Origin of the sequence: Allobosea sp. (genome assembly GCF_030695125.1) — a bacterium.
GTDB lineage: Bacteria > Pseudomonadota > Alphaproteobacteria > Rhizobiales > Beijerinckiaceae > Allobosea.
The window spans coordinates 56,649-110,886 of sequence record NZ_JAUYTP010000031.1; the positions used below are offsets into that span (position 1 = coordinate 56,649).

The 54,238-nt window shown below is 66.8% G+C and carries 59 protein-coding genes (2 of these 59 only partly in view); 28 read left to right on the forward strand and 31 right to left on the reverse strand.

Annotated features, from left to right (window positions below; genetic code table 11):
* A protein-coding gene (locus Q8S38_RS12185; RefSeq protein WP_305680693.1) for a 1-aminocyclopropane-1-carboxylate deaminase crosses the window boundary here: on the reverse strand, positions 1-780 show its 5' portion. 231 nt of this gene lie to the left of the window's left edge; 780 of the gene's 1,011 nt are visible here — the first part of the coding sequence; it begins with the start codon at positions 778-780; its stop codon lies off the left edge, out of view.
* A 158-nt stretch (positions 781-938) separates the two neighbouring features.
* On the opposite strand from Q8S38_RS12185, the gene Q8S38_RS12190 reads away from it, so the two are divergent.
* On the forward strand, positions 939-1,403 hold the full coding sequence (locus Q8S38_RS12190; RefSeq protein ID WP_066716475.1) for an Lrp/AsnC family transcriptional regulator: 465 nt from the start codon (positions 939-941) through the stop codon (positions 1,401-1,403).
* Positions 1,404-1,471: 68 nt separating this feature from the next.
* On the opposite strand, the gene Q8S38_RS12195 is transcribed toward Q8S38_RS12190, so the two are convergent.
* The 8 genes from Q8S38_RS12195 to urtA all read right to left on the reverse strand — a co-directional run bounded on the left by Q8S38_RS12195 (position 1,472) and on the right by urtA (position 9,785).
* Positions 1,472-2,350, reverse strand: coding sequence for a hypothetical protein (locus Q8S38_RS12195; RefSeq protein ID WP_305680694.1), 879 nt, complete (start codon positions 2,348-2,350; stop codon positions 1,472-1,474).
* Positions 2,351-2,421: 71 nt separating this feature from the next.
* A complete protein-coding gene (locus Q8S38_RS12200; protein ID WP_305680695.1) occupies positions 2,422-2,676 on the reverse strand; it encodes a hypothetical protein in 255 nt (84 codons plus the stop codon).
* Between the two features lie 313 nt (positions 2,677-2,989).
* A complete protein-coding gene (gene ppk2 / locus Q8S38_RS12205; RefSeq protein WP_305680696.1) occupies positions 2,990-4,024 on the reverse strand; it encodes a polyphosphate kinase 2 in 1,035 nt (344 codons plus the stop codon).
* A gap of 179 nt (positions 4,025-4,203) precedes the next feature.
* On the reverse strand, positions 4,204-4,899 hold the full coding sequence (gene urtE, locus Q8S38_RS12210) for an urea ABC transporter ATP-binding subunit UrtE (protein WP_305680697.1): 696 nt from the start codon (positions 4,897-4,899) through the stop codon (positions 4,204-4,206).
* Positions 4,900-4,901: 2 nt separating this feature from the next.
* On the reverse strand, positions 4,902-5,666 hold the full coding sequence (gene urtD / locus Q8S38_RS12215; protein ID WP_305680698.1) for an urea ABC transporter ATP-binding protein UrtD: 765 nt from the start codon (positions 5,664-5,666) through the stop codon (positions 4,902-4,904).
* Between the two features lie 5 nt (positions 5,667-5,671).
* The gene (gene urtC / locus Q8S38_RS12220) at positions 5,672-6,811 is read right to left on the reverse strand and encodes an urea ABC transporter permease subunit UrtC (RefSeq protein ID WP_305680699.1); all 1,140 of its coding nucleotides are present in this window, start codon (positions 6,809-6,811) and stop codon (positions 5,672-5,674) included.
* Positions 6,808-8,409, reverse strand: coding sequence for an urea ABC transporter permease subunit UrtB (gene urtB, locus Q8S38_RS12225; protein ID WP_305680700.1), 1,602 nt, complete (start codon positions 8,407-8,409; stop codon positions 6,808-6,810). The genes urtC and urtB overlap by 4 nt, the downstream gene beginning before the upstream one ends.
* A gap of 146 nt (positions 8,410-8,555) precedes the next feature.
* Positions 8,556-9,785 carry an urea ABC transporter substrate-binding protein gene (gene urtA, locus Q8S38_RS12230; RefSeq protein WP_305680953.1) on the reverse strand — a complete coding sequence of 410 codons (1,230 nt, stop codon included), beginning with the start codon at positions 9,783-9,785 and terminating at the stop codon, positions 8,556-8,558.
* Positions 9,786-10,482: 697 nt separating this feature from the next.
* Here urtA and rnr point away from each other — a divergent pair.
* The 6 genes from rnr (at position 10,483) to Q8S38_RS12260 (ending at position 15,110) form a co-directional block, all read left to right on the forward strand.
* Complete coding sequence (gene rnr, locus Q8S38_RS12235; protein WP_371125874.1) at positions 10,483-12,861, forward strand: ribonuclease R; 2,379 nt, start codon at positions 10,483-10,485, stop codon at positions 12,859-12,861.
* Entirely contained in the window at positions 12,861-13,307 is a 447-nt protein-coding gene (locus tag Q8S38_RS12240; protein WP_305680701.1) for a DUF983 domain-containing protein, read from the forward strand. Before rnr ends, Q8S38_RS12240 begins: the two co-directional genes overlap by 1 nt.
* On the forward strand, positions 13,304-14,038 hold the full coding sequence (locus Q8S38_RS12245) for an NUDIX hydrolase (RefSeq protein WP_305680702.1): 735 nt from the start codon (positions 13,304-13,306) through the stop codon (positions 14,036-14,038). Before Q8S38_RS12240 ends, Q8S38_RS12245 begins: the two co-directional genes overlap by 4 nt.
* Before the next feature lie 158 nt (positions 14,039-14,196).
* Positions 14,197-14,364, forward strand: a complete 168-nt coding sequence (gene rpmG / locus Q8S38_RS12250; RefSeq protein ID WP_054141277.1) for a 50S ribosomal protein L33 — start codon at positions 14,197-14,199, stop codon at positions 14,362-14,364.
* A gap of 121 nt (positions 14,365-14,485) precedes the next feature.
* Positions 14,486-14,719, forward strand: a complete 234-nt coding sequence (locus Q8S38_RS12255) for a BrnA antitoxin family protein (protein WP_305680703.1) — start codon at positions 14,486-14,488, stop codon at positions 14,717-14,719.
* Between the two features lie 250 nt (positions 14,720-14,969).
* Positions 14,970-15,110: a hypothetical protein gene (locus Q8S38_RS12260; protein ID WP_305680704.1), complete on the forward strand. Its 141-nt coding sequence runs from the start codon at positions 14,970-14,972 to the stop codon at positions 15,108-15,110.
* A gap of 287 nt (positions 15,111-15,397) precedes the next feature.
* On the opposite strand, the gene Q8S38_RS12265 is transcribed toward Q8S38_RS12260, so the two are convergent.
* Both Q8S38_RS12265 and Q8S38_RS12270 read right to left on the reverse strand, forming a co-directional pair.
* Positions 15,398-16,774, reverse strand: coding sequence for a PleD family two-component system response regulator (locus Q8S38_RS12265; protein ID WP_305680705.1), 1,377 nt, complete (start codon positions 16,772-16,774; stop codon positions 15,398-15,400).
* 18 nt (positions 16,775-16,792) lie between these two features.
* On the reverse strand, positions 16,793-17,164 hold the full coding sequence (locus tag Q8S38_RS12270) for a response regulator (RefSeq protein ID WP_305680955.1): 372 nt from the start codon (positions 17,162-17,164) through the stop codon (positions 16,793-16,795).
* A 146-nt stretch (positions 17,165-17,310) separates the two neighbouring features.
* Here Q8S38_RS12270 and Q8S38_RS12275 point away from each other — a divergent pair, with 146 nt between their 5' ends.
* Entirely contained in the window at positions 17,311-17,601 is a 291-nt protein-coding gene (locus Q8S38_RS12275; protein ID WP_305680706.1) for a DUF3572 domain-containing protein, read from the forward strand.
* Entirely contained in the window at positions 17,598-18,956 is a 1,359-nt protein-coding gene (locus Q8S38_RS12280) for a DNA polymerase IV (protein WP_371125875.1), read from the forward strand. Before Q8S38_RS12275 ends, Q8S38_RS12280 begins: the two co-directional genes overlap by 4 nt.
* Here the strand turns inward: Q8S38_RS12280 and Q8S38_RS12285 are convergent.
* Positions 18,913-19,749, reverse strand: coding sequence for a cell envelope integrity EipB family protein (locus Q8S38_RS12285; protein ID WP_305680707.1), 837 nt, complete (start codon positions 19,747-19,749; stop codon positions 18,913-18,915). The genes Q8S38_RS12280 and Q8S38_RS12285 overlap by 44 nt on opposite strands.
* A 230-nt stretch (positions 19,750-19,979) precedes the next feature.
* On the opposite strand from Q8S38_RS12285, the gene Q8S38_RS12290 reads away from it, so the two are divergent.
* Genes Q8S38_RS12290 through Q8S38_RS12310 form a run of 5 tightly spaced genes read left to right on the forward strand, consistent with a single transcriptional unit; the run spans position 19,980 to position 23,735 of the window.
* Complete coding sequence (locus Q8S38_RS12290) at positions 19,980-20,453, forward strand: RidA family protein (RefSeq protein ID WP_305680708.1); 474 nt, start codon at positions 19,980-19,982, stop codon at positions 20,451-20,453.
* Positions 20,453-21,232 (forward strand): glycerophosphodiester phosphodiesterase family protein, encoded by a 780-nt coding sequence (locus Q8S38_RS12295; protein WP_305680709.1) that lies wholly within the window; start codon positions 20,453-20,455, stop codon positions 21,230-21,232. Before Q8S38_RS12290 ends, Q8S38_RS12295 begins: the two co-directional genes overlap by 1 nt.
* The gene (locus Q8S38_RS12300) at positions 21,229-22,440 is read left to right on the forward strand and encodes a GNAT family N-acetyltransferase (RefSeq protein WP_371125876.1); all 1,212 of its coding nucleotides are present in this window, start codon (positions 21,229-21,231) and stop codon (positions 22,438-22,440) included. The genes Q8S38_RS12295 and Q8S38_RS12300 overlap by 4 nt, the downstream gene beginning before the upstream one ends.
* Positions 22,433-23,272 carry a 2'-5' RNA ligase family protein gene (locus Q8S38_RS12305; protein WP_305680710.1) on the forward strand — a complete coding sequence of 280 codons (840 nt, stop codon included), beginning with the start codon at positions 22,433-22,435 and terminating at the stop codon, positions 23,270-23,272. Before Q8S38_RS12300 ends, Q8S38_RS12305 begins: the two co-directional genes overlap by 8 nt.
* 34 nt (positions 23,273-23,306) lie before the next feature.
* A complete protein-coding gene (locus tag Q8S38_RS12310; RefSeq protein ID WP_305680711.1) occupies positions 23,307-23,735 on the forward strand; it encodes an HIT family protein in 429 nt (142 codons plus the stop codon).
* 9 nt (positions 23,736-23,744) lie between these two features.
* Here Q8S38_RS12310 and Q8S38_RS12315 read toward each other — a convergent pair whose 3' ends face one another.
* The 5 genes from Q8S38_RS12315 to clpS all read right to left on the reverse strand — a co-directional run bounded on the left by Q8S38_RS12315 (position 23,745) and on the right by clpS (position 28,238).
* Complete coding sequence (locus Q8S38_RS12315) at positions 23,745-24,116, reverse strand: AzlD domain-containing protein (RefSeq protein WP_305680712.1); 372 nt, start codon at positions 24,114-24,116, stop codon at positions 23,745-23,747.
* Entirely contained in the window at positions 24,113-24,835 is a 723-nt protein-coding gene (locus Q8S38_RS12320; RefSeq protein WP_305680713.1) for an AzlC family ABC transporter permease, read from the reverse strand. Before Q8S38_RS12320 ends, Q8S38_RS12315 begins: the two co-directional genes overlap by 4 nt.
* Positions 24,836-25,000: 165 nt before the next feature.
* On the reverse strand, positions 25,001-25,276 hold the full coding sequence (locus Q8S38_RS12325; RefSeq protein ID WP_305680714.1) for a hypothetical protein: 276 nt from the start codon (positions 25,274-25,276) through the stop codon (positions 25,001-25,003).
* Positions 25,277-25,283: 7 nt separating this feature from the next.
* Positions 25,284-27,848, reverse strand: a complete 2,565-nt coding sequence (gene clpA, locus Q8S38_RS12330) for an ATP-dependent Clp protease ATP-binding subunit ClpA (protein WP_305680715.1) — start codon at positions 27,846-27,848, stop codon at positions 25,284-25,286.
* Between the two features lie 48 nt (positions 27,849-27,896).
* Complete coding sequence (clpS, locus tag Q8S38_RS12335; RefSeq protein ID WP_305680958.1) at positions 27,897-28,238, reverse strand: ATP-dependent Clp protease adapter ClpS; 342 nt, start codon at positions 28,236-28,238, stop codon at positions 27,897-27,899.
* 357 nt (positions 28,239-28,595) lie between these two features.
* On the opposite strand from clpS, the gene kdsA reads away from it, so the two are divergent.
* The 3 genes from kdsA to Q8S38_RS12350 all read left to right on the forward strand — a co-directional run bounded on the left by kdsA (position 28,596) and on the right by Q8S38_RS12350 (position 32,335).
* Positions 28,596-29,468 carry a 3-deoxy-8-phosphooctulonate synthase gene (gene kdsA / locus Q8S38_RS12340; RefSeq protein WP_305680716.1) on the forward strand — a complete coding sequence of 291 codons (873 nt, stop codon included), beginning with the start codon at positions 28,596-28,598 and terminating at the stop codon, positions 29,466-29,468.
* Positions 29,461-30,675, forward strand: a complete 1,215-nt coding sequence (locus Q8S38_RS12345) for an MFS transporter (protein WP_305680717.1) — start codon at positions 29,461-29,463, stop codon at positions 30,673-30,675. Before kdsA ends, Q8S38_RS12345 begins: the two co-directional genes overlap by 8 nt.
* Positions 30,676-30,850: 175 nt before the next feature.
* Positions 30,851-32,335, forward strand: a complete 1,485-nt coding sequence (locus Q8S38_RS12350) for a pilus assembly protein TadG-related protein (protein WP_305680718.1) — start codon at positions 30,851-30,853, stop codon at positions 32,333-32,335.
* Between the two features lie 31 nt (positions 32,336-32,366).
* Here Q8S38_RS12350 and queF read toward each other — a convergent pair whose 3' ends face one another.
* Entirely contained in the window at positions 32,367-32,822 is a 456-nt protein-coding gene (gene queF, locus Q8S38_RS12355) for a preQ(1) synthase (RefSeq protein WP_305680719.1), read from the reverse strand.
* A gap of 273 nt (positions 32,823-33,095) precedes the next feature.
* Between queF and Q8S38_RS12360 the strand changes: the two genes are divergently transcribed.
* Positions 33,096-33,323 carry a hypothetical protein gene (locus Q8S38_RS12360; RefSeq protein ID WP_305680720.1) on the forward strand — a complete coding sequence of 76 codons (228 nt, stop codon included), beginning with the start codon at positions 33,096-33,098 and terminating at the stop codon, positions 33,321-33,323.
* Here Q8S38_RS12360 and Q8S38_RS12365 read toward each other — a convergent pair whose 3' ends face one another.
* On the reverse strand, positions 33,324-33,449 hold the full coding sequence (locus Q8S38_RS12365) for a hypothetical protein (RefSeq protein ID WP_305680721.1): 126 nt from the start codon (positions 33,447-33,449) through the stop codon (positions 33,324-33,326).
* Positions 33,450-33,691: 242 nt separating this feature from the next.
* Between Q8S38_RS12365 and eno the strand changes: the two genes are divergently transcribed.
* Positions 33,692-34,975, forward strand: a complete 1,284-nt coding sequence (gene eno, locus Q8S38_RS12370; protein WP_305680722.1) for a phosphopyruvate hydratase — start codon at positions 33,692-33,694, stop codon at positions 34,973-34,975.
* 4 nt (positions 34,976-34,979) lie between these two features.
* Here the strand turns inward: eno and Q8S38_RS12375 are convergent, their stop codons facing one another.
* A complete protein-coding gene (locus tag Q8S38_RS12375) occupies positions 34,980-35,651 on the reverse strand; it encodes a hypothetical protein (RefSeq protein ID WP_305680723.1) in 672 nt (223 codons plus the stop codon).
* Between the two features lie 206 nt (positions 35,652-35,857).
* On the opposite strand from Q8S38_RS12375, the gene Q8S38_RS12380 reads away from it, so the two are divergent.
* Entirely contained in the window at positions 35,858-36,790 is a 933-nt protein-coding gene (locus Q8S38_RS12380) for a DMT family transporter (RefSeq protein ID WP_305680724.1), read from the forward strand.
* On the opposite strand, the gene Q8S38_RS12385 is transcribed toward Q8S38_RS12380, so the two are convergent.
* From Q8S38_RS12385 to Q8S38_RS12395, 3 genes are all read right to left on the reverse strand, one after another.
* Positions 36,770-37,555, reverse strand: a complete 786-nt coding sequence (locus tag Q8S38_RS12385) for a hypothetical protein (RefSeq protein ID WP_305680725.1) — start codon at positions 37,553-37,555, stop codon at positions 36,770-36,772. The genes Q8S38_RS12380 and Q8S38_RS12385 overlap by 21 nt on opposite strands.
* 13 nt (positions 37,556-37,568) lie before the next feature.
* Positions 37,569-38,723, reverse strand: coding sequence for a tRNA guanosine(34) transglycosylase Tgt (tgt, locus tag Q8S38_RS12390; RefSeq protein ID WP_305680726.1), 1,155 nt, complete (start codon positions 38,721-38,723; stop codon positions 37,569-37,571).
* A gap of 77 nt (positions 38,724-38,800) precedes the next feature.
* Positions 38,801-39,151: an ArsC family reductase gene (locus Q8S38_RS12395; RefSeq protein WP_305680727.1), complete on the reverse strand. Its 351-nt coding sequence runs from the start codon at positions 39,149-39,151 to the stop codon at positions 38,801-38,803.
* Between the two features lie 85 nt (positions 39,152-39,236).
* Between Q8S38_RS12395 and Q8S38_RS12400 the strand changes: the two genes are divergently transcribed.
* On the forward strand, positions 39,237-39,818 hold the full coding sequence (locus Q8S38_RS12400; protein WP_305680728.1) for a type I phosphoribosyltransferase: 582 nt from the start codon (positions 39,237-39,239) through the stop codon (positions 39,816-39,818).
* Between the two features lie 6 nt (positions 39,819-39,824).
* Here Q8S38_RS12400 and Q8S38_RS12405 read toward each other — a convergent pair whose 3' ends face one another.
* Positions 39,825-40,529 carry a glutathione S-transferase N-terminal domain-containing protein gene (locus tag Q8S38_RS12405; protein ID WP_305680729.1) on the reverse strand — a complete coding sequence of 235 codons (705 nt, stop codon included), beginning with the start codon at positions 40,527-40,529 and terminating at the stop codon, positions 39,825-39,827.
* Positions 40,530-40,647: 118 nt separating this feature from the next.
* A complete protein-coding gene (locus tag Q8S38_RS12410) occupies positions 40,648-41,388 on the reverse strand; it encodes a GntR family transcriptional regulator (RefSeq protein ID WP_305680730.1) in 741 nt (246 codons plus the stop codon).
* Between the two features lie 308 nt (positions 41,389-41,696).
* Between Q8S38_RS12410 and Q8S38_RS12415 the strand changes: the two genes are divergently transcribed.
* The 7 genes from Q8S38_RS12415 to Q8S38_RS12445 all read left to right on the forward strand — a co-directional run bounded on the left by Q8S38_RS12415 (position 41,697) and on the right by Q8S38_RS12445 (position 48,111).
* Positions 41,697-42,746, forward strand: a complete 1,050-nt coding sequence (locus Q8S38_RS12415) for an ABC transporter substrate-binding protein (protein ID WP_305680731.1) — start codon at positions 41,697-41,699, stop codon at positions 42,744-42,746.
* A 2-nt stretch (positions 42,747-42,748) separates the two neighbouring features.
* Positions 42,749-43,819: an ABC transporter ATP-binding protein gene (locus Q8S38_RS12420; protein WP_305680732.1), complete on the forward strand. Its 1,071-nt coding sequence runs from the start codon at positions 42,749-42,751 to the stop codon at positions 43,817-43,819.
* Positions 43,816-44,652, forward strand: a complete 837-nt coding sequence (locus Q8S38_RS12425; RefSeq protein ID WP_305680733.1) for an ABC transporter permease — start codon at positions 43,816-43,818, stop codon at positions 44,650-44,652. The genes Q8S38_RS12420 and Q8S38_RS12425 overlap by 4 nt, the downstream gene beginning before the upstream one ends.
* On the forward strand, positions 44,649-45,449 hold the full coding sequence (locus Q8S38_RS12430) for an ABC transporter permease (protein WP_305680734.1): 801 nt from the start codon (positions 44,649-44,651) through the stop codon (positions 45,447-45,449). Before Q8S38_RS12425 ends, Q8S38_RS12430 begins: the two co-directional genes overlap by 4 nt.
* Complete coding sequence (locus tag Q8S38_RS12435) at positions 45,449-46,354, forward strand: allantoinase PuuE (protein WP_305680735.1); 906 nt, start codon at positions 45,449-45,451, stop codon at positions 46,352-46,354. The genes Q8S38_RS12430 and Q8S38_RS12435 overlap by 1 nt, the downstream gene beginning before the upstream one ends.
* A 192-nt stretch (positions 46,355-46,546) precedes the next feature.
* Positions 46,547-47,455 (forward strand): polysaccharide deacetylase family protein, encoded by a 909-nt coding sequence (locus tag Q8S38_RS12440; protein ID WP_305680736.1) that lies wholly within the window; start codon positions 46,547-46,549, stop codon positions 47,453-47,455.
* Complete coding sequence (locus tag Q8S38_RS12445; protein WP_305680737.1) at positions 47,455-48,111, forward strand: aspartate/glutamate racemase family protein; 657 nt, start codon at positions 47,455-47,457, stop codon at positions 48,109-48,111. Before Q8S38_RS12440 ends, Q8S38_RS12445 begins: the two co-directional genes overlap by 1 nt.
* 178 nt (positions 48,112-48,289) lie before the next feature.
* Here Q8S38_RS12445 and Q8S38_RS12450 read toward each other — a convergent pair whose 3' ends face one another.
* The 6 genes from Q8S38_RS12450 to Q8S38_RS12475 form a co-directional block, all read right to left on the reverse strand.
* Positions 48,290-49,828: an amidohydrolase family protein gene (locus Q8S38_RS12450; RefSeq protein ID WP_305680738.1), complete on the reverse strand. Its 1,539-nt coding sequence runs from the start codon at positions 49,826-49,828 to the stop codon at positions 48,290-48,292.
* A 2-nt stretch (positions 49,829-49,830) separates the two neighbouring features.
* On the reverse strand, positions 49,831-50,685 hold the full coding sequence (locus Q8S38_RS12455; protein WP_305680739.1) for an NHL repeat-containing protein: 855 nt from the start codon (positions 50,683-50,685) through the stop codon (positions 49,831-49,833).
* A gap of 114 nt (positions 50,686-50,799) precedes the next feature.
* On the reverse strand, positions 50,800-51,708 hold the full coding sequence (locus tag Q8S38_RS12460; RefSeq protein WP_305680740.1) for an allantoinase PuuE: 909 nt from the start codon (positions 51,706-51,708) through the stop codon (positions 50,800-50,802).
* 133 nt (positions 51,709-51,841) lie between these two features.
* Positions 51,842-52,660 (reverse strand): ABC transporter permease, encoded by an 819-nt coding sequence (locus Q8S38_RS12465; protein ID WP_305680741.1) that lies wholly within the window; start codon positions 52,658-52,660, stop codon positions 51,842-51,844.
* Between the two features lie 164 nt (positions 52,661-52,824).
* Complete coding sequence (locus Q8S38_RS12470; protein WP_291824322.1) at positions 52,825-53,688, reverse strand: ABC transporter permease; 864 nt, start codon at positions 53,686-53,688, stop codon at positions 52,825-52,827.
* An 18-nt stretch (positions 53,689-53,706) separates the two neighbouring features.
* Positions 53,707-54,238: the 3' portion of an extracellular solute-binding protein gene (locus Q8S38_RS12475; protein ID WP_305680742.1), read on the reverse strand. It continues 488 nt past the right edge of the window; only the last 532 of its 1,020 coding nucleotides appear in the window; the start codon falls outside the window, past its right edge; it ends in the stop codon at positions 53,707-53,709.

Sequence of the window (54,238 nt, forward strand, 5' to 3'; positions counted from 1 at the left end):
GTCCTCGTTCAGGACGATGTCGTCTGCGACGATGTCCTTGCCGCCGATCAGGGCCGAGGTCTTCTGCGCGATGTCGAGCACCTGCGCCCTGGTCTGGGCCGGGGTGAAGGAGGCGTCGATGCCGATGACGTTGCGCTGGCGGCCATCCTTCGCGAAACCGACGACCATGCCGGCATGGGTCGAGCCCGTCACGGTGCAGACAACGATGTAGTCGAACCGGAGGCCGAGCTGCGCCTCCTGCGCCCTCACCTCCTCGGCGAAGCCGACATAGCCGAGGCCGCCGAACTTGTGGACGGAGGCACCGGCGGGGATCGGATAGGGCATGCCGCCCTTGGCCTTCACATCGGCCAGCGCATTCTCCCAGCTCTGGCGGATGCCGATGTCGAAGCCCTCGTCGACGAGCTGGACGTCGGCGCCCATCACCCGCGACATCAGGATGTTGCCGACGCGGTCGTAGACGGCATCCTCATGGGGAACCCAGCTTTCCTGTACGAGACGGCACTTCATGCCGATCTTGGCGGCGGTCGCGGCGACCATGCGGGTGTGGTTCGACTGGACGCCGCCGATCGAGACCAGCGTGTCGGCGCCGGACGCGATCGCATCCGGCACGATGTATTCGAGCTTGCGCAGCTTGTTGCCGCCGAAGGCGAGACCGGAATTGCAGTCCTCGCGCTTGGCGAAGAGCTCGACCTCGCCGCCGAGATGGGCAGACAAACGCGGCAGCGGCTCGATCGGCGTCGGGCCGAAGGTCAGCGGGTAACGCTCGAATTTCGACAGCATGATTCTTGCCTGCTCCAGATTGAACTCCGGAAAAACTAGCGAAAATCGCCTGAAAGGTGCTTCCGAAGTTGGGGCCTGGAATGGCGCCTTGACGCCGCGTTTGATCCCATTGTCTGTTATAGCTCTCTGACTGATCCCCTTTTTCGGAAGATCCTTTCATGGAGCCCAAACTCGACCGGACCGACCTCAAGATTCTGCGGCTGCTGCAGAGCGATGGCCGGATGGGCAATGCCGAGATCGCCAAGCGCGTGAACACCAGCGCTGCCACCTGCCACAGGCGCATCCAGCGCCTGTTCGCGGAGGGTTACGTCACGGGTGTGCGGGCGCAGGTCTCGCCGCAAAAGGTCGAGATGGGCACGCTCGCCTTCGTCGGCGTGGTGCTGGACCGCTCGACGCCGGAGAGCTTCGGGGATTTCGAGGCGGCGATCCGCGCGATGCCGGTCGTGCTCGACTGCCACATCGTCGCGGGTGATTTCGACTACATCCTGAAGATCCGCGTGCGCGACATGGCGGATTTCAACAAGCTCCACGGGGACAAGCTGATCGCGCTGCCCGGCGTGCGCCAGACGCGGACCTTCTTTGTGATGAAGGAGGTCGTCGACAACGCGCCGCTGGCGTTCTGAATTATAAATCTTATAATCCGACCATCACCCAATTGACGATTTCACCAAAAAATATATAAAATCGAACTTTAATTCGTCACACCCTCAACATCCAAAACATAATCGGCCTTATCTTCATCAATCCAACTTATAGACAATTTAAGAACTGAAGATTTATTCTTATTTTTTGGAAGCAAACAAACTCCAATACTACCGCCATCCGGGATCGCGAATTTACCTCGGATCGCAACTATGCGTCTAGCATTCTCAAGAGAATCACGCCTTCTGGAATTCTCTATATACTTCTCCAACTTGAAAAAACAATTCTCCCACTCTTTTATTAGGTTAAGCAGTGGAATTGTCTTTTTATTCCCAATATAACCTGAAAGCTTCCTTCTGATAAAATCATCTTCAAACAAATTCTCTAATTTGAATATTATACTTAATATCAAACCTTCTTTTGACTTAGATTGAGATATATTTATTGAAATTGGAGGCATATCATAATGCTGAATGTAATTTCTCATATAATACATCAATTTATAGCTTAAATTTTTATCATACTCATCCTTTAATATAATCTTCCATGCCTCAAATTCAATTGATTCCCTTCCAAATCGGTACAACATGTATCTATCGGAATGGTCTATAAACGATCTAAACATGCTGCACATATTCGAGAACTGCCTCGATATCTCAAAATGCGCATCGCTAAGTATTTCTTTTTGATCGCGTCCGCCATCAAAATATCTACTTGCTATATCGACAACTGACTTTAGCAATTCGTTCCGGTTTGCAATAACGGAACGCGAGACAGCCATTGAGGCAAAAGCTCTATGAACCGATTGAGAATCTTCAATTATCTGCTGCGAATCCTCAGCGCCAAGCACGCATATAAAATTAATAGACAGAGAAGATTTTTTGGATGCAACATGCACCAAATGCCAGTCCCCACGCCGACGCTTCATTCAACACATATCCTTTTAGAAATACTACAAGGATAAAAAACCACAATTAAAAATCATATTCTTATGTTACACTACTGCTTGGCAACGAACCTGCCCTTTAGGGCCTCCGCTTCCAACAACGCATTTGCAAGTAGCCCCTCTGCAGCCTCAAGGACATGATCGCTGATGCCGTCGGGAGCAACACGTTTAAGCATATTTCTTAGAGAAACCTCGCCATTCGGATGTGTTCCAGAAAGCGTGAAAACCTGCATTGCAAGCGCTGCTACTGAGGTTGCTAAGGCCACAGCCGACACCGCTCTCACTTCGCTTTCCCAATCTACCTGCATCGAATCGCCCTCCACGAAGTGAGACTGAGCACGGAAGGATGTTGGATCAACCCATGTAGTGGTCAACGCTACCCAGTGCCACCTTTGGAGCAGACAGTCATCCAGCAGTACCCTACGGCCCCGACATAAGCTTTCGGCAAATGTGGCGGTCGATTCTGACGGAACTACCTCAGGCACCACCTACGCCCGGATCAGCCGCTGAACCTGATGGGCACCGCGCTCCTTCAGCGGCCCCGACAGTACGACCTCGGCGCGGTCCTTCACCAACATCGAGTCGGCGAGGTGGCGGCGGGGCCGACGGACGAGCGTGACCTCAGCCTGGCTGGCCCGGCACCTGCTCGTCGCGCTCGTAGACGAAATTGGCGCGGCCGACGAGCAGCGTATCGACGGCGCCGATGCGGTCGACGTCCTTGCCGGCATAGGGCAGCGAGCGCAGCACATAGCGGAACGCATTGAGGCGCGCCCGCTTCTTGTCGTCGGACTTCACCACCGTCCAGGGCGAATCCGCCGTGTCGGTGGCGAAGAACATCGCCTCCTTGGCCGCCGTGTAGTCGTCCCATTTGTCGAGGCTGGCGAGATCGACGGGCGAGAGCTTCCACTGCTTCAGCGGATGGGCCTCGCGCTCCTTGAAGCGCCGATGCTGCTCGTCGCGGCTGACCGAGAACCAGAACTTGATCAGATGGATGCCGCTGCGCACCAGGTTTCGCTCGAACTCCGGCGCCTGGCGCAGGAACTCGCGGTATTCGGTGTCGGAGCAGAAGCCCATGACGCGCTCGACGCCGGCCCGGTTGTACCAGCTGCGGTCGAACAGGACGATCTCGCCGGTCGTCGGCAGATGCTGGACATAGCGCTGGAAGTACCACTGGCCGCGCTCGACCTCGCTGGGCTTCTCCAGCGCCACCACCCGGGCGCCACGCGGGTTCAGATGCTCCATGAAGCGCTTGATGGCGCCGCCCTTGCCGGCCGCATCGCGGCCCTCGAACAGGATGACGACGCGCTGGCGCGACTCCTTCACCCAGGTCTGAAGCTTGAGCAGTTCGGACTGCAGCCTGAACTTGTCGCGCTCATAGTCCTTGCGCAGCATCTTGTAGCGATAGGGATAGGCGCCCTGGCGCCAGTCGCCCGACAATTCGTCGCTGGTCTCGCGCGTCTTCCCCGGCGCCTTCGGCAGGCCGAGCGCGCTGCGCATTCGGCGCGCGTCGTCGGGAGCGGCGCCCGCGAGGATGGCATCGATTCCCTCTGCCGCATCGGCCTCGCCGGACACCGAGGCGATGGCGGCGATCTGCGCTTCCTGGACCGCTTCCGTCCGTTCCGCGGCCAGCCCGGCCTCGATGCCGTCGGCGGTCATGGCGGGCTCGACGGATTTCGGCGCTGGGCGGGGCTGCCGACGCGCGGCACCGGCTGAGGGCTGTCGACGGGTCGCCACGATCAATCTCCCTCGCATGGGCCGCCGGCCCGCTTTCGAGGAGTGTCCCTGTAATTGACGCAGCGTCGCCATGATCTGGATCAATCCGCCGCGGGCGACGCTCAGACCTGGATCAGGCGCTGGACCTGATTGGCGTCGAGGTCCTTCATCGCGCCCGAGAGCACGACCTCGCCGCGGTCCATCACGAACATCGTGTCGGCGAGGTCGCGGGCGAAGTCGAAATACTGCTCGACCAGCACGATCGCCATGTCGCCCCTGGAGCGCAGATAGTCGATCGCGCGGCCGATATCCTTGATGATCGAGGGCTGGATGCCCTCGGTCGGCTCGTCCAGCACCAGCAGTTTGGGTCGGGTCACCAGCGCCCGCGCGATGGCGAGTTGCTGCTGCTGGCCTCCCGAGAGGTCTCCGCCGCGTCGGCCCAGCATGGATTTGAGCACGGGGAACAGGTCGAAGAGTTCGTCGGGGACATAGCGCTCCCGCCGCGGCAGCGGCGCGAAGCCCGTCTCGAGGTTTTCCTTGACGCTGAGCAGCGGAAAGACCTCGCGGCCCTGCGGCACGAAGCCGATGCCGGCCCGCGCCCGGTCCTCGGTGCGCAATGTCGAGATGTCCTCGCCGCCGAAGGAGATCTTGCCCGCGCTGATCGCCTGCTGCCCGACGATGGCGCGCATCAGCGTGGTCTTGCCGACGCCGTTGCGGCCCATCACGCAGGTGACCTTGCCGGCTTGCGCGGTGATCGAGACACGTCGCAGCGCCTGGGCGGCGCCGTAATGCAGGTCGATGGCGTCGACGGTCAGCATGCTCATCGCCCCAGATAGACTTCGACGACGCGCTCATTGGCGCTGACCTGGTCGAGCGGCCCCTCGGCCAGGACCGAGCCCTCGTGCAGCACCGTTACCTTCACGCCGAGTTCGCGGATGAAGCCCATGTCATGCTCGACGACGATGACCGAATGGTCCCTGGCGATCTCCTTGAGGAGCACGGCGGTCTCGGCGGTCTCGCCGTCGGTCATGCCGGCGGCGGGCTCGTCCACGAGCAGGAGCTTGGGGTCCTGCGCCAGCAGCATGCCGATCTCGAGCCACTGCTTCTGGCCGTGCGAGAGCGAGCCGGCGAGCCGCTCGCGCGCATCGCCCAGCTTGATGATGCCGAGGATGTCGTCGATGCGCTTCTGCTGCGCGGCCGCCGTCTTCCAGAACAGGGTCCGCGCCACCGTGCGTTGCGCCTTCAGCGCCAGAAGGATGTTGTCCTCGATCGTGTGGAAGTCGAAGACCGTGGGCTTCTGGAACTTGCGGCCGATGCCGAGATTGGCGATCGCCGCCTCGTCCAGCCGCGTCAGGTCGATCGACCCGCCGAACATCACCGTGCCGACATCGGGCTTGGTCTTGCCGGTGATGATGTCCATCATCGTCGTCTTGCCGGCGCCGTTGGGACCGATGATGGCGCGCATCTCGCCGGGCTCGATCGTCAGCGAGAGGCCGCGGATCGCCTTGAAGCCGTCGAAGGAGACGCTGACGCCGTCGAGATAGAGCAGTGACGATGTAAGCTGGCCGGGGGTGGGAGCGTTCATGTGCGTCACTCCGCCGGGGCCGGTTCGGGCGTCTTCGCGGGAGCAGGCCTGCGCCGCTTCTCCCACCAGTCCTGCGCCGTGCCGAGGATGCCCTTGGGCATGAAGATGGTGACGAAGACGAAGAGCGCGCCGAGCGCAAACAGCCAGTAGGGCGCCATGAAGCCCGAGGTGAAGATCGTCTTGGCGTAGTTGACGACGACGCCGCCGAGCGCCGCGCCCACCAGCGTGCCGCGCCCGCCGACTGCGACCCAGATCACGGTCTCGATCGAGTTGGCGGGGGCGAACTCGCTGGGGTTGATGATGCCGACCTGAGGCACGTAGAGCGCGCCCGCGACACCCGCCATGCAGGCCGAGACGGTGAAGACGAAGAGCTTGAAGCGGTCGACCCGGTAGCCGAGGAAGCGCGTGCGCGACTCCGCGTCGCGGATCGCGATGACGACCTTGCCGAGCTTCGAGACGACGATGCCGCGCGCGATCAGGAAGCCCGCGATCAGCATGACGCAGGTCATGGAAAACAGAGCCGCACGAGTCGCTTGCGCCTGGACGTTGAAACCAAGGATGTCCTTGAAATCGGTCAGGCCGTTGTTGCCGCCGAAGCCCATGTCGTTGCGGAAAAAGGCGAGCAGCAGGGCGTAGGTCAGCGCCTGGGTGATGATCGAGAGATAGACGCCGGTGACGCGCGAGCGGAAGGCAAACCAGCCGAAGACGAAGGCGAGCAGCCCCGGCGCGAGCAGCACCATCAGCATCGCGAAGGGGAAGGAGTCGAAGCCGTACCAGTACCAGGGCAGCTCCTTCCAGTTCAGGAAGACCATGAAGTCCGGCAGGATCGGGTTGCCATAGGTGCCCCGCGAGCCGATCTGGCGCATCAGGTACATGCCCATCGCGTAGCCGCCGAGCGCGAAGAAGGCGCCATGGCCCAGCGAGAGGATGCCGCAATAGCCCCAGACGAGGTCGAGCGAGATCGCCAGCAGCGCGTAGCAGAGATATTTGCCCCAGAGCGACATGGTCGATGTCGGGACATGGAAGGGCGAGCCGGCCGGCACAAGCAGGTTCAAAGCCGGGATCAGGATGGCGAGGCCGGCGATGAGGGCGAGGAAGACCGCGCCGCGCCGGTCCATGTCCTGCAGGAGGAAGCGCGCGATCATGCTTCCACCGCCCGGCCCTTGAGCGCGAACAGGCCGCGCGGGCGCTTCTGGATGAAGAGGATGATGAAGACGAGCAGCGCGATCTTGCCGAGCACCGCCCCCGCATAGGGCTCGAGCAGCTTGTTGGCGACGCCCAGCGTCATCGCGGCGACCAGCGTGCCCCAGAGATTGCCGACCCCGCCGAAGACCACGACCATGAATGAGTCGATGATGTAGCTCTGGCCGAGATTGGGGCTGACATTGTCGATCTGCGAGAGCGCGACGCCCGCCAGCCCCGCCACGCCGGAGCCAAGCCCGAAGGTGAGCGCGTCGACGCGGCCGGTGCGGATGCCCATGGCCGAGGCCATGCGCCGGTTCTGGGTGACGGCGCGCATCTGCAGGCCGATCGGCGTCAGCTTCAGGATCGCCAGCAGGGCGGCAAAAACCAGCCCGGCGAAGACGATGATCCAGAGCCGGTTCCAGGTGATCGCCATCTCGCCGATCTCGAAGGCGCCCGACATGAAGGCGGGCGCGCCGACCTCGCGGTTGGTGGGTCCGAAGGCGGTGCGGACCGCCTGCTGCAGGATCAGGCTGATGCCCCAGGTCGCCAGCAGCGTCTCCAGCGGCCGGCCATAGAGGAACCGGATGACGCCGCGCTCGATGGCGATGCCCACCAGCCCCGCCACCAGGAAGGCGAGCGGCACGGCGATCAGCAGCGAATAGTCGAACAGGCCCGGCGCACTGGTGCGGATGACCTCCTGGACGATGAAGGTCGTGTAGGCGCCGATCATGACCATCTCGCCATGGGCCATGTTGATGACGCCCATCACACCGAAGGTGATGGCCAGCCCGATCGCGGCCAGCAGCAGCACCGAGCCGAGCGACAGCCCGTACCAGAGGTTCTGGCCGGCCCGCCACAGCGCCAGCCGGCCCTCGATGTCCGAGACGGCGCGAGCCTGGGCTTCCTTGAGCGAGGCGGAGGCGTCGGCCGGCAGCGAGCGCAGTGTCGCCAGCGCATCCTGGTCGCCGCGCTCGCGCAGCACGTCGATGGCGGCGATCCGGTCGAAGGGCGGTGCGTCCGGTTTGGCGACGAGGATCGCGGCCTGCGCCTGGCGCAGCGCGGCCTTGGCGCGCGGATCGCTCTCCTTGGCGATGGCGCCTTCGAGCACGGGCAGGAGCGAGGCGTCGCGCGATTTGAACACGGCCTCGGCCGCAGCGATGCGCCTGCCGGCATCGGGATTGAGCAGGCCAAGCCCGCCGAGCGCGCCCTGGATGGTGCGGCGGACGCTGTTGTTGAGGCGCACCGCCGCCAGGCCCGCGGGGGCCGCGGCGAGGGTCGCGCCGGTGCGGGCATCGAGCATGCGGCCATCCGGCATTCGCACCACGACGGCGCCGCCGCCGGCCAGCAGCCGGCCCTCGGCCAGCGCCTCGATGATCACGGCCGCCTGTGGATGCGCCTGGGCGATCAGCCCTTCGATGGCGCGGTTGGTCTCGGAAAAACTGTCGGCACCGAGCCGGACGAAGGCGTCGTCGGCGCTCTGGGCGGACGCCGCACCCGGTTGGAGCGCGAGCAGCATCGCCAGCGCCAGGATGCGCAGAAGGCAGGACAGGATCCGCATGGGCTCGCTTCGAATGATCCGTCGGCGGGCGGAGCGCAGCGCCGGGTCGTGGTGTCGCGAACACCCCCGGCCCGAGCCGGGGGTGCCGCTGATTGCGAGGGCCGGCCGGACTTTGCGCCCGTGCCGGCCCTCCCCCTCTCAAGTCGTCAGGCGCCGCCGCACTTGCCGGTCTTGGTGTTGAAGTTGCCGCACTTCTTCTCGACCCAGTCGCCGATCAGGTCCTTGGAGCCGTCGAGGTGCTTGGACCAGGCGTCGCCGGGCACGAGATCGGTCTTCGACACCACGTCGAACTGGCCATCGGCCTTGATCTCGCCGATCAGGACGGGCTTGGTGATGTGGTGGTTGGGGAGCATCGTCGAGATGCCGCCGGTCAGGTTCGGCGCGGTGATGCCCGGCAGCGCGTCGATCACCTTGTCGGGATCGAAGCTCTTGGCCTTCTCGACCGCCTTCACCCACATGGCGAAGCCGATGACATGGGCCTCCATCGGGTCGTTGGTGACGGCCTTGTCGTTCTTCTTGAAGGCCTTCCACTGCTTGATGAAGGCTTCGTTCTCCGGCGTCTTGACCGACTGGAAGTAGTTCCAGGCGGCGAGATGGCCGACCAGCGGCTTGGTGTCGATGCCGGCCAGCTCTTCCTCGCCGACCGAGAAGGCCACGACCGGGATGTCGGTGGCCTTGACGCCCTGGTTGCCGAGTTCCTTGTAGAACGGCACGTTGGCGTCGCCGTTGATCGTCGAGACCACGGCGGTCTTCTTGCCGGCTGTGCCGAACTTCTTGATGTCGGAGACGATCGTCTGCCAGTCGGAATGACCGAACGGCGTGTAGTTGATCATGATATCCTCCTTGGCCACGCCCTTGGCGAGCAGATAGGCCTCGAGGATCTTGTTGGTCGTGCGCGGATAGACGTAGTCGGTGCCGGCCAGCACCCAGCGCTGGACCTTCTCTTCCTTGGCGAGATAGTCGACGGCGGGAATCGCCTGCTGGTTCGGCGCGGCGCCGGTGTAGAAGACGTTGCGCTCGCTCTCCTCGCCCTCGTACTGGACGGGGTAGAACAGGATCGAGTTCAGCTCCTTGAAGACCGGCAGCACGGATTTGCGGGACACCGAGGTCCAGCAGCCGAACACGGCCGAGACCTTGTCCTTGGTGATCAGCTCGCGCGCCTTCTCGGCGAAGAGCGGCCAGTTCGAAGCCGGATCGACCACGACCGCCTCGAGCTTCTTGCCGAGCACGCCGCCCTTCTTGTTCTGCTCTTCGATGAGCATGAGCATGACGTCCTTCAACGTCGTCTCGGAAATGGCCATCGTGCCCGAGAGCGAGTGGAGGATGCCGACCTTGATGGTCTCCTGCGCCGCCGCCGGCAGATAGGACCCAAGCATGGTGGCGCCCGCGAGTGCGGCGCCCAAAACAACGCGACGTGTGGTGTTCACGGATAATCCCCCGAACCGACCCTGGTTGGCCGCGCCCTGGAGCAGGCGTCGGCAGGCCTCCCCGGCCCAGAGCGACGGGCTCGCAAGCGACGTGCCAACACCACAACCCTGCGTAAAGCCCCTCACAAGTCTCTGCTGTTGAGCGCAGGGCGGCGCGATTTCCTGCCGCGCCAGCCCGCCCGGACGCAAAAATCGTGCGGCGACGCTGCCATGGTGAATTCCTGGGCAATCCGCCTGCCTGCAATTGAGGCAGCTCGCTGCACTGCACCCGCCCGCCCCGCTGCCAGCAGCGATCGGGCGCTTTTTCGCAGCGTGTTTTTTGACATTTACGCCGCCGCGGGAATCGCCCTAGCCTGCCGGTGTCGGTAACAACTGAAAGGAGGTGATCCAGTGTCTCATTGTCATCAACCGCTGGTTCAAAGCGGGCGGACCTGGACTCTTTCCATGTGGGGTTCTTGTTACGCGTGAGCTTTTGACCTTCAGGCCCGGTTACCGGGGCTGCGGTACGGCAATGGAAGGGCTGCCCGAAAGGGCGGCCCTTCTTCCGTTGCAGGCGAGCCCATCGGCTGTGGTTCTGGCGTCGCGACGGCGCGCATGCCACATCAAGGCATGATGATGAATCCAAGCCCGATCGAAAGCTGCAGCCTTGTCCGCGCCTGAACCCAGCCGCGAGGCGATCCTCGCCTTCATCGACTCCGAACGCGAAGCCGGCCGCGCCGTCGGGCGCTCCGAGATCGCCAAGGCGTTCGGGCTTTCGGGCGCCGGCAAGATCTGGCTGAAGCGCCTCCTCAAGGAGCTCGAGGAAGAGGGCGAGACCGGCGGCGACGGCGTCGAGCGGCCGGTGCATCCGCGCGGGGCCCTGCCCCCCGTTCTGCTCTGCGAGATCAAGGGCAAGGATCGCGACGGCGACCCCCATGCCGTGCCGCTGGAATGGAACGCGGCCGACCAGGGCACCCCGCCGCGGATCCTGATCGAACGGCAGCGCGAGTTCCGCGCCAAGCGCAACGCCGCGCCGGCGCCGGGGATCGGCGACCATGTCTTGCTCAAGCTGACGCGCCTCAAGGGCGTGGATGGCTATACCTATTCCGGCCGCGTGCTGAAGGTGATGGGCAAGGGCAAGGCCCAGGTGCTCGGCATCTTCCGCGCCATGCCCGATGGTTCGGGCCGGCTGATCCCGATCGACAAGAAGGCGCAAGGCCGCGAGGCGCTGATCCCCAGGGGCCAGACCGGCGATGCCGAGGATGGCGACCTCGTCTCAGTCGCGCTGCGCAGCGAGAGCCGCTTCGGCCCGCCGGAGGCGCAGGTGCGCGAACGGCTGGGCTCGCTGAAATCGGAACGCGCGGTCAGCCTGATCGCGATCCACGCCCATGGCATCCCCCATGTCTTCCAGCCCGCAACGATCGCGGAGGCCGACGCCGTTCGCCCGGCCGGCACGGTGGGGCGCGAGGACTGGCGCGCGCTGGCGCTGATCACGATCGACCCTGCCGACGCCAAGGACCATGACGACGCCGTCCATGCCGCCCCCGACGAGGACCCGGAGAACCCCGGCGGCTATGTCGTGACGGTCGCCATCGCCGATGTCGCGGCCTATGTCCGGCCGGGATCGGCGCTCGACCGCGAGGCGCTGGAGCGCGGCAATTCGGTGTATTTTCCCGATCGCGTCGTACCGATGCTGCCTGAACGAATTTCCAACGACCTCTGCTCCTTGCGCGAGGGCGAGGACCGGCCGGCGCTGGCGGTGCGGCTCGTGCTCAAGGCCGACGGCTCCAAGAAGGGGCATTCCTTCCACCGCATCCTGATGCGCTCGGCGGCGAAGCTGTCCTACCAGCAGGCACAAGCCGCCATCGACGGCCAGGGCGACGAGAAGGCGGCCGCCATCCGCGACACGATCCTGATGCCGCTCTGGGCGGCCTATGGCATCGCGGCGCGCGGCCGCGACGGGCGCCAGCCGCTCGATCTCGACCTGCCGGAGCGCAAGCTGATCCTCAAAGCCGACGGCTCGGTCGATCGCGTCGTCGTGCCGGACCGGCTGGCGGCGCACAAGCTGATCGAGGAGTTCATGATCCTCGCCAATGTCGCCGCCGCCGAAACGCTGGAAAAGGCCGGCAGCCAGTTGATCTATCGCTGCCATGACGAGCCTTCTGTCGAGAAGATGCGGGCGCTGGGCGAGGTCCTGGCCTCGATCGGGATCAAGCTGCCCAAGGAGGGCGCGCTGCGGCCGGTGCTGTTCAACCGCATCCTCGGCATGATCAAAGGCTCGGAGAACGAGACCTTCATCAACGAGGTCGTGCTGCGCAGCCAGGCGCAGGCCGAATATGTCGCGGAGAATTACGGGCATTTCGGCCTGAACCTGCGCCGCTACGCGCATTTCACCTCGCCGATCCGACGCTATGCCGATCTCGTCGTCCATCGTGCGTTGATCGCCTCGCAGAAGTTCGGCGATGACGGGCTGCCCAGGGGCACGACGCTGGAGGCGCTACGCGAGGTCTCGACCCGGATCTCGGCGGCGGAACGGCGCGCCATGGCGGCCGAGCGCGAAACCGTCGACCGGCTGATCGCGCATTTCCTGGCCGACCAGATCGGTTCGTCCTTCGACGGGCGCATCGGCGGGGTCAACCGGGCGGGCCTGTTCATCAAGCTCGACGGCACCGGGGCGGACGGCTTCATCCCGGCCTCGACGCTCGGCGCCGACTACTACCGCTATGACGAGGCCATCCACGCCCTGATCGGCGAGCGCACGGGCGAGAGCTTCCGCCTCGGCGACCGTGTCCATGTCAGGCTGGTCGAAGCGGCCCCCGTTGCAGGCGCGCTGCGCTTCGAACTGCTCTCCGACGGCCGGGCTGTGACAACGCAGCGCTCTGGCGAACGGCCCGGCCGCGGCCCATTTGCGGGACGGGGCCGAGCCGGATCGCCGTTCGGCGGACCCGGCGGGGGTGGCCCGGGCCGTTTCGGACCGGGCCGATCCGGCAAGCCGAACTCCGGCAAAGCAAAATCCGGCAAGTCCAAACCCGGCAAGAGGCGCTGATGCCCGTTCAGATGAACACGATCCTCGACGAGCCGGTTGCGCGCGACTGGCGCAGCGCGGTCGGCCGTGGCTTGCGCGGACGCTGCCCGCATTGCGGCGAAGGGCGTTTGTTCAAGGGCTTTCTGAAGCCGGTGGATGCCTGCGCCGCCTGCGGCGAGCTGTTGCACCACCAGCGCGCCGATGACCTGCCGCCCTATGTCGTCATCACCATCGTCGGCCACATCGTCGTCGGCGGCTTGCTGATGGCCGAGAAATACGCCGACTGGTCGATGGGCCTGCACATGGCGATCTGGCCGGCGCTGACGGTGGTCCTCTCGCTGATCCTGATGCAGCCGGTGAAGGGCGGCGTCATCGGGCTGCAATGGGCGATGCGCATGCACGGCTTCGGCGGGATGCCCGACCTGCCGGAACGCCAACCCCTGCCGCCTGCGGGGCGCCCGTCATGAACGATCACGCCGTCACCCTGACCCAGGCCGAGCGCGTCCGCGTCGCGACCAACATCCGCCCCCGGGATGCCGCGACGATGATGATCCTCGACCGGACGGCGAAGAAGCCGCGCATCCTGATGGGCAAGCGCCATCCCAGTCATAAGTTCATGCCGGGCAAATATGTCTTTCCAGGCGGCCGGGTCGACCCCGGCGACCGGCACATGGCGGCCACCGGCGCGCTCGCTCAGATCTGCGAAGACCGGCTCTGCGCCCGCACCGTTCGCCCGACCGTGTCCAAGGCCCGCGCCTTGGCGCTGGCCGCGATCCGCGAGACCTTCGAGGAGACCGGCCTGCTCTTCGGCTCGGACGAGTACGGCGCGCCGGCCCATCCGCCTGCAGGCAGCTGGAGCGACTTTGCCGGGCACGGCATCTTCCCCGATCTCTCGGCCGTCTCCTATGTGGCGCGCGCCATCACTCCGCCGCGCCGGCCCAAGCGCTTCGACACCCGATTCTTCACCATCGACGCCGCCGCCAGCGCCAAACGGATCGAGAACGTCGTCGGCCCCGATTCGGAACTGATCGATCTCGTCTGGGTCGATTTCGACGAGGCCAAGCAATTGGACCTGCCGACGATCACCAAGGTGATCATCCATGAGGTCGAGGCGCGCATCGCCGCGGGCTTTGCGCCCTATCTCCCTGTGCCGTTCTTCTGGGAGAAGAACGGCAGTTTCGTACGCGAGGAGCTGTGAAGCCGCTCCTGCCGTGAAAACGGCCGACGGGGCCGCCATTCGACCTTGACTTCGACGGGCCTTTCCGGCATTCCCCCGCTTGACGGTTTGCCGGGTTCGCCCGGCCTTTATCATTTCCCGTGGGCCTCACCAGCCCCGCATGGTTCGAGGATATCCCCATGGCCAAGGCCGTGACCATCAAGATCAAGCTGCTTTCGACCGCCGACACCGGCTATTTCTACGTGACGAAGAAGAACTCGCGTACGATGACCGAAAAGATGTCGATGAAGAAGTACGACCCCGTCGCGCGCAAGCACGTCGAGTTCAAGGAAACCAAGATCAAGTAAGGCGCCCTCGCCTGTCGATCTTCGGTCACGATTCGAAACCGCCCTTTCCGGGGCGGTTTTTTGTTGTCGCGACAGTGCGGATCTCGCCCTGATCCGCTCACTCTGGGAACGTCCGCACGCCATGAGCAACGATCGGCCCCGCCGCCCCGTGAGCGCCCGCGACAAGGCCGAGGCGCTGTTCAGCGCCGCTGCGCCGAAGGTCGCGCCGCCGGCCGTGAAGCGCCCTGCCGTCCCCGGCGCACGCGAACTCGTCTCGCTGCGGATCGACAGCGACGTGCTCGAGCATTTCCAGGAAGGCGGACCGGGCTGGCAGGACCGCATCAACGATGCGCTGCGGCGCGCGTCGGGCCTGTAAGGCCGACGCCCCGGAAAAGACCCGGCAGCACGGCAAGCAAGGCGACGCCATGACCACGCCTCTGCGGCGGATTTGTCACGGCGACGCGCGCCGTTTGGTGCAAGGATGGCGACCGATCCGCATGATGGCCACCTAGGGCGGTCACCGATACCGCCGTGAGATCCGTCTCTCCTGTCCCGGAAACCCGATCGTGACCACCGACGGCCCCCAGCCAGAACCGCGCAGCACCCCCCACGGGCCCGGACGGCGCATGCTGAAGATGCTCGTCGAGATCGATTCGGCGCGCCTGCTGCGCACCCGTATCGGGGCCGCGATCGCGCTCATCAGCATCCTGGCGATCTTCGCCGGCCTCGGCTACGGGGTCCCGGCCCTGCTCTCGCAGTACTTCTGAACGCAGAGAGGTGGCCGGCCGGCGGCGGGTCTGAGGAGGCCAGAGTGTCCGCAACCGGCCGGCCGAGCCCTCCGGTTTCCCAGGAGATGCGGCGGACCTGAGCACCCGAGGGGCGTCGCGAGGCAGCGGATGTCGCTGCGTCGCGCAAACCCTTGCAGCCGGGCCGCGGACGAATCAACGGGATACCGTCGATTCACCAATGTTCATCGATGCTTAACCTTACCGCGTAACCAGTCGAGCTATGCCGGGCGGACAGATGACAGACCTGCCCTCGGTGGCAGGTCACCCTACGCGGCGTTGGCGGCGATGACCCGGTTGCGACCGTTTGCCTTGGCCCGGTAGAGCGCGTCATCGGCGCGCTTCATGATTTCGGCCGGCGACGCATCCCCGGCCCGGCGGCTGGAGACGCCGATCGAGACGGTGACAGGGATTGCGCGGGTTTGCCCCTGGATTCCGAAGGGTTCGGCGACGACGCGCTCGCGGATCCGCTCGGCGACGGCGTAGGCGGCATCGAGCGCCGTATCGGGCAGCACCACGACGATCTCCTCGCCGCCCATCCGCGCGACCAGATCGATGCCCCGGGTGCAGGCGCGGACGCGATCGGCGAATTCGCGCAGCACTTCGTCGCCGGCATCGTGGCCATAGGTGTCGTTGACGGTCTTGAAGTGGTCGATGTCGAGCACCAGCAGCGCCAGCGAACGCGCCCGCAGCGCGGATTCGTCGAACATCGCGGCCATGCGGGTGTCCATGTAGCGGCGGTTGTGCAGCCCGGTGAGCTGGTCCATCACCGCCATCTCCATCGAGGACTGCACGCTGTCGCGCAGCTTCTCGGTGAAGCGCTTGCGGCGAACCTGGGTGCGGACCCGCGCCAAGAGCTCGTTGCGGTCGATCGGCCGGATCAGGAAGTCATGCGCGCCGATCTCGAGCCCGCGCAGGATGCGGGTGCGGTCCTCGGCCTCGCCCATCATCAGCACCGAGACGTTTCGGGTCCGCTCCAGCGAGCGCAGCTGGCTGCACAGGCGCAGCCCGTCATAATCGGTCAGATCGAGACTGACGATGACGCTGTCGAAGTCGCCCTCGACGGCGCGCAGCAGCGCCTGTTGCGGGTCGGATTCGGTTTCGACGACGTGAAAGGCCGAGAGCGCGCTCTCCAGCCGCTCGATTACGCGCGGCCGGTCCTCGACCAGCAGGATGCGTCCGTTCAGGCCGGTCTCGGAGGCGGCGGCCGCCAGCGGATCGGCGATCCCCAGCCGTCGCGACGCCAGCGCCCGGTTGCGCAATTCGTCGGTCATCGACTTCAGCCGCACCAGGCTGCGCACCCGGGCAAACAGCGCGGTGTCGTCGAGCGGCTTGGTCAGGAAATCGTCGGCGCCGGCGTCGAGCCCCTTGAGCCGGTCGCCCGGCTGGTCCAGCGCCGTCACCATCACCACGGGGATATGGGCGGTCGTCGCCTCGCTCTTGAGGCGGCGGCAGACGTCGAAGCCGTTCATGCCGGGCATCATCACGTCGAGCAGGACGATGTCGGCCTCGCCGCGCTCGCAGATGGCGAGCGCGTCAGGCCCGTTGAGCGCGGTCACGACGTCGAAATACTCCGCCGAAAGCTTCGCTTCCAGCAGCTTCACATTGGTGACGATGTCGTCGACGACGAGAACGCGCGCTGACATGGGTTCGCTTTCGGACGCTCAGGCCGCGCCGGCATAGGCGCGGACGGTCTCCAGGAACTTCGCGACCGAGATCGGCTTGGAGAGATAGGCCTCACAGCCGCCCTCCCGGATCCGCTCCTCGTCGCCCTTCATCGCGAAGGCCGTGACCGCGATGACGGGTATCGACTTGAGGTCGTCGTCTTCCTTGATCCATTTCGTGACCTCGAGCCCCGAAACCTCGGGAAGCTGGATGTCCATCAGGATCAGATCGGGACGGTGCGCGCGCGCCAGCTCGATCGCCTCGATGCCGTCGGCGGTCTTCAGCGTGGCGTAGCCATGCGCTTCGAGCAGGTCGTTGAAGAGCTTCATATTGAGCTCATTGTCTTCGACGATCAGAACCGTCTTCATGATGCCGCCCTTCGGTTGCGCCACGGATGATCGGGACCGATCCCCGATTGTCCAAGCTGGCAGCCTCGTCCATTGATGATGCGTAGCATGCAAGCCGTTGACGAAACGCAAACCCGATGCCCATTTCCGACAGGAGCCTTTCGAGCGCCATGGCCAGATCTCCCAGCTTCGAGGATGCCGAAACGCTGGCGCTGCGGGCGCTCGGCTTCCTCGCCGCCGAGCCCGAGCGCTTGGAGCCGTTTCTGGCGACCACGGGGCTCGGGCCCGCGACCCTGCGGGCGGCCGCGAGCGACCCCGGGTTTCTCGCCGCCGTACTGGACCACATCGGCGGCAGCGATTCGCTGCTGCTCGAGTTCGCGGGGAATCTCGGGGTGCGTCCCGAGCTCGTCGCTCAGGCCCGCGAGCGGCTGAGCGGGCCGGTGCCCGGTGAGCCGGGTTGACGCTGGCACCGCCAGAGGCAGTGCGGCGCGTCCTGTGCCGCGACTGCCTGAGCGACCATGACGGCGACGCCACCGAGCCGCGCCGCTGCCCGGCCTGCGGCTCGCCAAGGCTGCTGCGACACCCCGAGCGCGATGCCTTGAGCCTGGCGCATATCGACTGCGACGCCTTCTATGCGGCGATCGAGAAGCGCGACGATCCGTCCCTGCTGGACAAGCCGGTGATCATCGGCGGCGGCAGGCGGGGCGTGGTCTCGACCGCCTGCTACATCGCCCGGACCTATGGCGTGCGTTCGGCCATGCCGATGTTCAAGGCGCTCAAGGCCTGTCCGGAGGCCGTGGTGGTCAAGCCCGACATGGCGAAATATGTCGCGGTCGGGCGCCAGGTGCGAAGGCTGATGCAGGAGCTGACGCCGCTGGTCGAGCCGATCTCGATCGACGAGGCCTTCCTCGACCTCTCCGGCACGGAGCTGTTGCACCATGCCAGCCCTGCTATCACGCTGGCGCGGTTCGCCCGGCGCATCGAGGCCGAAATCGGCATCAGCGTCTCGGTCGGCCTGTCCTATGCCAAGTTCCTCGCCAAGGTCGCCTCCGACATGGACAAGCCGCGCGGCTTCTCGGTGATCGGCCGGGCCGAGGCGGTGGCCTTCCTCGCCGCCAAGCCTGTCGGTCTCATTCCCGGCATCGGACAGGCCAGCGCGGCGAAACTGACAGAGGCCGGCTTCCGCCTGATCGGCGATCTGCGCGAGGCGCCGGTCGAGAAGCTCTTCCGGCTGGCCGGCAAGGACGGGCCGCGGCTGAAGAGCCTGGCCAATGGCATCGATCCGCGCCGCGTCACGCCCGACCGGGAGACGAAGAGCGTGTCCAGCGAAACCACGCTCGACGTCGATCTCTCACGCTTCGACGAGCTGGAGCCGGTGCTCTGGCGGCTCTGCGAGAAGACCTCGAAGCGCCTGAAGCATCAGGCGCTCGCCGGGCGGACGATCACGCTGAAACTGAAGACGGCGGAGTTTCACTCGATCACGCGGGCCAGCCGCCTGCCGGAGCCGACGCAACTCGCCGCAAGGCTGTTTGCGGCGGGTCGAGAGCTGTTGCGGCGCGAATGCACCGGGGCTCGCTACCGGCTGATCGGGATCGGCGCGACCGATCTCGCCTCGCCCGAAGACGCCGACCATGGCGACCTCGCCGATGTCGCGACGCCGCGGCTGAAAGCGATGGAAGGCGCGCTCGATGCGCTGCGCGCCCGCTTCGGCGATGCCGCGATCGGCAAGGGCTTGAGCCTGCGCCTGCCGCAACGGGCGTCGGAGGGCGCTCCTACTTCGCGCACGCCGCCTGAGGCAGAAGATCCAGACGTGTGAGCGTGCCGCGCAGCGCGAAGCTGCCATAATCGAGCCTCACCGCGCCGGTCACGCCGTTCTCGTAGAGCTCGAACGAAATCGTATAGCTCGGCGTCGTCTCGCCCGAGCCGACCTTGAAATACGACATCGTGACCGGCCAGCGCGCCAAACTCTCGAATTCGGGCCGCTGCAACGGCGTCTCGCTCGGCTTCGCTTCGATCTTCCTGCCGATCACCGAGAGCGTCTCATAGACGTCCTTGCCGCCATTGGCCCCGTCATAGAGCCGCACACTCAGCGTGGTCTGGCCGGCGCGCGCGGCCTGGATCACCGCCTTCATCTGGGCGTTGGGAAACAGGGCCGCAACGGCTTCGCGATGCGTCTCGGGCTTGGGAACCGTCAGCTTGACCTCGTAGCCGCCATCCTTGCGGGTGGCGATCCCGTCGACCGTCTCGGTCGGCGTGCCGCTGGCCGAGCTTTCCGTCTTGAAGCGGTAGCTCGCCCCGTCGCCGGCCTCGAAACTCGTGGTGCGGGCGTCGATGACGCGCGGCCCTCCCTCGCCGCTCTGGAGCTGCGTCACCTGGCGGAAGGACAGCGCATAGCCGTCGCAGGCGTCTCCGGTGAAATCGAAGGCGATGCGGCCGCGGGCGGATTCGACGTTCTTGGAGGCCTTGCCGCCGTCGAGAACGAGATCATACACCGCACGGTGGGGCACCAGGACCACGCGATCGGCCGATTGCGGCTGCGCCAGGGCCGCTCCGCTGCAGAGCACAGCAACGGCGATGAGACCCGCAAGGCCTGGAGCGTTCGTCGTCATGGGGCACGCCGCTTTCGTTGATGGTGCGTCGAATCTAGGTGCAACGCCGCAGTGGCGCAAACAAGGCGGTCGCCTCTCGGCCAGGGGGCTCGTACGAGCGGATTGCGTGGCGCATGGCCGCGCTTGCGGGCGCGCCGGGCATCGGCCATGAAAGACACCTGCAGGAAGCGTGGCTTTGCCGTCGATGCGCGTGATGCCATGCGACGGCAGCCCCCGGTGGAGTTGCCCAGATGAATGCCGTCGATACCAAGCTCGCCGAACTCGGCATCACCCTGCCCACGCCGGCCGCGCCGATCGCGAACTACGTGCCGTCCGTGATCACCGGCAATCTGCTGGTGATCTCGGGCCAGCTCTGCTTCGGGCTCGACGGCAAGCTCTCCGACGCCCACAAGGGCAAGCTCGGCGTCGAGATCTTCAACGAGGCCGGGCTCGAAGCGGCGCGGTTGTGCGCGATCAACGTCCTGGCGCAGGCCAAGGCCGCGCTGAACGGCGATCTCAGCCGGATCACGCGCTGCGTGCGCCTGGGCGGCTTCATCAATGCCGCGCCGCATTTCGCCGCGCTCCCGGCGATCATGAACGGCGCATCGGACCTCATGGTGGACGTTCTCGGGGACAAGGGCCGCCACGCCCGCTCGACCATCGGCGTCGCGCAGCTCCCGGCCGATGCCGCCGTCGAGGTCGAAGCGATGTTCGAGATCGCCTGATGCGCGACCGCCCCCTGCACGACCACGCCCATTCCGGCCTCGACTGGCTGATCGCCCGGCCGATCGCGCATCGCGGCCTGCATGATGTCGCCTCGGGCGTGATCGAGAACAGCATCCCGGCGGCAGAGGCCGCCATCGCCGGGCGATTCGGGATCGAATGCGACGTCCAGCTCAGCGCCGATGGCGAGGCGATGGTGTTCCATGATTTCGTGCTCGACCGGCTGACCGGGCAGTCCGGCGCCGTCTCGTCCGTCAAGGCCGAAGCCCTCGCCGCGATCGCCCTGAAGGGCAGCCAGGCGCGGATTCCGACTCTCTCGGCCTTCCTCGACCTGATCGCCGGACGTGTGCCTGTCGTGATCGAGATCAAGAGCCGCTTCGACGGTGACCTGGCCCTCACCCGCCGCGCCGCCGAGATCGTCGCCGGCCGCAGCGGCCAGCCGATCGTGTTCAAGTCGTTCGATCCGGACATCGTCACGGCGCTGCGCGATCTCGCTCCCGCGGTCCCGCGCGGCATCGTCGCGATGAACGATTATTCCTATCCCGACTATGCCCATCTCGATGCTGGCAAGCGCCACGCGATGGCGAACCTGCTGCATTTCGGCGAGAGCCGGCCCGATTTCGTATCGTGGAAGGTCGTCGATCTGCAGAGCGCCGCGCCCTATCTCTGCCGCACCGCGCTCGGCCTGCCGCTGATGAGCTGGACGGTGCGCACGCCAGCCGACCGCGAGATGGCGGCGCGCCATGCCGACCAGATCGTGTTCGAGGGCTTCACGCCTTGAGCAGTGGCGAGGACGGCGGCCTGCGGGTTCGCGTCGCGACCTCGCTCAAGACCGTGCCGGCCGATGCCTGGAACGCCTGCGCCCATCCGCCCGCCATCGCGAGCGTGCCGGCCGGGCACGACCGCGCCAATCCGTTCGTCAGCCATGAATTCCTGCGCGCGCTGGAGGAGAGCGGCTGCGTCGGCGGGCGCTCGGGCTGGTCGCCGGCCTATCTGCTGGTCGAGGATGGCGAGGACAGGCTGCTCGCCGCCGCACCGAGCTTCCTGAAGAGCCACAGCCAGGGCGAATACGTCTTCGACCACAGCTGGGCCGACGCCTATCAGCGGGCGGGCGGGCGCTATTACCCCAAGATCCAGGTCGCGGCGCCCTTCACCCCGGCGACGGGGCCGCGCCTTCTGGTCGCCGATGGGCCTCGGGCGGACGAGGCGCGGGCCGGGCTGATCGCGGGGCTGGACGCCCTTCGCGACCAGACCGAAGCGTCTTCAATCCATGTCACCTTTGCGCAGGAGCCCGACATCGCGAGCCTGCGCGAGGCGGGCTATCTCGAACGCCACGACCTGCAGTTCCATTGGCAGAACGAGGGCTTCGCCACCTATGACGACTTCCTGGCGACGCTGGCCTCGCGCAAGCGCAAGGCGCTGAAGCGCGAACGCCGCGAGGCGCTGTCGGCCGGGATCACGGTCGAGGTTCTCTCCGGTGACGGCCTGACCGAAGCGGTCTGGGATGATTTCCATTCCTTCTATGAGGATACCGGCGCGCGCAAATGGGGCCGGCCCTATCTCAACCGCGCCTTCTTCTCGGCCGTGGGCGCGGCAATGGGCGAGCGCATCGTGCTGGTGATGGCCAGGCGCGAGGAGCGCTATATCGCCGGAGCGATCAATTTCCGCGGCGCCAACACGCTCTATGGCCGCAACTGGGGCTGCGTCGAGGACCACCCCTTCCTGCATTTCGAGCTCTGCTACCATCAGGCCATCGATTACGCGATCGCCCATGGGCTCGCCCGCGTCGAGGCCGGCGCGCAGGGCGAGCACAAGCTCGCGCGCGGCTACAGACCCGTGCTCACCCGCTCGCTGCATCACCTGGCCGATCCGGGCCTGGCGCGCGCGGTGGCGCATTATCTCACAAGCGAGCGGCAGCAGATCGCCCAGGCGCAAGAGGCGCTCGCGGCCGAGAGCCCGTTCCGCAAGGCCGGCGACTCGCATGAGTGAGGACCGCAGCACGGCGGCGGCCCGGCCGCTCGCCTTCTGCAGCGACGATGAGCTGGGCTATCGGCGCAGCCGCACCGTTTTCGCGGACGGCGCCGCGCTCAGGCTCGACGAGCCTTACCGGCTCGCGCATCTCCCACTGGTCGCGCCTGACCATCCCGGCGCGATCGCGCGGCAGGACGGCCGCTTCTACGAGATGGGCCGACATCCGCGCGTGTTCTCGCTGGTGCTGCCGGTCGATGGCGCGGGGTTGGCTCAGTCCGAAGCCTTCCTCCAGCTCGACGGCGCGATGCGGCGCGCGCCCTTCGCGGACAAGATCGCTTGGGACATCCTGCCGCGACGGGCCGACCGGCTGCATGCGACGCTGTGCGGCACGCTGTCGACCGCAGACGCGCCGGCCATCGGCGCGGCCATAGTCCAGGCGATCGCGGAGATCGGGCCGTTTGAAGTCGAGCTGCGCGGGCTTTTCTCGGGCAACGTCAATCTCGGCCGGCTCTATCTGCGGGTCTATCCCGAAAAGCGGGACGGATCGAACCCGATCCATGCGATTCAGGCGGCGTTCGGCCGCCCGGCGGGCGACCTCTATCTGGTCGGGCTCTACAATTTAACCGATGATCTCGCTGCGCGCGAGACCGCGGCGCTGTCGGATCTGATCGGGCGCTGGTGGGACGTGCCGCTGCTGCGCTGGACGGTGCGGGACCTTCAGATTCTGGGCGCCTGCGACGACCTCGTGCTCGATGCGGAGATCGCGGCCGTTCTGCCGCTGCATGGCGGCGCTCCGGGTCCGGCCCACAAGGGCGGCCTTGACGGAACCGGCCCGCTCGCGACAGGCTGAAGCCGCCCCCACCCTCACCTGCCCTGGATTGCGCATGACCGCCTATGACCCCGCCAATGTCTTCGCCAGGATCCTGCGCGGCGAGCTGCCGTCCCAGACCGTCTATGAAGACGCGCAGACGCTGGCGATCATGGACATCATGCCGCGTGCCGACGGGCATGTGCTGGTGATCCCGAAGGCGGCCTGCCGCAATGTTCTGGATGCTCCCGCTGACGCCCTGCAGGCCGTGGCGCTGACGACGCAAAAGCTCGCCCGCGCGGTCACCGCAGCCTTCGATGCCGATGGCGTGACGATCCAACAGTTCAACGAGGCGGCGGGCGGACAGGTGGTCTTTCACCTCCACGTCCATGTCATGCCGCGCCATGACGGGCTGAGCTTGCGGCCCCACACCGGTGCGATGGAGAAGCCGGAGGTTCTGGCGGCGAATGCCGAAAAGATCAGGACCGCTCTGCAGGCGCTCTGAACGGGCGGCTCACGCCAGCAGCCAGTAGGCGCCGCCGATCAGCGTCGCCTCCCCCGCCAGCACCGCCAGCAGGACCCGCCGCCGGTCGAACAGCATGATCGCGAGCGTGACCACGAGCGCCCCGACGCGCAGCGCCAGCGGCACGGCGGCGAGCGCGCCGGGCGGCGACACGATCAGCTTGGCGACGATTCCCGCCAGCAGCGCGGTCGCCACCGCCCGCACCCATTCGAGCGCAGGCGAATCCGGGTCGATCCGGCGCGAAAACGCCACCGCGAGCCAGCGCCAGATCTCGGTCGGCAGCACTGCGAAGAGAACCAGCGCCAGATAGGGCCAGAGCGGACCGTCGAGCCAGGCGATCGGCTGGGTGATCACGGGCGTCATGGCGCAGCCTTCTTCGGCCGCAGCGCAAACGCGATCGTCCCGGCGATCAGCCCGGCGACGATCAGGTCGAAGCCGCCGCCGATGAAGCGGTCGCAGATCGGCGCCAGCACAAGGCCGAGCATGATCGCGGCCGCATCACCGCGATGGCGCAGGCCCGCCGTGAGCGATGCGAGGAAGAAGATCGGCGTCAGGCAGAGCAAGCCGGCGGCGAAGGGGATCGGCAGCGCGCCGATCAGGTAATAGCCGAGGAAGGTGCCGATCGAGCTCGTCGCCATGCAGGTGTTGGCGAACCCCAGGAAATAGGCGACCCGCTGCGGCGGCGGCACATGCGGCAGCCGCCGCAGCCCTTCCGTCCAGGCGGTCACGGCGACGTAATGCGCAAGCAACAGCTGCATCCAGACGCTCTGGCCCGGGCGGCGCAGCAGCGGCAGGATCGCCACCGTCATCGGCAGGAAGCGCAGCGAGGCGAAACCGACGGCAATCGCGATCGCGCTCCAGGCTGCGCCGGCCGCGATCGAGGCGAAGAAGATCACCTGGGAGGGGCCGGCCCAGACCAGCATGGTCGACAGCACGGCAACCTCGACGGGATAGCCGACGTCGCGCGCCAGCGAGCCGACGCCGATCAGGCCGAAGCCGACGACCCAGGCCGGCAGCGACAGCGCGTCGCGCATCCCGGCCAGCGCCACGCGCCAGGAACTCCACTCGACGGACACGCTCATGATGGGATCAGCACGCGGGCGGCTCGGCTTCCGGGGGGATCAGCCGGCCCCGTTCAGGGCGAGCCATCGCCCTCTCCTAACGCGTCCGCGGCGCAAGACCGAGCCCCGGTGACGAGCCTACGGGATTGCGTCGGTCGCAATGGCTGCGGAACGGTCGATCGCGTCTCAGCGCGCGCCCTTGAAGACGATGCCGATCAACTCGTTGCCGAAGTCGATCAGCTCCTTGGGGATGCCGCCGATCGCCTTCACACCGAGATAGATCAGGTAGATGAAGGCGGGCACCAAGATCCAGCCGAGCACCTCCTCGAAGACCTTGCGCCGACGCCGGCGCCGGTCGCGCTTCTCGAACCAGCTCAGTTTCTGCTTTCGCGCCGGAGCAGCCTGCTCCGGCGCAGGCTCGGCCCCATGCGCGAGCAGGGTATCGGTCTTGCGCCTGAACAACACGGTCTCAAGCCTTCGTCAGCGGGACCTTGGGGACGGACCGGACCGGACGCTGCGCCTTGGGCGCCTCGGGCCCCTTGCCGCCACCATCACCCTTGCCGCCGCCATCGCCCTTGCCGGGCTTGCCACCCGCCGCGGCAGGGCCGCGGCGCGGGGCGTCGGTGGCCGGCTTGCCCGCGGCAGAGGCCTTGGCGCGGGGCTTGCGCTCGCGCTTTTCGCCGGCGGCCGCGACATCCTTCTCGGGCTTGGGCTTGACCGGCCCGTCGGGGAATTCGAGGCCGAGCACCTTGATGCCGGTTTCCGACTGCACGACCACGACCTTGACCGCGCCGCCATTCTTGAGGCGCCCAAACAACACCTCGTCGGCCAACGGCGTCTTGATCGTCGATTGGATCAGGCGGGCCATCGGTCGCGCGCCCATCGCCTCGTCATAGCCATGCTCGACCAGCCATTCGCGCGCCTCGTCTGAGAGCTCGATCGTGACGTTGCGGTCGGCGAGCTGCGCCTCGAGCTGGAGCACGAATTTATCGACGACGCGGGCAACGACCGTCTTCGGCAGATGGCCGAAGGAGATCACCGAATCGAGCCGGTTGCGGAATTCCGGCGCGAACAGCTTGTTGATCGCCTCGGTGTCGTCCCCCTCGCGCTTCTGACGGGTGAAGCCATAGGCGTTGCGGGCCATGTCGGCGGCGCCGGCATTGGTCGTCATGATCAGGATGACATTCCTGAAATCGACCTGCTTGCCGTTGTTGTCGGTCAGCTTGCCGTGGTCCATGACCTGCAGGAGGATGTTGAACAGGTCGGGATGGGCCTTCTCGATCTCGTCGAGCAGCAGCACGCAATGCGGATGCTGGTCGATCTGGTCGGTCAGGAGGCCGCCCTGGTCGAAGCCGACATAGCCCGGAGGCGCGCCGATCAGCCGCGAGACGGTGTGGCGCTCCATATATTCCGACATGTCGAAGCGCACGAGCTCGACGCCCAGCGACACCGACAGCTGGCGCGCGACCTCGGTCTTGCCGACACCGGTGGGGCCGGCGAAGAGATAGCAGCCGATCGGCTTCTCGCCGTCGCGCAGGCCGGCGCGGGCGAGCTTGATCGAGGAGGACAGGGCCTCGATCGCCTTCTCCTGGCCGTAGACCGTGCGCTTCAGCGTCGTCTCGAGATTGCGCAGGACCTCGGCATCGTCCTTCGAGACGGTCTTGGCCGGGATGCGCGCCATGGTCGCGATCGCCGCCTCGATCTCCTTCACGCCGATCGTCTTCTTGCGCTTGCTCTCGACCACCAGCATCTGCGAGGCGCCGGTCTCGTCGATGACGTCGATCGCCTTGTCGGGCAGCTTGCGGTCATGGATGTAGCGCGCCGACAACTCCACCGCCGCCTTGATGGCGTCGTTGGTGTAGCGCAGCTTGTGGAACTCCTCGAAATAGGGCTTCAGCCCCTTCAGGATCTCGATCGTATCGGGGATCGAAGGCTCGTTGACGTCGATCTTCTGGAAGCGGCGCACCAACGCCCGGTCCTTCTCGAAATACTGGCGGTATTCCTTGTAGGTGGTCGAACCGATGCAGCGCAGGCCGCCGGAGGCAAGCGCGGGCTTGAGCAGGTTGGAGGCGTCCATGGCGCCGCCCGAGGTCGCACCGGCGCCGATTACCGTGTGGATCTCGTCGATGAACATGATCGCCTTGGGGTGGGCCTCGATCTCCTTCATCACCTGCTTGAGGCGTTCCTCGAAATCGCCGCGGTAGCGCGTGCCGGCCAGCAGCGTGCCCATGTCGAGCGAGAAGACGGTCGCGTCCTCCAGCACCTCGGGCACCTCGCCGCGGATGATCTTGAGGGCGAGGCCCTCGGCGATCGCGGTCTTGCCGACGCCGGGGTCGCCGACCAGCAGTGGGTTGTTCTTCTGCCTGCGGCAGAGGATCTGGATGGTGCGCTGGACCTCGGCCTCGCGGCCGATCAGCGGGTCGATCCGGCCATCGCGCGCCTTGCGGTTGAGATTGACGCAATAGGCGTCGAGCGCGCTTTCCTTCTTCTTCTTGTCCTTGTCGGCGTCGTTGCCGGGGTCGGCCGCGCGCGAATCGCGCTGCTGCTCGGGCTCCTCCTCGGCGCCGCGGATCGGGCGCGGCTCGCTGGCGCCCGGGCGCTTGGCGATGCCGTGGCTGATATAGTTGACCGCGTCATAGCGCGTCATGTCCTGCTCCTGCAGGAAGTACGCGGCGTGGCTCTCGCGCTCGGCGAACATGGCGACGAGCACATTGGCGCCGGTCACCTCTTCGCGACCCGACGACTGGACATGGATGACCGCGCGCTGGATCACGCGCTGGAAACCTGCCGTCGGCTTGGAATCGTCACGCCCGTCGGTGACCAGATTGGCCAGTTCGGCGTCGATGTAGTCGACGAGGTTGCGCCGCAGCGTGTCGAGATCGACGCTGCAGGCGCGCATCACCGCCGCCGCGTCCTGATCGTCGACCAGGGCGAGCAGCAGATGCTCCAGGGTGGCATATTCGTGGTGGCGCTCATTGGCGAGCGCCAGAGCCCGGTGAAGCGCCTGTTCGAGACTGCGCGAGAAACTCGGCACGGATTGCGCTCCTATTCCGATGTCAAAAGGGTGAGCGAACTCAAAACGCTACTTCTTCTCCATCACGCATTGGAGCGGATGCATGTGCTTGCGCGCAAGGTCCATCACGAGGGTCACCTTGGTTTCGGCGACCTCATAGGTGAAGACGCCGCACTCGCCGACGCCGTTCTGATGCACATGCATCATGATCTGCGTCGCGGCGGCGCGGTCTTTCTGGAAAAAGCGTTCGAGGACGTGAACGACGAACTCCATCGGGGTGTAGTCGTCGTTGAGGAGCAGGACGCGGTAGAGATTGGGCTTGCGGGTCCGGGTCCGGGTGAGGACGGCGGTTCCGGTGCCGTCGCGCCCGCCATCGCTGGGCGGGGCGGCCCGGCGCGGGCGGTCGGCCATCGCATGCGGGCGAGCGAAGGCGGAGGGCGCCGACCTGGCGTCGGTCGCCCCTTTGGCCTCACTCGTCTGCATCGTGGTGGCTGCCGTCGCTCTCAAGATCGATCCCTGGTGTCCAGACCGAGATAGTGCTTCGCGAGCGAATTTACAGACCTTGTGGTCGCTTCGCCAGCCCGTTCGGTACGATAACGCAACTCGCCGCCGTCGCAGGGGCGCGGACCCCGAAGGAGCGTCGAAAAGCGAGCACAGCGATGCCCAAACGTCAGCCGTCCGGTCGGCGGGGCGCCCCGAAGCGGCGGCTTGACCCGCCGCCCCTCCCGGACCTAAGCCCGGCGCCTCACCTCCACGGAGATGCCTCCCATGACCGCCAATGCCATCGTCTCCGTCGGCGCGGACCTCGCCTCCCCGGTCCGCTTCGGCAACGGGCTGCCGCTCGCGGTGATCGCGGGCCCCTGCCAGATGGAGAGCCGCGACCACGCGCTCGAAATGGCCTTCGCCCTGAAGGAGATCGCCGAGTCGCTCGGCATCGGCCTCGTGTTCAAGACCTCGTTCGACAAGGCCAACCGCACCAGCGTCAAGAGCGAGCGCGGCATGGGGCTGAAGGCGGCGCTGCCGGTCTTCGCCGAAATCCGGGAGCAGACAGGTCTGCCCGTCCTGACCGACGTGCATGAGGCGAGCCAGTGCGCGGCGGTGGCCGCATGCGTCGATGTGCTGCAGATCCCGGCCTATCTCTGCCGCCAGACCGATCTGCTGGTGGCGGCGGCGCGCACCGGGCGCGTCGTCAACGTCAAGAAGGGGCAGTTCCTGGCGCCCTGGGACATGGTCAATGTCGCCGCCAAGATCACCGAGAGCGGCAACCCCAATGTGATGGTGACCGAGCGCGGCGCCTCCTTCGGCTACAACACCCTGGTCTCCGACATGCGGGCGCTGCCGATCATGGCGCAGACGATCGGCGCGCCCGTGATCTTCGACGCCACCCACTCCGTGCAGCAGCCGGGCGGCAAGGGCTCATCGAGCGGCGGCGAGCGTGAATTCGTCGCCGTGCTGGCGCGGGCGGCGGTCGCCGTCGGGGTCGCGGGCGTGTTCATCGAGACGCATGAGGACCCCGACAACGCCCCTTGCGACGGCCCCAACATGGTGCCGCTCTCCGCCTTCCCTGCGCTGATTGCAGAGCTGCAAAGCTTTGATCGCCTTGCCAAAGCCAAGGCCAAGCCTACGCTGGCTTATGTCTGATACGCCGTCACCGGCGCCGGCCCCCGCGCCGGCTCCCACTTCGCTCACCCCGCTCATCCTCGTCCTCGGCGCCTGCGGCTTCGCTTCGACCTTCACGATGCGGATCATCGACCCGCTGATCCCGACGCTGGCCGGCGAATTCAGCCGCAGCGTGCCGCAGATCGTGATGATGGTGACGGGGTTTTCGCTCGCCTATGCGCTCGGCCAACCCTTTCTCGGCCCGATCGCCGACGCGATCGGCAAGATCCGCACGATCCTGATCTGCCTGCTGGCGCTGGCGCTGTTTTCCACCCTGGCTGCCCTGTCGCAGTCCTACGAGATCATGGCCGTGGTGCGCGGCGTCACCGGAATCGCCTCGGGCGGCATCATCCCGATCGCGATGGCGGCGATCGGCGACCGGGCGCCGATGCAGGAGCGGCAGATCGCGCTCGGCCGCTTCCTGGTGCTGATGATCATCGGCCAGATGTCGGGCTCGGCCTGCTCCGGCCTGATCGCGACGCAGGCCGGGTGGCGCGCGGCGTTCATCGCGGCCGCGCTGGTCGCGACGCTTGCCGCCATTCTGGTGGCGATCGTGCTGAAACCGCGCCGCAACGTGACACGGAAGACCCTCAGCATCGCCGGGGCGCTGGCCAACTACCGGACCGTCTTCGCCAACCCCCGCACCAAACTGCTCTACGGCCTCGTCATCGTCGAGGGCATCCTGCTGTTCGGCATCCCGGCCTATGTCGCCGCCATCCTGTTCGAGCGTTCGGGCGTGGGCCCCGCACAGGCGGGGCTCGCCATTGCGGGCATGGGGTTCGGCTGCCTCGTCTACGGGCTTCTGACGCGGATCCTGATGGAGCGGCTGGGGCCGACCCTGATGACGCGCACCGGCGGCCTGATCTGCGCGCTGGGACTGGCCCTGTTCGCCTTCGACTGGCCATGGTGGAGCGCGATCCCGCTATTTGCCCTGCAGGGCTTCGGCTTCTTCCTGCTGCACGGCACCTTCCAGGCGCAAGCCACCGAACTGGCGCCCACGGCGCGGGGCTCGGCGATGGCACTGTTTGCCTGCTGCTTTTTCCTTGGCCAGGCCACGGGACCGCTGGTCATGGGGTTTGCCATGCACCTGCTCGGCAACAGCGCCGCGATCCTGCTGTTTGCCGTCGCGATCGCGGTGTTCGGCTACGCCACGCCGCGGATCATGCCGATCGCGGGCAGCCGAACCTGAGGCGCCCCAGACGCATTTTCCGGAAAAGACCGAGGTTTCGACGGTTACCGGAACGGAATCTCAATATCTCTACGTCAATCCTGCGCTGTCGTGAGTAAACGCGCCCAAAATCCGCGCGCGTCACGGTGTGCATGGCTTTTGCGTCAAGAGAGATACAGCGATGAGCCCGTCCGCAATGGATCTGTTTGTTCGGCCTGCCCGCCGTTTCAGGCGCCATGAGTCCGGCGCCACCCTCACCCTGTTTGCCATTGCAGGCGTTGCGCTGGTTTGCATGGCCGGCGTCGTGATCGACTATGGCCGACTGACCAAGGAACACACCTCGCTTCAGGCAGCGACCGACGCCGCCGCGCTGGCCGCGGCGCGTCTGCCCAGCAAGGACGCGACCGCGATGCAGGCGGCGGCGAACAAGTTCTTCGTCGCCAACACCGCCAACCTGAACGGCAGCAACATCCAGATCACCAAATTCGGCTTCGAGGAATCGACCGGCACCGTCTCGGTGGAGGCCAGCGGGGCGCTCGATACGTCGCTGATGTCGATCGCCGGCGTGAAGACGATGGGCTACAGCTCGCGCTCGGCTGCGGTGAAGGAAGTGACCGGCACGGTCGAGATGGCGCTCGTGCTCGACAACACCTGGTCTATGTCGGAAAGCGCCGGCGGCGGTGGTTCCAAGATCACGGTGCTCAAATCCGCGGCCAAGAACCTGATCAACACCATCCTCACGCAGGGTGGCACGAATGTGAAAATCGGGATCGTTCCCTTCGCCGATTACGTCAATGTCGGCGTCGGCAACCGCAGCCAGCCTTGGATGTCGGTTCCCGCCGACTATTCGGTCCCCAAAACGACGCCGGCCGTGCCCTATACCTGCAAAACCGTCTCGACGAAGCAGGTCTGCACGAAGGGCGCCCCCAAGACCTGCACTTCGACCACCGACGGCGTCGTCACGAGCTATGACTGCACGCCGCAGACCTGCGTCCAGCAGCCGGTGACGCCCTACCAGTCCTGCAGCGGCGGGACGCCTGAGAAGACGACTTATACCAACTACAAGTGGTATGGCTGCGTGCGTTCACGGAAGACCGGAGAACTGCGCCTGAACGACAGCGAGCCGACGACGCCATACCTGGGATTTCCCGAGACCAGCCAGCGCTGCCTTAACCCAATCGTACCGCTGACATCAGACAAGACCGTGCTGACCAGCGCTATCGATAACCTGATCATCAACATCGGCGGCTACAAGCCCTCGACCTACATTCCTGCCGGTCTGCTCTGGGGCGTCAACGTGCTGTCGCCGACGGCGCCCTTCGCCGAAGGCAAGACCTATGATCCCGCCAACAAAATGCCGCGCAAGGCGCTGGTGCTCATGACGGACGGCGCGAACACCATGTATTTCAGGGCCTCGGACGGGACCCATCAGAACGCGACAAACGCCGGGCACGTCACGACCACCAACAACGACACATCGAAGCTATGCGACTATGCAAAATCCAAGAAAATCGAGGTGTTCACCGTCGCCTTCGCGGTGACAGACGTCGCGGCCAAGACCATGCTGCAGGGCTGCGCCAGCGGTTCGGCCAATTACTACGACGCGACGGACTCGGCTGCGCTCTCCGCCGCCTTCCAGTCGATCGGCCAGTCGCTGACCAGCCTGCGCCTGTCGCAGTGAGGCTTGGCGCCCGGCCGTCCGGCCGGGGCCGTCAGCGCCCGCGATAGGGCGCGACGCCCTGGTCGGGCAGCCAGAGGCCCTTGGGCGGCTCGCCCGTCTGCCAGAAGACGTCGATCGGGATGCCGCCGCGCGGATACCAGTAGCCGCCGATGCGAAACCATTCCGGCGCGAGCAACTCGACCAGCGTCTTGCCGATGCCGACGGTGCAGTCCTCATGGAAGGCGCCGTGGTTGCGGAAAGCGGCGAGATAAAGCTTCAGCGACTTCGACTCCACCAGCCATGCGCCGGGCAGATAGTCGATCACCAGGATGCCGAAATCCGGCTGGCCGGTGACCGGGCAGATCGAGGTGAATTCCGGGCAGGTGAATCGCGCCAGATAGGACGTGCCCTGGTGCGGATTGGGCACGCGGTCGAGGCGCGCCTCTGCGGGCGAGGTGGGCAACCCGGTCTGCTGACCGAGCTGCAGGGTCGAGGCGTCGAGCGACATCGCAGGCTCCTGAGGTTTGGCGCCTTCTAGAGCATCGGACGAAACCGGGGAAACGGCTTTTCGCGAGCTGCGATGACGCAGGCCCAGCCGCCACGGCCCGGCAGCCTCCCGAACGGAACCGGGGCCGGGCGCCAGATGGCTTCCCCGGACGGCATCGCGAGTGGATTTGACCCGACTCACATCGCAAGGATAAGCCGGATGGAGCCGCCGTCGGCTGGCACCGAGGGCCGGCGACATCTCCCCCTACCCTGAAAGAGCAGCGTCCTTCACACGATGACCGTCGCGGGCATCCTGTTCCTGTCGGGGATCCTGATCGGGCTGTTCGGCAGCTCTTTCGGGCTCATCGCGGCAAGCCTCGTCACGACACTGGTGATGATCGTGCTTTTGGCGATGCGCGGCGAACTCGGCCTGTTCAGCATCCTGATCGGGCTGGGTTATCTCTTCGCGCTGCAGAGCGGCTTCCTCGTCGGGGGCTATGTCCGCACGCAAGAGCGCTCCTGATCACCAGAACCAGATCGGCCTTCCTGCCACCAGGCAGAGCCCGACCCAATACGTGACGGTCGCGGCGATCGAAGCCAGCACAAGCGCCAGCGGGGGCCGGCGGCCGTTGGACATGATCTGGAACATTGTCGTCTCCCGATGAAACAGCCCTCGCGGCCGCACCGGCAGAACCGCAAGACGCACGCCTCGTCGGGCCGTCCCGATTCCGGGACGGAGTCGGGCACACGCCGTTGCGCCCCGGCATCGCGCACGGCACCCGGGAAGGACGCGACCATCGCCTGCCCCCGCGATTGAGGCTTCCCGCGCGCAAGCCCCTTGGCTAGAAGCGCGGCTGACACCCTCCCCTGTGCCCGCCACGGAGCCCTTCCATGACCGCGATCATCGACATCATCGGCCGCCAGATCCTCGATTCCCGCGGCAACCCGACGGTCGAGGTCGATGTCGTGCTGGAGGACGGCTCGATGGGCCGCGCCGCCGTTCCGTCGGGCGCCTCCACCGGCAAGCACGAGGCGGTCGAGCTACGCGATGGCGACAAGAGCCGCTATCTCGGCAAGGGCGTGCTGAAGGCTGTCGAGGCCGTCAATGTCGCGATCGCCGAGCAGCTGGTCGCCATGGACGCCGAGGACCAGGTCGCGATCGACGAGGCGATGATCGCGCTCGACGGCACGCCCAACAAGAGCAAGCTCGGCGCCAACGCGATCCTCGGCGTTTCGCTCGCCGTCGCCAAGGCCGCGGCCGAAGCGGCGGGCCTGCCCCTCTACCGCTATGTCGGCGGGACCTCGGCCCGCGTCCTGCCCGTGCCGATGATGAACATCGTCAATGGCGGCGCCCATGCCGACAACCCGATCGACTTCCAGGAATTCATGATCATGCCGATCGGCGCGCCCTCCTTCTCAGAGGGGCTGCGGATGGGCTCGGAGATCTTCCACACGCTGAAGAAGAAGCTGCACGACGCCGGCCACAACACCAATGTCGGCGACGAGGGCGGCTTCGCCCCCAACATCAAGTCGGCGGAAGCCGCGCTCGACTTCGTCATGTCCGCGATCGAGGCCGCCGGCTACAAGCCGGGCGAGGACATCGCGCTGGCGCTCGACTGCGCCGCGACCGAGTTCTTCAAGGACGGTTCCTACGTTTACGAGGGCGAACGCAAAACGCGCGATCCCAAGGCGCAGGCGAAGTACCTCGCCAAGCTCGTCGGCAGCTACCCGATCGTCTCGATCGAGGACGGCATGTCCGAGGACGACTGGGAGGGCTGGAAGGCGCTGACCGACCTCGTCGGCTCGAAGTGCCAGCTCGTCGGCGACGACCTCTTCGTCACCAATGTCACGCGCCTGTCGCGCGGCATCAAGGAGAAGACGGCCAACTCGATCCTGGTCAAGGTCAACCAGATCGGCTCGCTGACCGAGACGCTCGCGGCCGTCGAGATGGCGCAGCGCGCCGGCTACACTGCCGTGATGTCCCACCGCTCGGGCGAGACCGAGGATTCGACCATCGCCGACCTCTCGGTCGCGACGAATTGCGGGCAGATCAAGACCGGCTCGCTCGCCCGCTCGGACCGGACCGCGAAGTACAACCAGCTCCTGCGCATCGAAGAGGAGCTCGGCGCCCAGGCGGTCTATGCCGGCCGCAGCGCGCTGAAGGCCCTGGCCTGAGCCGTCACAGGCGCGGCAGCAGGCTGGAGGCGCGCGACAGCGTCCAGATGCCCGCCGCGCCGACGATACCGACCGCCCCGGACATCGCGTCGCCGACGCGGGCGACCGGGGTGGGCACGGTTACGCCGAGCAGCCGCAGCGGTGGCTGGGACCGCGCGTCGCCTTCGACCGCAGCCGCCTGAACGGCCGGAGCGATCGGGAGCGGCGCAGCCTCAACCGTCACAACGGCGCGCTCGATGACGGGCCGGCGGGGCGGCGCCGGCACGGAAGCCTGTGCCTGCATGGCGCGGCCCGCTGTTTCGCCGGGGACCGACCGGTCCGGCTTCAGCGCCACGATCGCGGCTGTCGGCCGCTCCCAGTCCAGCGTCATCGGCATCACGATGGCCGCCGGGCTGATCAGGCCCTGCAAATGGGTTGCCCGCAGGGGCGCCTCTGCGCTGCCGGCATCCTGATGGCGCACACGGATCTTGCCGTCGGGCGCGACGGGCAAGACCCAGCGCTCGGTGGCCTCCTGCGTCTTGCCGCCATCCTGCCCGCCGGTGAAGAACGGCAGGGTCAGACCGGCCGGCAGAGCCAGAAACGCTGCCGCCATGGCAGAGGCAGCGAGCGAGACAGCCGCCTGGCTACCGACGCCGCGCAGAAATCCGGTCGCGGCCTTGAAAACGGAACCCGTCATATCGGAAGATCCTCCTCGAACGGCGTCCGTTAGAACCTCGCGGCCCGGCGCCAGAACGGCTGAACCAAGGTGCCTTTGCGACGCATTGTTTCGCAGTGCTTCCGGCGCCATCCGCGGCTGCCGATGTTGCGACTGCGAACGGCGCGCGCGGGCGCCATGCAGCGGCAGCGCTAACGGCGCGCCTGCAATCGGGCGATACCGGACGGATGGATCCGATCACGCCGCCGCCCGACACGACCCAGCTTCGCGACCGGCGGCTCTGGCGGCTGGCTTTTGGCGGCATGGTGGTCGCCATGCTGATCTTCGGGGCGAACTTCGTGGTCAGCCGCCATGCGGTTCTGAACGGGCTGACCTCGCATGACCTGCTCGCCATGCGCTTCGGCATCGCCGGGCTTCTGCTCCTGCCCGGCTTCCTGGCGGGCGGCGCCGCGACCTGCAACGGCATCGGCTGGGGGCGCGGCATCCTGCTCGCCATCATGAGCGGCTTCCCGATGAGCTTCCTGCTCCTGACGGGCGTGACCTATGCGCCCGCCGCCCATGGCGCGACGATCGGGCCCGGGCTGGTTACGGTGATCTCGATCATCGGCAGCGTCGTGCTGTTCCGCGCGATCATCACGCGCCAGCTCGTCATCGGCATCGTGGCGGTGCTGCTAGGGCTGGTCGCGCTCGGCATCGCCGGCACGACGCACACCAACCCGTCGATCCTGTTCGGGGACCTCTGCTTCGTTGGCGTCGGGCTGATCTGGGGGATGTATCCGCTGCTGGTCCAGCTCTGGCGGCTCGACGCGCTGAAGGCCACCAGCGTCGTCGCCGTGCTGTCCATGGTCTATCTGCCGTTCTACGCGTTGTTCTTCTTCCGCGGCTTCGATGTCGCGCCCTGGTGGGTCATCGTTCTGCACGGCATCAACCAGGGCGTGCTCAACGTCATCCTCGGCCTGTGGCTGTGGAGCGTCGCGGCGCGGCGGCTGGGCCCGGCAGTCGCCGGGCGCTTCCCTCCGACGATTCCGGTGATCGGCACCCTGCTGGCCATTCCCGTGCTGGGCGAGATCCCGAGCGGGCTGCAGGTGGCCGGGATCGGCCTGATCATCGGCGGGCTGTTCATCGCTTCCTGGCGGCGCTCAGCGCGCAGCCCGGCTTAGGCGCATCAACCCGAGATTCCAGGCGACGCAGATCGCCAGCGCCAAGCCCAGCGACCAAGCCGACCCCAGCGGAACCGCGGTCAGGTGAACCGACGCCAGCGCCAGCCCGAACCCGATCAGGGCAAGCGCACCATTGGCGATGACGGCCGCGGTCGCAGGGCCGCCGATCCGGGGCTGGAGCATCGCCATCATGCTGGTGAGGACGATGGGAAGCGCGGCGAGCGAGCCCGACCAGGTCGGCCCGACATGGGCGCTGAGCGTCGTCACCGTGCCCGCCAGCGTCGCCACGAAGGCCGCGCGCATCGGGATCAGGAACCATGGCCGCGTCGGCGGGGTTTTCGGCCTGGCCGCCAGATAGGGGCGAAACAGGGCATGAAGCCCGCCATAGAAGACGATCGTGGCGGCGACCATGACGGCGAAGGACGGCTCGAGCCAGCGCAGCAGGACAAGCGTCGCGCCCCAGGCCGTGAGCGCCGCCGCGACGCAGAGCAGCGTGCCGAAGCGCTGCGCCAGCAGCACATAGGCCAGGCTCAAGCCCGCATTGGCGAGGTTGGAGGCCATGCCGCCGAGCGCACCCTGCGCGATGAAGGCCCGATCGTGCTCCAGCGCCAGAAAGACGAAGACCGGCCCCGCCGAGATCGGCAGCGTCGCGATCATCGCGGCGATCATCGGCCCGCTGCGCTCGGCCAGCAGCGAGCAGCCGACGACGACCGCAGCCGCCGTCGCCATCTTGAAGGCCAGCATCAGGAGCCAGGGATCGATCATGCGCGCAGATCGGTCACGGCACGGCGGCGGGTTCGCCCCTCGCCCAGCCTTCCTTGGTCTGCGCGACGAAATCCTCCAGCCGCCCCTCAGCGATGGCGGCGCGCAGCCCGGCCATCAGCTCCTGATAATAGGCCAGGTTGATCCAGGTCAGCAGCATCTTGCCGAGCATCTCCTCGCACCTGACGAGGTGGTGGAGATAGGCGCGCGACCAGCCATTGGCGGCGGGGCAGGAGGAGCCCTCGTCGACGGGGCGCGGATCATCGGCGTGCTTGGCGTTCTTCAGGTTCATCCGGCCGAAGCGGGTGAAGATCTGGCCGTGGCGGCCGGCCCGCGTCGGCATCACGCAGTCGAACATGTCGATGCCGCGGCAGACGGCCTGGACGATGTCGTCGGGCGTGCCGACGCCCATCAGATAGCGCGGCTTCTCGACCGGCAGATGCGGCTCGACCGTCTCGATCATCGCCAGCATGATCTCCTGCGGTTCGCCGACCGCCAGACCGCCGACCGCATAGCCCTTGAGGTCCATCGCCGCGAGCTCGCGCGCGCTCTCGACGCGCAGATGCGGCACCGCCCCGCCCTGCACGATGCCGAAAAGCGCGCGGCCGGGATGGTGGCCGAAAGCATCCTTGCAGCGCTGCGCCCAGCGCAACGACAGGCGCATCGCCTTCTCGGCGACGGCGTCCTCGCAGGGCAGCGAGACGCATTCGTCGAGCTGCATCACGATGTCGGAGCCGAGCAGGTTCTGAATCTCGACCGAGCGCTCCGGCGAGAGCATGTGCTTCGAGCCGTCGATATGGGAGCGGAAGGCGACGCCCTCCTCGGTCAGCTTACGCAGATTGGCGAGCGACATCACCTGGAAGCCGCCGGAATCGGTCAGGATCGGGTGCGGCCAGTTCATGAAGCGGTGCAGGCCGCCGAGCCCGGCGATGCGCTCGGCGCCCGGGCGCAGCATCAGGTGATAGGTGTTGCCGAGCACGACATCGGCGCCGAGCGCCCGCACCTGGTCGGGATACATGCCCTTGACCGTCGCGGCCGTGCCCACCGGCATGAAGGCCGGCGTGCGGATGACGCCGCGCGGCATGCGGACCTCGCCCGTCCGGGCGGCGCCGTCGCGGGCGTGGAGATGGAAGGTGAAGTCGGTCGCAGGAGCGGGAGCGTCCGACGGCATGGGATGCTGTTCGTTCATGCGCTGCGAGGTAGAGGAGCGCGGGCGATTAGGGAAGTGCGACCCGCGCTGGAGCAACATCAGGCCTTCGCCAGCGCCGCCGCATAGATCTCCGGCTTGAAGCCGATGATCGTGCGGTCGCCGAGGTCGAGAACCGGGCGCTTGATCATCGATGGCTGGGCCAGCATCAGCGCGATCGCCCTGTCGGCGTCGAGACCCTGCCTGTCGGCCTCCGGCAAAGCGCGGAAGGTCGTGCCGGCCCGGTTCAGCACCGTCTCCCAGCCATGCTCGCCGACCCAGCGCGCGAGCGCGGCGCGGTCTATGCCGCTCGCCTTGTAGTCGTGGAAGGCATGCGCGACGCCCTGCCCGTCGAGCCAGGTGCGCGCCTTCTTCATCGTGTCGCAATTCTTGATGCCGTAGATGGTGATCATGCCAGCCCCGATGGGTGAGGATTCGTCGGCCAGACGGCCCCGCGCCTTTGCCCGGCCCAGGCTCCCGGAATCGAGGAGATTTTGCATGGCGACGCTCGATCTCGCGGATAGCACGGATCCCCAAGCGCGTGGAACCGGCCTGCCGCATCGGCGCTGGAAGGCTCATCCGCGCCCCGGCATCGACTTCCCCGACATCAACACCGTGGCGGAGGACGCGGCGGTCATCCAGCGCGCCGTGGCCGCGCTGGTCAGTGCGCTCCGCGATGACGTCACCATCGTCGCCGCCATCGATCTGGGGGGCGCGGCGCTTGCGGGGGCGGTCGCCAGCGCCCGCGGCCTCGGCTTCATACACATCAGGAAGGTGGGCTCGCTGCGGACCGACATCGTCCGCACCGTCGTCGCCAGCCACGATATCGGGCATGGGCTGGCCCTCACGAAAGGCCTGAAGATTTCCGGCCGGCGCATCGCCCTCATCGACGATTGCCTGCTCAGCGGCGCGACGGTGCTCGCCGCGGCGGGATTGCTGCGCGACCTCGGGGCGCATTGCGACCAGGCGCTGTTCGCCTTCGAGATCGAAGGGCTCGGTGGCCGGGCCTTGCTGGCTCGGGCCGGCATCGCGACCCATGCGGTGGCGACCGTGCCACCGCAGGAGCCTGTCATAGGCTGAACGGGATCAGGGCCGCTTGGGAATCTCGAGCCCGCGCTGGACGGCCGGCCGCGCCAGGCCGCGCTCGAGCCAGGCCGGCACGGCCTTCAGGCTCGCGTAATCGACCAGTTCGCCCGCGCCGTAGAAGCCGACGAGATTGCGGACCCAGCCGAGCAGCGCGATATCGGCGATGGTGTAGTCGGCGCCCATGATCCAGTCGCGACCCGTGAGCCGCGCTTCCAGCACGCCGAGCAGACGCTTGCTCTCGGCGGCATAGCGGTCGCGCGGGCGCTTGTCCTCGTAGTCCTTGCCGGCGAATTTGTGGAAGAAGCCGAGTTGGCCGAACATCGGGCCGACGGCGGCCATCTGGAACATCACCCACTGGATCGTCTCGTAGCGGGCGGCGGGGTCGGCCGGGAGCAGTTTGCCGGTCTTCTCGGCGAGATAGATCAGGATCGCGCCCGATTCCCATAAGCCGAAGGGCTTTCCGCCCGGCCCGTCGGGGTCGATGATCGCCGGGATCTTGCCGTTGGGGTTGAGGGAGAGGAATTCCGGGCCCCAGGTCTCGTTCTGACCGATATTGATGGTGTGCGGCTCGTAGGGAAGGCCGAGTTCCTCCAGCGCGATCGAGACCTTCACGCCGTTAGGCGTCGGCAGCGAATAGAGCTGGATGCGGTCGGGGTGCTGGGCCGGCCAGCGCTGCGTGATCTGGAAGGCGGAGAGGTCTGCCATGGCGGGCTCCGGGAGGGGGACGGCACCGCTGACGGGCGCCGGATCAACCGGGAGATAGTCGCGCCGCCCGGCCGCGCAATCGCGCCCGCGCCGCTCCAGGCGCATCGAGACCGCGCGCTCAGCGCGGGGCGGGCGCCGCAAGCGCCTCATGGCGCGGGCTCGCCCCCTCGCCCTGCTCCGCCCGGAAGGCGGCGATAGCCTCCGCCAGCAAGGCCTCGAGCGACGGTCCGGCATCGTCACAGACGATCGGGCGCAGTCGCGTCTCGACCAGCGAGAGATGGCTGCTCATCGCCTTGACCGCCCTGCCGCGCTCGCGGCCCGCCAGTGCCTTGAAGATCAGCCGGTGCTCCTCGCAGCCGCAGGCCGAGCCCAGCGTCGTCTCGTAGCGTTTCACCAGCATGATCGTCCGGCCGATCAGCTCATGAGCCTGGCGCTGGACGATCGGGTTGCCGACCATCTCGGCCAGCAGGAAATGGAACTCGGCCGAGAGCTTCAGCCAGGTCGGCTGGTCGCCGCGCCGCAGCGCCTCGCCCTCGGCGTCGACATGCTCGCGCAACCGCGCGAGCTGCGCCTCGCTGAGATGATCCGCGAGATGGGCAACCATGCCGCTTTCGAGGATACGGCGGGCCTCGTAGACGACCCTGCCCTCGCGCAGGTCCGGCTCGATGGTGAAGGCGCCGCGGTTCTTGACGATCTCCAGCAGCCGTTCATGGCCGAGCCGGTGCAGCACCTTGCGGACGCGCTCGCGGCTGACGCCGAAGATCTCAGCGAGACGATGCTCTCCGAGCTTGGTGCCACCCGGCAGCGAGCCCCCCAGCAGCAGGCGCGAGAGGATCGTGTGGATCGCCGCTTCGTTCATTCCCGCTCGTCTCGACAGCAGAGCCGGCTCGGCCGGAGGCGGCCGTCTCGGAGCCCTATCCTACCACTGGTGGGGACAATTTTTATGCACATTCAGGAAGCGATTGTGCACAAATTTGACGCCCGAGCCTCTTCGGGCAGCACAGGGGCCAATCGAGGAACAGATTCCGAGAAAGACTATAGGTATCTGTTATATATATATATTTTTGTCGCAACTTTTACTTGGGGTCCGTCCTGGCATGCGGGTTGCTGACAACGGTTCCCGTCCGCGCCGTTGGAGAGCGCGCCCAATGTTCGAAAGGTCCGACCATGGATAAGCCGTTCGCAGGCATGCCGAGCCGCCGCGCCCTCCTCAAGGGTGGCGCCGTCGCGACGGCGCTGGTCGCCGCTCCCTCGGTGTTGCGGGCCCAGACGAAGGAGCTCGTCATCGGCGGCGCCGCCGGGCACAAGCCCTGGGTCGAGCAGACCGTCGTGCCGATGTTCGAGAAGAAATATAACTGCAAGGTGCTGTTCGAAGGCACCCGGTCTCTCGTCAATCTCGAGAAGATGCAGAAGAACAAGGACAAGCCCTACATGTCGGTCGTCCAGATGGACGATCCGGTCATGATCCTGGCGGTCAAGGAGGGGCTGCTGGAGCCGCTCACCGTCGCCAAGGCGCCGAACATGGCCGATCTGCTGCCGGGCTCGACCCATATGGACGGCATGTGGGCCAATTACCTCCAGCCCTGGCTCGGCGTCGCCTACAGCAAGACTGCGATGAAGACCCCGCCCTCGTCCTGGGCCGAGATGTTCGAGCCGAAATACAAGGGCCGCATCGTTATTCCCTCGCTGCAAAACACGGAAGGCCTGCCCTCGCTCTTCGTCGCCGGCCTGCTCGCGGGCGGGACGATGGAGAGCGTCCAGAAGGACACCGATGCCGGCTTCAAGAAGCTCGCCTCGCTGAAGCCGAACCTGCTGACGATCTATACGCAGCAGCCGCAGGCCTTCAATCTGCTCGAGCAGGGCGAGGCCTGGATGATCGGGCCGGCGATGTCGTCCTATGCGCTGGAGCGCAAGGCGGCCGGCGCGCCGATTGATCTAGCCGCGCCGAAGGAAGGCGTCTTCGCCATGCCGTCGGGCATTGCGGTCGTGAAGGGCTCGCCGCAGCAGGAGCTCGCCTTCGCCTATGTCAACGAGCTCTTGGGCGCCGAGCTGCAGAACCGGCTGGCCGGGCCGACCTTCTCGATCGGCACCAACAAGGCGGTACCGAAGCCCGAGGGACTCGGGGCCGACGTGAAGATCCACCAGATCGACTGGGCCAATGTCGCGGCCCAGCGCGGCGACTGGATCAAGCGCTGGGATCGCGAGATGGCGATCTGAGCATGAGCCAGGGTTTCCTGTCCGTCGCGGGAGCGGCCAAGACCTTCGGCGCCGCCACCGTGCTCGACGGCGTCGATCTGTCGATGGACCGCGGCGAGTTCGTCTCGCTGCTGGGTCCCTCGGGCTGCGGCAAGACCACGCTGCTGCGGATCGTGGCCGGGCTGATGCGGCCCGACCAGGGCCGCGTCGCGCTCGACGGGCAGGACATCACCCGGCTGCCGCCGCACAAGCGCGACGTCAGCGTCGTGTTCCAGAGCTATGCGCTGTTTCCGCATCTCACGGTGGCGGAGAACGTCGCCTTCGGCTTGCGGGCGCGCGGCGCGCCCTCAGGCGAGGTCGCGCCGGCGGTGGCGCGTTTTCTCGATCTCGTGCAGATGGGCGCCTATGCCGAGCGCTCGATCAAGGCGCTGTCGGGCGGCCAGCAGCAGCGCGTGGCCGTGGCGCGTGCGCTCGTCGTCGGGCCGAAGCTCTTGCTGCTCGACGAGCCCTTCTCGGCGCTCGACCGCAAGCTGCGCGAGACCATGCAGATCGACCTGAAGCGCCTGCTGCGCGAGGTCGGCACCACCGCGATCTTCGTCACGCATGACCAGGACGAGGCGCTGACGATGTCGGACCGGATCGCGGTGATGCATCGCGGCCGGATCGAGCAGCTGGATACGCCGGCCGCGATCTATGCCAAGCCGGCGACGCCCTTCGCGCTCGGCTTCGTCGGCCTCTCGACGCGGCTTCCCGGCACCGTGACCGACTCCACCGACGGCATCGTCACGGTGGCGACGCAGGCCGGCCCGCTGCGCGGCCCGGGCCACTTCCTGCCCGGCAGCCCCGTCCTGCTCGGCGTGCGGCCTGAGCGCATCGCGCTCGACCATGGCGGCGCCAACCGGATCGAGGCCCCGCTCGCGGACGCCGCCTTCCAGGGCGCGCGGGTGCAGTTGCATTTCCAGGCCCCGCCCGACGGGCAGATCCTGGTCGAGACGCCGTCCCTGCCTGCCGCGGCGGGGCCCGGCACGTCGCTGAAGATGTCCTGGGCGATCGACGATACGCTGGTCTACCCCGCACCGAGCGCCGCGGCATGAGCGCGTCGCGACGTCTGGACCCGGTGCTGCTGCTGGCGCTGCCGGCGGTGCTCTATCTCGCCATCGTCTATGGCGTCCCGTTGATGATGCTGCTCGGCCGCAGCATCCTCAACGGCGGCACCCCGTCGCTCGCCCCCTTCGTGGCCTTCCTGTCCGACCCCTTCAGCTGGACTGTGATCGGCAACACGCTGCGGATCGCGGTGCTGGTGACGCTGCTGTGCCTGCTGATCGGCTATCCGACGGCCCTGGCGCTGGCGCGGGCGCGCGGCGCGGCGCAGGCGCTGATCCTGGTGGCGATCATCCTGCCGCTCTCGGTCGGCGTCGTGGTCAAGGCCTTCGCCTGGCAGATCGTGCTGCGGCGCGACGGCGTAGTCTCGCAACTGATGATGGGCCTGGGCCTGTGGAGCGAGCCGCAGCGCCTGCTCTTCACCGAGGCCGGCCTCGTGATCGGCGCGGCCAACGTCTTCGTGCCCTTCATGATCCTGCCGATCTATTCCGTCCTGAAGCTGGTCGATCCGCGGCTCGGCGAGGCGGCGGCGACGCTCGGCGCCTCGCCGCTCTACCGCTTCTTCAAGGTCGCCCTGCCCCTCTCGCTGCCCGGCATCGTCACCGGCGTCGCCTTCGTCTTCTCGATGGCGGCCTCCATGTACGTCATCCCCAACCTGCTGATCGGTGACCGTTTCCAGACGCTGGCGACGCTAACGGGCCGCTCCTTCCTGTTCATGCGCAACGAGCAGCTGGGATCGACGACGGCGGTTGTCCTGCTCGTGCTGACAGTGGCGGTCGTGGTCGGCAGCGCCGCGCTCTCGAAGCGGCTGGGAGGCGCGTCGTGACGGCCATCGAGCGCATCGCCTCGGCCGTCGTCTGGGCGCTGGCCGCCTTCACGGTGGTCTTCCTGCTGACGCCGCTGGTCGTCACCGTGCTGGTGTCGTTCGGATCGAGCGCCGTCTTCACGCTGCCGGCGCCGAGCTGGTCGCTGCGCTGGTACCAGGCGCTCGGCCGTTCGCGCGAGCTCTGGCCGGTCGTCGCGACCTCGGTCCAGCTCGCGGCGCTGTCCACCGCAATCGCGCTTGGGCTCGGCACGCTCTGCGCCATCGGCCTGCTGCGCGGCCAGTTCCGCGGCCGCGACGGCATCGTCACCTTCCTGGTCTCGCCCCTGATGCTGCCCGGCCTCGTCATCGGCATCGCGATGCTGGAGAGCTTCCGGGCGGCGGGCCTGCGCGACGTGTGGGCCAGCCTGATCCTGGCCCATGTCGTGATCACGCTGCCTTACGTGGTGCGCACCGTCTATGCGGCGCTCTCACTGTTCGACTTCACGCTGATCGACGCCGCCCGCACGCTCGGGCTGTCCTATCCCAAGGCTGTTCTCAAGGTGCTGGTGCCCTCGCTCGCCCCGGCCTTCCTCACCTCGGGAATGTTCGCTTTCCTGGCGTCGATGGATAACTATCCGATCTCGATCTTCTTCACCGACGCCTGGACCAAGACCTTGCCCATCCAGATGCTGCAATATGTCGAGGAAAGCCCCGATCCGACGATCGCGGCGATCTCCGCGCTCCTGATCCTGCTCGCCGCCGCCGTGCTCGTCATCGGCGACCGGCTGGTGGGGCTACGTCGGATGGCCGATCTCTGATGGCGGCTCTCGAAAGCGACCGCGATTTCCGCGGCTATGGCGACACCCCGCCTGAGATCCGCTGGCCGAACGACGCGCGGCTTGCCGTCTCCGTCGTGGTCAATGTCGAGGAGGGCGCGGAGCTCTCGATCGGCCAGGGCGACGAGCGCAACGAGAGCGTCTACGAGGTGGTCGAGGAGATCACTGGCGTGCGCGATCTCTGCATGGAATCGCATTTCGAATATGGCCCGCGCGCCGGCTGGCCGCGCATCCGCGCGCTGCTCAGGCAATACGGCGTGGCCGCGACGCTGAACGCCAATGGCCGTGCCGTGGCGCTCTCGCCCTGGCTGGCGCAGGAGGCAGTGGCCGACGGGCACGAGGTCGCCGCCCATGGCTGGCGCTGGGAGCGCCACGCCCATATGGACGAGGCGCAGGAGCGCGAGGCGATCGCGCGCGCGGTTGAAGCGATCACGGAGGCCGCCGGCATGCCACCGGTCGGCTGGCACACGCGCTCGGCGACCTCGCTCAACACCCGCCGGCTCCTGCGCGAGCATGGCGGCTTCCTCTATGATTCCAACGCCTACAATGACGACCTTCCCTTTCTGGTCGATGTCGAGGGCGGGCCGCATCTGGTGCTGCCCTATGCCTTCGACACCAATGACATGCGTTTCCAGCGCGGCGGTGGCTTCGTCTTCAGCGACGATTTCGCGCGCTACTGCATCGATGCGTTCGACCGGCTCTATGAAGAAGGCGGCACGGCTCCGCGGATGATGTCGGTCGGGCTGCACTTACGCATCATCGGCCGGCCCGGACGGATCGGGGGGCTCGAGCGCTTCCTGGCGCATGCGGCGTCGAAGCCCGGCGTCTGGTTCGCGCGGCGCGACGCGATCGCGCGACACTGGCTGGCGGAGCTGGGTAGAGGGTGAATGTTCAAGCCCGCCCCGTCATGGGCGGGCATAGAACGAGCCCTCATCCTGAGGAGCGCTCCGCAGGAGCGTGTCTCGAAGGATGCTCCAGATGGTTCAAGAGCCTCCTGGATCATCCTTCGAGACGCCGCGTGCCGCGGCTCCTCAGGATGAGGGCTTGCTAGGTTATGATGGCATCGGGGACTTTGAGCCATGACCCACCGCGACCTCGAAGGCTATGCCGGCGCCTGGCCGGATTTCTCCTGGCCGAATGGCCGGCGGCTTGCCGTCTCGGTCGTGATCAATTTCGAGGAGGGTGCGGAGCTTCAGGTCGGCGACGGCGATGCGCGCTCGGAGAGCACGGGCGAGGTGATCAGCGTCGTCCCCGCCGGCAAGCGCGACCAGGGCCAGGAGCAGATCTTCGGCTATGGCACGCGCGCCGGGCTCTGGCGCATGCTCGACGCGCTCGACGACAGCGCCATCCGCGCGACGATCTTCTTCTGCGGCCGCGCGGTCGAACGCTCGCCCGCGCTGGCGAAGGCGGTGGTGGCGCGCGGCCATGAACCGGCCGTGCATGGCTGGCGCTGGCGGCCCCATGCCGACTACGAAACCGCCGAGGCGGAGGCCGCCGACATCGACGCTTGTGTCGCCACCATCACGGCCGCGACGGGGGTCGCGCCTGTCGGCTTCTTCTGCCGTGGCGGGGAGAGCCCCTGGACGCGGGAGATTCTGGCACAGCGGGGCTTTCTCTACACCTCCAACGGCTTCGACGACGACCTGCCCTATTGGGATCGCGCACCGGGGCGCCCGCCTCTGCTCGTCGTGCCCTATGCGCTCGACAGCAACGACATGAAGTTCTTCCACCCCAACGGCTTCGTCCGAGCCCGCGAGATGGTCGAGTACGTCACCGACGCGCTCGACGTGCTGGAGGCCGAGGCCGCGCGCGGCCTGCCGCGGCTGCTCAATCTCGGCTTCCACCTGCGGATCGTCGGGCGCCCGGCGCGCTTCGCCGCCTTTCGCGACATCATGAACCTGCTGGCGGCCCGGCGCGACCGACTCTGGATCGCGGGCCGCGCCGAGATTGCGCGAGCCTTCATCGCTGCCGTGCCGGAGAGCCCCTGATGCGCCTGCTGCTGATCAACCCCAACACCAATGCCGGCACCACCAGCATGATGCGCGGCATCGCCCAGGCCACGGCATCGGCCGGCACCGTCATCGACGCCATGAGCGCGCCCTATGGCGTGCCGCTCATCACCAACGAAGAGGCACTGGCCCAGTCGGCCAAGGCTGTGCAGGCGCTGACGGGGGCGATCACCACGGCGCCGCCCGACGGCGTCATCATTGCCGCCTTCGGCGATCCCGGCCTGGCGGCGCTGCGGCTGCGCCTCTCCTGCCCGGTCACCGGCATCGCAGAGGCCGGCATGGCCGAGGCCGGAGCGGGCCGGCGGCCCTTCGCGGTGGTGACGACGACGCCCGATCTCGTCGGCTCGATCACCGGGCTGGCACAGGCCTATGGCCATGAGAAGACGTTCCGGGGCGTCGCGCTGACCAAGGGCGACGTCCATGCAATCATGGCCGATCACGCCACGCTGGTGGAGGCGCTGGCCGAAGCCTGCGCGGAGGCGATCGAGACGATGGGGGCGCAGGCGCTGGTGATCGGCGGCGGCCCGCTCGGCCAGGCGGCGCAATCACTCAATCTGCGCTTCTCGGTGCCGGTGATCGCGCCGATCCCCGCGGCCGTGCGGCTGGCGCAGAAGCGGGTTTCGCGGGGGCATTGAGCTTCATCCCAGGTGGCGGGCCTAACCTCCACCGTCATCCTGGACCGGCCGCGCAGCGGCGCAGGCCGGGATCCATCATAGGGCTCCGACTGCGCTCGATGATGGATCCCGGTTGGCCTTCGGCCGCCCAGGATGACGGCCGCGATCGCTGAGCCCGGTACCCCAGCAGGTGAGCCCGTCAGAAGCGCCCGCTCGGGCGGTAGTAGGGCTCGTCGCCCTGCCCGTCGAGATAGCCGTCATAGAAGCGCCGGACATGCGGCAGCAGCGCCTGCGAGAGGGCGATGCGGTCCTGCTCGGCCGGCGTCTTCGGCTTCGCCAGCGCCTCGGCGAGGCCGGCCAGAACGGTATCCCGGTCGAGCCTCGTGAAGCGGCGCTCGCGATAGACGAATTCGCCGGCGATCATGACGCTGTGGACGGCCTTCGCCTTGGCGCGCTGGACCAGCACCTCGACGAAGCCGAGGCCATCGTCCTGATAGGGATAGGTCACCGCCGGCCAGTCGAACATCACGAGATCGGCGGCCATGCCGGGCTCGAGACGGCCGATGCGGCCGGCGAAAGGCGTCGTGCGCGCGCCGCCTTCGGTCGCCATGCGCAGCACCTGCGCCGGCGAGGGATGGGGTGCGTCGATGCCCGGCTCGCGATGGGCGCGCAGGACGAGCCGCATCTCCTGCAGCATGTCACGGTCGTCGTTGATGCCGGCCTCGTCGATGCCGATGGCGACGGGGATGCCGCGGGCGAGGAAGCGGTTGACCGGCGCGACACCGCTTTTCAGCCGGAAATTCGAGCTGCAATTGTGGCAGATGCAGACGCCACGATCGGCGGCGAGCTCGATATCGGCCTCGCTCATCCAGACGCCGTGGCCAATGGTGAAATGCGGGCCGAGCAGGCCGAGCCGGTCGAGATGGGCGAGCGCCGAGCCGCCCGTGCGCTTGCGGGCATAGGCCTTCTGATAGGGCGTCTCCAGCACATGCATATGGACCGGCAGCCCGGTGCGGCGCTGCAGCTCGCCGGTAACGTCGAGGGCTTCCTCCGAGAGCCAGTGCAGGTTGGCGGGCGCGATCTGGATGCGGATTCGGTCACCGTTGCCATGGCGCGACAGCAATTCGTCGAAGACCGCGACCTGGTCGGAGAGCGGCACGGTGAAGCGCTGGAAGAAGGCTCTGGCCGCCGGACGCAGCTCCTCGGGCAGGCGGGCGACGAAATCCTGGTCGGCCTCGTAGACGAGCCGGTTCTGGTCGCGCAGCGCCATCGAATAGGAGGCGCGCATGCCGATGTCGCGATAAGCACTGATGACCTTCTCGGCGGCGGCGAGAATGTCGGCCGGCGTTCCCGGCGCGCGGCTGTGGAGGTGCTGCACGGTGGTGACGCCGCTCTCGATCATCTCGAAGGCCGAGAACAGCGTGTCGGCATAGAGATCGACATCGCGCAGCGCGATGCGGCTGGCGAACCAGAGTTCCAGCGGGTGGTCGGGCGAGCCGAGCTGCAGCGGCGTCAGGCCGACATGGTGATGCGCGTTGACGAAGCCCGGCGTGATCGCGAACTCGCGCCCGCCGGTCACGGTCGCTTCGGGATAGGCCGCCTTCAGATCGGCGAGCGGCCCGGTCGCGACGATGATGCCGCCCTCGCAGGCGACACCGGCGTCCTGCAGGACGACCGGCTCGCCTGCGGCGTCGAAGCCGGTGAGGAGCGTCCCGCCCCAGATGATCTGTGTGGTCATGCCTACTCGTCCAGCAGCCGCAGCCGCGTCAGGCGGCTCGGATTGCTCTCGGCGAGCAGGATGTCGCCGCCCGGCATGCCGTAGATGCCATGCGCGCCATTGAGGAACGGCCGGCAGCGGCCGAGGCGCTCGCCATGAGGGCCGATCTTCTGCAGGGTCGGCTGGGTGTCGGTGACATAGGTGTTGCCGTCCTCGTCGCCCCAGATCGCGACGGGGTCGCGGAAATGGCTCCAGGTTGCGAGGTGCTGGCCGTTGCGGTCGAAGACCTGAACGCGGTTGTACGTGCGGTCGACCACGACGACACGGCCATCGGCATGAGTCCAGAGCGCATGCGGCCAGCCGAACTGGCCCTCGCCCGAGCCGTGCTCTCCCCAGCTGTGGAGATGGACGCCATAGGCCGAAAAGCGGTGGATGCGGCTCGCGGCATAGCCATCGGCGACATAGATGTCGCCCCAGGCCGAAACATGCACGTCGGTCGGATGGTTGAAGGGCGAAAGCGGCTCGCCGCGCTGGCCGAGGCCGCCCAGGCGCTCGCCGCTCGCCGAGCAGATGACGATCTCATGCATGTCGCGGTCGACGCAGAGGAGACGCCCCTGCGCATCGACGGTGAGCATGTGGGAATCGGCGATCAGGTCGCCGCCCCAGCCGCCGAGATACTCCCCCTCTGCCGACAGCTCGACGACGCGCGGATCGTCGGGTTGAGTCAGCGGGTCGTGCCGCAGCATGACGAAGATGTGCCCGCGGGCGTCGACCGTCACATCGGTGACGAAGCCGGCATTCTGCGGCCAGGAGCCGAAGGGCCGCTCGATCAGGTAGCGGGCATCGCCGAGGGCGACGATCAAATCGGGCTTGGGCAAGGGGGCATCCTATCGTGAAAGGGCTGCGCCCGGCGTCATTCTCGGCCGGAGCGCAGAGAAGAGCCGAGAATCTCCGGCAGGAGATGCTCGGGTCAAGCCCGAGCATGACGCGCGTCAGGCCGGCTGGAAAGGATGCGTCTTCGCCCAGTGCTTCGAAATATCGAGCCGGCCGGTCACCCAGACGTTCTCGTGCTTCTGGACATAGTCGAGGAAGCGCGCGAGGCCGGCGGCGCGGGCCGGGTGACCGATCAGGCGCATGTGCAGGCCGACCGACATCATCTTGGGCTGGGTCGCGCCCTCGGCATAGAGCATGTCGAAGGCATCCTTGTGCCAGTCGAAATAGTCGTTCGAGGTGCCGAAGAAGCCCGAGCCGAACTTGCCGTCATTGTTGACGAGCGAGTAGGGCACGACGAGGTGCGGCTTGCCGTCGACCACCTTCCAATAGGGCAACTCGTCGTCATAGGCGTCGGAATCATAGAGGAAACCGCCCTCCTCCACGATCAGCTTGCGGGTGTTCACGCTCGGCCCATAGCGGCAGTACCAGCCCAGCGGACGCTCGCCGACCGTGGCTTCGAGCGACCTGATCGCTTTGGCGATATGCTCGCGCTCCTCGGCCTCCGTCAGGTCGTAATGCTTGATCCAGCGCCAGCCATGGCAGCAGACGTCGAAACCGGAAGCCCGGATCGCGGCCGCGGCGTCGGGGTTGCGCTCGATGGCGAGCGCGCAGCCGAACACCGTCATCGGCAGGCCACGCTCCTGGAACAGCCGCATCAGCCGCCAGAAGCCGACGCGGCTGCCATAGGCGAACATGCCCTCCCCGGCGAGGTCGCGGCCCTTGACCCCGGTCGGCAGGCCGTTCGCCTCGGTCAGGCCGAGCTCGGTGTAGCCCTCGCCGTCCTGGATCGAGGGCTCGGAGCCTTCCTCGTAGTTCATCACGAAGTTGATCGCGATGCGGGCGCCGCCCGGCCATTGCGGGTTGGGCGGGTTGGCGCCGTAGCCGATGAGGTCGCGGTCGTATGTCATGTCAGCCTCCATCCCGCAGGCATTCTACCGAACACGTCATTCTCGGGCGGAGCGAAGCGCAGACCCGAGAATCTCCGGCAAGAGATGCTCGGGGCGAGCCCGAGCATGACGCGCCATATCGCCGTGCGAAGCCTCACCCGCTCATCCGCCGCGTCAGGCCGGTCAGGCGGTCCATCACGATCATCAGGATCAGCGTCGCGAGGATCAGCACGCCGGCAATGGCGGCGATGCGGACGTCGAGCGTCGTCTCCATCATCCCCCACATCCGGATCGGCAGCATGGCCGTGCGCGCGGTCGAGAGGAAGAGCGAGACCGGGACATTGTCCATCGAGGAGATGAAGGCGAGGAAGCAGCCCGCCGCGATGCCCGGCGCGATCAGCGGCAGGGTGATCCGGCGAAAGCCATAGAGGCGGCTCGCGCCGAGATTGGCGGAGGCCTCGAGCAGGGCCGGATCGAGCTGCGACAGGCTCGCCAGCGTGGTCCGGAAGACGAAGGGCGCGATCACCACGAGATGGCCCGCGATCAGCAGGTTGAGCGAGGGCCTGATGCCGAGCACGGAGAAGAACATCAGCGCGGCCAGGCCGTAGGACAGCGTCGGCAGCACCAGCGGCGACAGGAAGCTCGCCTCCAGCACGCGCGCCGAGGGCCGCGCGACCCGTGAAATCGCCAGCGCCGCGAACACGGCGAGCACGCCGCCGATGGCGGTGGCGAGGGCGGCGACCCAGAGGCTGTTGAGCGCTGCCGTGTGAATCTGGGCCGAGCGGGCCGGGTTGAACAATTCGCCGTACCAGCGCAGCGACAGGCCGGGCGGCGGGAATTTCAGCGTCTGCGAGGTGGTAAAGGAGGTCGCGATCACGACCAGCACCGGCCCGATCAGGATCAGGATGCCCAGCCCCGCGAGCAGGCCGATGATCCAGGAATAGCCGACGTCACCGAGCGTGGAGCGCTGCATGGCCTATTCCCCCTTGTCATTCCGGGGCGCGCCCACAGGCGCGAACCCGGAACCCACGACTGGGTCAATCGTGCAGGTTGTCTCTCGGCTCGCCCCGTCGTGGATTCCGGGTTCATCGCTGCGCGATGCCCCGGAAAGACAGCTGTGCAGGATCATCACAATCATCAGCTCGTCCTGGCGAAGCGGCCGAGCCAGCCGAGCGCCATGATGCCCGCCAGCACGGTGAAGAGCAGCGTCAGCGAGGCGACCGCCGCGAAGGGCCAGTTGTAGACCACCATGGACTGCTGCCAGATCAGCGAGGGCAAATAGACCAGCCGCGCGCCGCCGATGACCGATTGCGAGATGAAGGCGGTGGTCGCCGAGGCGAAGACCAGCGTCGCACCGGCGATCCAGCCCGGCAGCGTCAGCGGCAGGATCACCCGGAAGAAGGTCCGCCATTTCGAGGCACCGAGCGCGCGCGAGGCATCGACGAGGTTCTGGTCCATCTGGTTCATGATGGTCAGAAGCGGCAGCAGCATCAGCGGCATCTCGATCTGCGTCAGCGCAATGACGAGGCCGAGTTCGGTCTGCAGCAGATTGAGCGGGGTCGAGGTCAGCCCGAGCCCGATCAGCGTCTGGTTGAGCACGCCCTCGCGCGCCAGGATGACGATCCAGGCGAAGGTGCGGATCACGACCGAGGTCAGGAGCGGCATCAGGATGATGAAGATCAGCAGCCGCTGCACGCGCGGGCTCGACGCCCGGAAGACCAGCGCGAGCGGATAGGCGAGCAGCGTCGTCGCCAGCACGGCGAAGACGCCAAGCTTGAGCGTGTCGAAGATCACCTTCCGGTAGAAGGCATCGCCATAGAACTTGGTCCAGGAATCGAGCCCCAGCCGCGTCTGCTCGGCATCGGCATAGAAGCTGATGCCGAGCAGGATCGCGAAGGGGGCTGCGAAGAAGGCGAGATAGGTCAGGCCGAGCGGCGCCGCGAGACGCCAGTCGACCCTGGCCCCCGGAACACCACCGCTCCCGGCGGCCGCTGCAGCCATGCCTGCCATCGTGGCGTCCTACTTGGTGATTTCCTTGTTGAAGCGCTCGATCCAGGCGGCGCGCTGCGGGTTGATCACCGTCCAGTCATGCGTGACCATCGTCGCCAGTTCGTCGAGCGACTTGATGTCGAGCGTCTCGACCAGCTTCACGTCCTTGTTGATCGGGACCATGTTGTAGGGCTGCTTCTGCAGCTCGGCCTGAACATCCGACGAGATCGCGGTGTCGATGTACTTGTAGGCGTTGGCGACGTTGTCGGCGCCCTTCACGATGTGCAGCGTGGTCTGGAAGGTGATCGCGCCGGTCTCGGGCTTGATGAACTCGATATCGACGCCACGACCCTTCAGCGTCGCGACCGTGTTGGTGTTGGTATACATGATGTCGATCTGCCCCTGCTGGAACAGGCCGGGCATGGCGGCGGGCGCGGCGACCGCGGCCGCCTTCGACACAGCCTTCTTCAGCTCGGCGAAGACCGGCTCGACATTGGTGGCGGAGCCGCCGAAGACCTTCGCCATCTCGATGATCGAGACCGTGCCGAAGGTGGTCTGGAAG

What these genes read in the sequence shown, in the direction of transcription:
- Q8S38_RS12290 (WP_305680708.1), top strand. Translation starts at nt 19,980, where the DNA reads ATGAATGCCGTCGATACCAAGCTCGCCGAACTCGGCATCACCCTGCCC.
- rpmG (WP_054141277.1), top strand. Translation starts at nt 14,197, where the DNA reads ATGGCCAAGGCCGTGACCATCAAGATCAAGCTGCTTTCGACCGCCGAC.
- Q8S38_RS12240 (WP_305680701.1), top strand. Translation starts at nt 12,861, where the DNA reads ATGCCCGTTCAGATGAACACGATCCTCGACGAGCCGGTTGCGCGCGAC.
- urtA (WP_305680953.1), bottom strand. Translation starts at nt 9,785, where the DNA reads ATGCTTGGGTCCTATCTGCCGGCGGCGGCGCAGGAGACCATCAAGGTC.
- Q8S38_RS12445 (WP_305680737.1), top strand. Translation starts at nt 47,455, where the DNA reads ATGCGCCTGCTGCTGATCAACCCCAACACCAATGCCGGCACCACCAGC.
- Q8S38_RS12400 (WP_305680728.1), top strand. Translation starts at nt 39,237, where the DNA reads ATGGCGACGCTCGATCTCGCGGATAGCACGGATCCCCAAGCGCGTGGA.
- Q8S38_RS12425 (WP_305680733.1), top strand. Translation starts at nt 43,816, where the DNA reads ATGAGCGCGTCGCGACGTCTGGACCCGGTGCTGCTGCTGGCGCTGCCG.
- Q8S38_RS12465 (WP_305680741.1), bottom strand. Translation starts at nt 52,660, where the DNA reads ATGCAGCGCTCCACGCTCGGTGACGTCGGCTATTCCTGGATCATCGGC.
- kdsA (WP_305680716.1), top strand. Translation starts at nt 28,596, where the DNA reads ATGACCGCCAATGCCATCGTCTCCGTCGGCGCGGACCTCGCCTCCCCG.
- Q8S38_RS12295 (WP_305680709.1), top strand. Translation starts at nt 20,453, where the DNA reads ATGCGCGACCGCCCCCTGCACGACCACGCCCATTCCGGCCTCGACTGG.
- Q8S38_RS12420 (WP_305680732.1), top strand. Translation starts at nt 42,749, where the DNA reads ATGAGCCAGGGTTTCCTGTCCGTCGCGGGAGCGGCCAAGACCTTCGGC.
- Q8S38_RS12450 (WP_305680738.1), bottom strand. Translation starts at nt 49,828, where the DNA reads ATGACCACACAGATCATCTGGGGCGGGACGCTCCTCACCGGCTTCGAC.
- Q8S38_RS12365 (WP_305680721.1), bottom strand. Translation starts at nt 33,449, where the DNA reads ATGTTCCAGATCATGTCCAACGGCCGCCGGCCCCCGCTGGCGCTTGTG.
- Q8S38_RS12360 (WP_305680720.1), top strand. Translation starts at nt 33,096, where the DNA reads ATGACCGTCGCGGGCATCCTGTTCCTGTCGGGGATCCTGATCGGGCTG.
- tgt (WP_305680726.1), bottom strand. Translation starts at nt 38,723, where the DNA reads ATGCCGTCGGACGCTCCCGCTCCTGCGACCGACTTCACCTTCCATCTC.
- Q8S38_RS12260 (WP_305680704.1), top strand. Translation starts at nt 14,970, where the DNA reads ATGCTGAAGATGCTCGTCGAGATCGATTCGGCGCGCCTGCTGCGCACC.
- Q8S38_RS12460 (WP_305680740.1), bottom strand. Translation starts at nt 51,708, where the DNA reads ATGACATACGACCGCGACCTCATCGGCTACGGCGCCAACCCGCCCAAC.
- Q8S38_RS12375 (WP_305680723.1), bottom strand. Translation starts at nt 35,651, where the DNA reads ATGACGGGTTCCGTTTTCAAGGCCGCGACCGGATTTCTGCGCGGCGTC.
- Q8S38_RS12305 (WP_305680710.1), top strand. Translation starts at nt 22,433, where the DNA reads ATGAGTGAGGACCGCAGCACGGCGGCGGCCCGGCCGCTCGCCTTCTGC.
- Q8S38_RS12320 (WP_305680713.1), bottom strand. Translation starts at nt 24,835, where the DNA reads ATGAGCGTGTCCGTCGAGTGGAGTTCCTGGCGCGTGGCGCTGGCCGGG.
- Q8S38_RS12315 (WP_305680712.1), bottom strand. Translation starts at nt 24,116, where the DNA reads ATGACGCCCGTGATCACCCAGCCGATCGCCTGGCTCGACGGTCCGCTC.
- Q8S38_RS12415 (WP_305680731.1), top strand. Translation starts at nt 41,697, where the DNA reads ATGGATAAGCCGTTCGCAGGCATGCCGAGCCGCCGCGCCCTCCTCAAG.
- Q8S38_RS12200 (WP_305680695.1), bottom strand. Translation starts at nt 2,676, where the DNA reads ATGCAGGTAGATTGGGAAAGCGAAGTGAGAGCGGTGTCGGCTGTGGCC.
- urtB (WP_305680700.1), bottom strand. Translation starts at nt 8,409, where the DNA reads ATGCGGATCCTGTCCTGCCTTCTGCGCATCCTGGCGCTGGCGATGCTG.
- Q8S38_RS12380 (WP_305680724.1), top strand. Translation starts at nt 35,858, where the DNA reads ATGGATCCGATCACGCCGCCGCCCGACACGACCCAGCTTCGCGACCGG.
- Q8S38_RS12190 (WP_066716475.1), top strand. Translation starts at nt 939, where the DNA reads ATGGAGCCCAAACTCGACCGGACCGACCTCAAGATTCTGCGGCTGCTG.
- urtD (WP_305680698.1), bottom strand. Translation starts at nt 5,666, where the DNA reads ATGAACGCTCCCACCCCCGGCCAGCTTACATCGTCACTGCTCTATCTC.
- urtC (WP_305680699.1), bottom strand. Translation starts at nt 6,811, where the DNA reads ATGATCGCGCGCTTCCTCCTGCAGGACATGGACCGGCGCGGCGCGGTC.
- Q8S38_RS12440 (WP_305680736.1), top strand. Translation starts at nt 46,547, where the DNA reads ATGACCCACCGCGACCTCGAAGGCTATGCCGGCGCCTGGCCGGATTTC.
- Q8S38_RS12265 (WP_305680705.1), bottom strand. Translation starts at nt 16,774, where the DNA reads ATGTCAGCGCGCGTTCTCGTCGTCGACGACATCGTCACCAATGTGAAG.
- ppk2 (WP_305680696.1), bottom strand. Translation starts at nt 4,024, where the DNA reads ATGACCGCCGACGGCATCGAGGCCGGGCTGGCCGCGGAACGGACGGAA.
- Q8S38_RS12470 (WP_291824322.1), bottom strand. Translation starts at nt 53,688, where the DNA reads ATGGCTGCAGCGGCCGCCGGGAGCGGTGGTGTTCCGGGGGCCAGGGTC.
- Q8S38_RS12245 (WP_305680702.1), top strand. Translation starts at nt 13,304, where the DNA reads ATGAACGATCACGCCGTCACCCTGACCCAGGCCGAGCGCGTCCGCGTC.
- Q8S38_RS12255 (WP_305680703.1), top strand. Translation starts at nt 14,486, where the DNA reads ATGAGCAACGATCGGCCCCGCCGCCCCGTGAGCGCCCGCGACAAGGCC.
- Q8S38_RS12385 (WP_305680725.1), bottom strand. Translation starts at nt 37,555, where the DNA reads ATGATCGATCCCTGGCTCCTGATGCTGGCCTTCAAGATGGCGACGGCG.
- Q8S38_RS12195 (WP_305680694.1), bottom strand. Translation starts at nt 2,350, where the DNA reads ATGAAGCGTCGGCGTGGGGACTGGCATTTGGTGCATGTTGCATCCAAA.
- eno (WP_305680722.1), top strand. Translation starts at nt 33,692, where the DNA reads ATGACCGCGATCATCGACATCATCGGCCGCCAGATCCTCGATTCCCGC.
- urtE (WP_305680697.1), bottom strand. Translation starts at nt 4,899, where the DNA reads ATGCTGACCGTCGACGCCATCGACCTGCATTACGGCGCCGCCCAGGCG.
- Q8S38_RS12285 (WP_305680707.1), bottom strand. Translation starts at nt 19,749, where the DNA reads ATGACGACGAACGCTCCAGGCCTTGCGGGTCTCATCGCCGTTGCTGTG.
- Q8S38_RS12410 (WP_305680730.1), bottom strand. Translation starts at nt 41,388, where the DNA reads ATGAACGAAGCGGCGATCCACACGATCCTCTCGCGCCTGCTGCTGGGG.
- Q8S38_RS12345 (WP_305680717.1), top strand. Translation starts at nt 29,461, where the DNA reads ATGTCTGATACGCCGTCACCGGCGCCGGCCCCCGCGCCGGCTCCCACT.
- clpS (WP_305680958.1), bottom strand. Translation starts at nt 28,238, where the DNA reads ATGGCCGACCGCCCGCGCCGGGCCGCCCCGCCCAGCGATGGCGGGCGC.
- Q8S38_RS12405 (WP_305680729.1), bottom strand. Translation starts at nt 40,529, where the DNA reads ATGGCAGACCTCTCCGCCTTCCAGATCACGCAGCGCTGGCCGGCCCAG.
- queF (WP_305680719.1), bottom strand. Translation starts at nt 32,822, where the DNA reads ATGTCGCTCGACGCCTCGACCCTGCAGCTCGGTCAGCAGACCGGGTTG.
- Q8S38_RS12395 (WP_305680727.1), bottom strand. Translation starts at nt 39,151, where the DNA reads ATGATCACCATCTACGGCATCAAGAATTGCGACACGATGAAGAAGGCG.
- Q8S38_RS12350 (WP_305680718.1), top strand. Translation starts at nt 30,851, where the DNA reads ATGGATCTGTTTGTTCGGCCTGCCCGCCGTTTCAGGCGCCATGAGTCC.
- Q8S38_RS12310 (WP_305680711.1), top strand. Translation starts at nt 23,307, where the DNA reads ATGACCGCCTATGACCCCGCCAATGTCTTCGCCAGGATCCTGCGCGGC.
- Q8S38_RS12435 (WP_305680735.1), top strand. Translation starts at nt 45,449, where the DNA reads ATGGCGGCTCTCGAAAGCGACCGCGATTTCCGCGGCTATGGCGACACC.
- Q8S38_RS12275 (WP_305680706.1), top strand. Translation starts at nt 17,311, where the DNA reads ATGGCCAGATCTCCCAGCTTCGAGGATGCCGAAACGCTGGCGCTGCGG.